This is a genomic window from Laedolimicola sp. (assembly GCF_051972735.1).
In the GTDB taxonomy this organism is placed as follows: Bacteria; Bacillota; Clostridia; order Lachnospirales; family Lachnospiraceae; genus Laedolimicola; species Laedolimicola intestinihominis.
The window spans coordinates 57,672-115,342 of the sequence record NZ_JBOKYU010000001.1 but is presented as its reverse complement, the minus strand read 5'-3'; the positions used below and the strand labels follow the sequence as shown (position 1 = coordinate 115,342).

Annotated in this window: 51 protein-coding genes and 1 other annotated feature (1 of these 52 only partly in view); of the genes, 44 read left to right on the top strand and 7 right to left on the bottom strand. The window is 51.3% G+C overall.

Annotated features, from left to right (window positions below):
* Nucleotides 1–45: 45 nt before the first annotated feature.
* The 28 genes from uvrB to ACTRC3_RS00375 all read left to right on the top strand — a co-directional run bounded on the left by uvrB (nucleotide 46) and on the right by ACTRC3_RS00375 (nucleotide 33,683).
* The gene (gene uvrB, locus ACTRC3_RS00510) at nucleotides 46–2,025 is read left to right on the top strand and encodes an excinuclease ABC subunit UvrB (RefSeq protein ID WP_440320744.1); all 1,980 of its coding nucleotides are present in this window, start codon (nucleotides 46–48) and stop codon (nucleotides 2,023–2,025) included.
* Nucleotides 2,026–2,061: 36 nt separating this feature from the next.
* Nucleotides 2,062–4,881 carry an excinuclease ABC subunit UvrA gene (gene uvrA / locus ACTRC3_RS00505; protein ID WP_440320742.1) on the top strand — a complete coding sequence of 940 codons (2,820 nt, stop codon included), beginning with the start codon at nucleotides 2,062–2,064 and terminating at the stop codon, nucleotides 4,879–4,881.
* A gap of 87 nt (nucleotides 4,882–4,968) precedes the next feature.
* Nucleotides 4,969–5,877, top strand: a complete 909-nt coding sequence (gene murB, locus ACTRC3_RS00500) for a UDP-N-acetylmuramate dehydrogenase (protein ID WP_440320740.1) — start codon at nucleotides 4,969–4,971, stop codon at nucleotides 5,875–5,877.
* 30 nt (nucleotides 5,878–5,907) lie between these two features.
* Nucleotides 5,908–6,786 (top strand): RNase adapter RapZ, encoded by an 879-nt coding sequence (gene rapZ, locus ACTRC3_RS00495; RefSeq protein WP_178039447.1) that lies wholly within the window; start codon nucleotides 5,908–5,910, stop codon nucleotides 6,784–6,786.
* 19 nt (nucleotides 6,787–6,805) lie between these two features.
* A complete protein-coding gene (gene whiA, locus ACTRC3_RS00490; protein ID WP_349164741.1) occupies nucleotides 6,806–7,744 on the top strand; it encodes a DNA-binding protein WhiA in 939 nt (312 codons plus the stop codon).
* Nucleotides 7,701–7,955, top strand: coding sequence for an HPr family phosphocarrier protein (locus tag ACTRC3_RS00485; RefSeq protein ID WP_178039449.1), 255 nt, complete (start codon nucleotides 7,701–7,703; stop codon nucleotides 7,953–7,955). Before whiA ends, ACTRC3_RS00485 begins: the two co-directional genes overlap by 44 nt.
* Nucleotides 7,956–8,078: 123 nt before the next feature.
* The gene (locus ACTRC3_RS00480) at nucleotides 8,079–8,825 is read left to right on the top strand and encodes a class I SAM-dependent DNA methyltransferase (RefSeq protein WP_349164739.1); all 747 of its coding nucleotides are present in this window, start codon (nucleotides 8,079–8,081) and stop codon (nucleotides 8,823–8,825) included.
* Between the two features lie 19 nt (nucleotides 8,826–8,844).
* Nucleotides 8,845–9,726, top strand: coding sequence for an Hsp33 family molecular chaperone HslO (gene hslO / locus ACTRC3_RS00475; RefSeq protein WP_440320736.1), 882 nt, complete (start codon nucleotides 8,845–8,847; stop codon nucleotides 9,724–9,726).
* 16 nt (nucleotides 9,727–9,742) lie between these two features.
* On the top strand, nucleotides 9,743–11,671 hold the full coding sequence (locus ACTRC3_RS00470) for an NAD(+) synthase (protein WP_440320734.1): 1,929 nt from the start codon (nucleotides 9,743–9,745) through the stop codon (nucleotides 11,669–11,671).
* Between the two features lie 77 nt (nucleotides 11,672–11,748).
* Complete coding sequence (locus tag ACTRC3_RS00465) at nucleotides 11,749–12,633, top strand: DegV family protein (protein ID WP_440320732.1); 885 nt, start codon at nucleotides 11,749–11,751, stop codon at nucleotides 12,631–12,633.
* 229 nt (nucleotides 12,634–12,862) lie between these two features.
* Nucleotides 12,863–13,567 carry a response regulator transcription factor gene (locus ACTRC3_RS00460; protein ID WP_349164735.1) on the top strand — a complete coding sequence of 235 codons (705 nt, stop codon included), beginning with the start codon at nucleotides 12,863–12,865 and terminating at the stop codon, nucleotides 13,565–13,567.
* Nucleotides 13,568–16,213 carry a sensor histidine kinase gene (locus ACTRC3_RS00455; RefSeq protein WP_440320729.1) on the top strand — a complete coding sequence of 882 codons (2,646 nt, stop codon included), beginning with the start codon at nucleotides 13,568–13,570 and terminating at the stop codon, nucleotides 16,211–16,213. It begins immediately after the preceding gene.
* A gap of 85 nt (nucleotides 16,214–16,298) precedes the next feature.
* Complete coding sequence (locus ACTRC3_RS00450) at nucleotides 16,299–18,176, top strand: Spy0128 family protein (RefSeq protein WP_440320727.1); 1,878 nt, start codon at nucleotides 16,299–16,301, stop codon at nucleotides 18,174–18,176.
* A 91-nt stretch (nucleotides 18,177–18,267) separates the two neighbouring features.
* Nucleotides 18,268–20,553, top strand: coding sequence for a hydratase (locus ACTRC3_RS00445; protein ID WP_440320725.1), 2,286 nt, complete (start codon nucleotides 18,268–18,270; stop codon nucleotides 20,551–20,553).
* A 298-nt stretch (nucleotides 20,554–20,851) separates the two neighbouring features.
* Nucleotides 20,852–21,400, top strand: a complete 549-nt coding sequence (gene hxlB, locus ACTRC3_RS00440) for a 6-phospho-3-hexuloisomerase (protein ID WP_178039354.1) — start codon at nucleotides 20,852–20,854, stop codon at nucleotides 21,398–21,400.
* Nucleotides 21,401–21,630: 230 nt separating this feature from the next.
* Nucleotides 21,631–22,299 carry a ribulose-phosphate 3-epimerase gene (locus ACTRC3_RS00435; RefSeq protein ID WP_440320724.1) on the top strand — a complete coding sequence of 223 codons (669 nt, stop codon included), beginning with the start codon at nucleotides 21,631–21,633 and terminating at the stop codon, nucleotides 22,297–22,299.
* Nucleotides 22,268–23,128: an L-ribulose-5-phosphate 3-epimerase gene (locus tag ACTRC3_RS00430; RefSeq protein ID WP_440320722.1), complete on the top strand. Its 861-nt coding sequence runs from the start codon at nucleotides 22,268–22,270 to the stop codon at nucleotides 23,126–23,128. Before ACTRC3_RS00435 ends, ACTRC3_RS00430 begins: the two co-directional genes overlap by 32 nt.
* 17 nt (nucleotides 23,129–23,145) lie before the next feature.
* Nucleotides 23,146–24,690: an FGGY-family carbohydrate kinase gene (locus ACTRC3_RS00425; RefSeq protein WP_440320721.1), complete on the top strand. Its 1,545-nt coding sequence runs from the start codon at nucleotides 23,146–23,148 to the stop codon at nucleotides 24,688–24,690.
* A gap of 27 nt (nucleotides 24,691–24,717) precedes the next feature.
* Nucleotides 24,718–25,578: an SIS domain-containing protein gene (locus tag ACTRC3_RS00420; RefSeq protein WP_178039347.1), complete on the top strand. Its 861-nt coding sequence runs from the start codon at nucleotides 24,718–24,720 to the stop codon at nucleotides 25,576–25,578.
* Nucleotides 25,579–25,613: 35 nt separating this feature from the next.
* Nucleotides 25,614–26,321: an L-ribulose-5-phosphate 4-epimerase AraD gene (gene araD / locus ACTRC3_RS00415; protein ID WP_349164727.1), complete on the top strand. Its 708-nt coding sequence runs from the start codon at nucleotides 25,614–25,616 to the stop codon at nucleotides 26,319–26,321.
* A gap of 11 nt (nucleotides 26,322–26,332) precedes the next feature.
* Nucleotides 26,333–26,929 carry an SIS domain-containing protein gene (locus ACTRC3_RS00410; protein ID WP_440320719.1) on the top strand — a complete coding sequence of 199 codons (597 nt, stop codon included), beginning with the start codon at nucleotides 26,333–26,335 and terminating at the stop codon, nucleotides 26,927–26,929.
* A 231-nt stretch (nucleotides 26,930–27,160) separates the two neighbouring features.
* On the top strand, nucleotides 27,161–28,237 hold the full coding sequence (locus ACTRC3_RS00405) for a substrate-binding domain-containing protein (protein WP_178039346.1): 1,077 nt from the start codon (nucleotides 27,161–27,163) through the stop codon (nucleotides 28,235–28,237).
* A gap of 94 nt (nucleotides 28,238–28,331) precedes the next feature.
* Nucleotides 28,332–29,834 (top strand): sugar ABC transporter ATP-binding protein, encoded by a 1,503-nt coding sequence (locus ACTRC3_RS00400; protein WP_440320718.1) that lies wholly within the window; start codon nucleotides 28,332–28,334, stop codon nucleotides 29,832–29,834.
* Nucleotides 29,835–29,837: 3 nt separating this feature from the next.
* Nucleotides 29,838–30,791: an ABC transporter permease gene (locus ACTRC3_RS00395; RefSeq protein WP_178039344.1), complete on the top strand. Its 954-nt coding sequence runs from the start codon at nucleotides 29,838–29,840 to the stop codon at nucleotides 30,789–30,791.
* Between the two features lie 14 nt (nucleotides 30,792–30,805).
* Complete coding sequence (locus ACTRC3_RS00390) at nucleotides 30,806–31,765, top strand: ABC transporter permease (protein WP_440320716.1); 960 nt, start codon at nucleotides 30,806–30,808, stop codon at nucleotides 31,763–31,765.
* 3 nt (nucleotides 31,766–31,768) lie between these two features.
* Entirely contained in the window at nucleotides 31,769–32,554 is a 786-nt protein-coding gene (locus ACTRC3_RS00385) for an SDR family NAD(P)-dependent oxidoreductase (RefSeq protein ID WP_440320715.1), read from the top strand.
* Between the two features lie 11 nt (nucleotides 32,555–32,565).
* The gene (locus ACTRC3_RS00380) at nucleotides 32,566–33,075 is read left to right on the top strand and encodes an HD domain-containing protein (RefSeq protein ID WP_349164723.1); all 510 of its coding nucleotides are present in this window, start codon (nucleotides 32,566–32,568) and stop codon (nucleotides 33,073–33,075) included.
* Between the two features lie 2 nt (nucleotides 33,076–33,077).
* Nucleotides 33,078–33,683, top strand: coding sequence for an SIS domain-containing protein (locus tag ACTRC3_RS00375; protein WP_178039340.1), 606 nt, complete (start codon nucleotides 33,078–33,080; stop codon nucleotides 33,681–33,683).
* A 63-nt stretch (nucleotides 33,684–33,746) separates the two neighbouring features.
* Here the strand turns inward: ACTRC3_RS00375 and ACTRC3_RS00370 are convergent, their stop codons facing one another.
* The 3 genes from ACTRC3_RS00370 to ACTRC3_RS00360 are packed head-to-tail and all read right to left on the bottom strand — an operon-like array spanning nucleotide 33,747 to nucleotide 38,277.
* Entirely contained in the window at nucleotides 33,747–35,177 is a 1,431-nt protein-coding gene (locus tag ACTRC3_RS00370) for a sensor histidine kinase (protein ID WP_440320819.1), read from the bottom strand.
* 6 nt (nucleotides 35,178–35,183) lie between these two features.
* Nucleotides 35,184–35,888 carry a response regulator gene (locus ACTRC3_RS00365; RefSeq protein ID WP_440320713.1) on the bottom strand — a complete coding sequence of 235 codons (705 nt, stop codon included), beginning with the start codon at nucleotides 35,886–35,888 and terminating at the stop codon, nucleotides 35,184–35,186.
* Nucleotides 35,889–35,892: 4 nt separating this feature from the next.
* Complete coding sequence (locus ACTRC3_RS00360; protein WP_440320711.1) at nucleotides 35,893–38,277, bottom strand: endonuclease MutS2; 2,385 nt, start codon at nucleotides 38,275–38,277, stop codon at nucleotides 35,893–35,895.
* A gap of 300 nt (nucleotides 38,278–38,577) precedes the next feature.
* Between ACTRC3_RS00360 and ACTRC3_RS00355 the strand changes: the two genes are divergently transcribed.
* The 3 genes from ACTRC3_RS00355 to rlmD all read left to right on the top strand — a co-directional run bounded on the left by ACTRC3_RS00355 (nucleotide 38,578) and on the right by rlmD (nucleotide 42,214).
* The gene (locus tag ACTRC3_RS00355; RefSeq protein ID WP_440320709.1) at nucleotides 38,578–39,843 is read left to right on the top strand and encodes a S1C family serine protease; all 1,266 of its coding nucleotides are present in this window, start codon (nucleotides 38,578–38,580) and stop codon (nucleotides 39,841–39,843) included.
* Nucleotides 39,844–39,906: 63 nt separating this feature from the next.
* On the top strand, nucleotides 39,907–40,851 hold the full coding sequence (locus ACTRC3_RS00350; protein WP_440320707.1) for a 3'-5' exoribonuclease YhaM family protein: 945 nt from the start codon (nucleotides 39,907–39,909) through the stop codon (nucleotides 40,849–40,851).
* 1 nt (nucleotide 40,852) lies between these two features.
* The gene (rlmD, locus tag ACTRC3_RS00345) at nucleotides 40,853–42,214 is read left to right on the top strand and encodes a 23S rRNA (uracil(1939)-C(5))-methyltransferase RlmD (RefSeq protein WP_440320705.1); all 1,362 of its coding nucleotides are present in this window, start codon (nucleotides 40,853–40,855) and stop codon (nucleotides 42,212–42,214) included.
* 51 nt (nucleotides 42,215–42,265) lie between these two features.
* Here rlmD and ACTRC3_RS00340 read toward each other — a convergent pair whose 3' ends face one another.
* Complete coding sequence (locus ACTRC3_RS00340; protein WP_440320703.1) at nucleotides 42,266–42,670, bottom strand: zinc ribbon domain-containing protein; 405 nt, start codon at nucleotides 42,668–42,670, stop codon at nucleotides 42,266–42,268.
* Between the two features lie 38 nt (nucleotides 42,671–42,708).
* Nucleotides 42,709–44,031 carry a sodium-dependent transporter gene (locus tag ACTRC3_RS00335; RefSeq protein WP_440320701.1) on the bottom strand — a complete coding sequence of 441 codons (1,323 nt, stop codon included), beginning with the start codon at nucleotides 44,029–44,031 and terminating at the stop codon, nucleotides 42,709–42,711.
* 140 nt (nucleotides 44,032–44,171) lie between these two features.
* Here ACTRC3_RS00335 and ACTRC3_RS00330 point away from each other — a divergent pair, with 140 nt between their 5' ends.
* Both ACTRC3_RS00330 and ACTRC3_RS00325 read left to right on the top strand, forming a co-directional pair.
* Entirely contained in the window at nucleotides 44,172–44,570 is a 399-nt protein-coding gene (locus tag ACTRC3_RS00330; protein WP_440320699.1) for a DUF3783 domain-containing protein, read from the top strand.
* The gene (locus ACTRC3_RS00325; RefSeq protein ID WP_440320697.1) at nucleotides 44,571–45,338 is read left to right on the top strand and encodes a sigma-70 domain-containing protein; all 768 of its coding nucleotides are present in this window, start codon (nucleotides 44,571–44,573) and stop codon (nucleotides 45,336–45,338) included.
* Nucleotides 45,339–45,430: 92 nt separating this feature from the next.
* Here the strand turns inward: ACTRC3_RS00325 and ACTRC3_RS00320 are convergent, their stop codons facing one another.
* Nucleotides 45,431–45,637 carry a cold-shock protein gene (locus tag ACTRC3_RS00320; RefSeq protein ID WP_178039330.1) on the bottom strand — a complete coding sequence of 69 codons (207 nt, stop codon included), beginning with the start codon at nucleotides 45,635–45,637 and terminating at the stop codon, nucleotides 45,431–45,433.
* A 340-nt stretch (nucleotides 45,638–45,977) separates the two neighbouring features.
* On the opposite strand from ACTRC3_RS00320, the gene larE reads away from it, so the two are divergent.
* Nucleotides 45,978–46,793 carry an ATP-dependent sacrificial sulfur transferase LarE gene (larE, locus tag ACTRC3_RS00315; protein WP_440320695.1) on the top strand — a complete coding sequence of 272 codons (816 nt, stop codon included), beginning with the start codon at nucleotides 45,978–45,980 and terminating at the stop codon, nucleotides 46,791–46,793.
* A gap of 148 nt (nucleotides 46,794–46,941) precedes the next feature.
* The gene (locus tag ACTRC3_RS00310) at nucleotides 46,942–48,174 is read left to right on the top strand and encodes a DUF2130 domain-containing protein (protein WP_440320694.1); all 1,233 of its coding nucleotides are present in this window, start codon (nucleotides 46,942–46,944) and stop codon (nucleotides 48,172–48,174) included.
* 91 nt (nucleotides 48,175–48,265) lie between these two features.
* Here ACTRC3_RS00310 and ACTRC3_RS00305 read toward each other — a convergent pair whose 3' ends face one another.
* Nucleotides 48,266–48,652, bottom strand: a complete 387-nt coding sequence (locus ACTRC3_RS00305; protein ID WP_349164713.1) for a metal-dependent transcriptional regulator — start codon at nucleotides 48,650–48,652, stop codon at nucleotides 48,266–48,268.
* A 318-nt stretch (nucleotides 48,653–48,970) separates the two neighbouring features.
* Here ACTRC3_RS00305 and rpmG point away from each other — a divergent pair, with 318 nt between their 5' ends.
* The 9 genes from rpmG to rpoC form a co-directional block, all read left to right on the top strand.
* Nucleotides 48,971–49,120, top strand: a complete 150-nt coding sequence (gene rpmG, locus ACTRC3_RS00300; protein WP_158361839.1) for a 50S ribosomal protein L33 — start codon at nucleotides 48,971–48,973, stop codon at nucleotides 49,118–49,120.
* Between the two features lie 24 nt (nucleotides 49,121–49,144).
* Nucleotides 49,145–49,366 (top strand): preprotein translocase subunit SecE, encoded by a 222-nt coding sequence (gene secE, locus ACTRC3_RS00295; RefSeq protein ID WP_178039326.1) that lies wholly within the window; start codon nucleotides 49,145–49,147, stop codon nucleotides 49,364–49,366.
* A gap of 10 nt (nucleotides 49,367–49,376) precedes the next feature.
* Nucleotides 49,377–49,892: a transcription termination/antitermination protein NusG gene (nusG, locus tag ACTRC3_RS00290; protein ID WP_178039325.1), complete on the top strand. Its 516-nt coding sequence runs from the start codon at nucleotides 49,377–49,379 to the stop codon at nucleotides 49,890–49,892.
* Between the two features lie 92 nt (nucleotides 49,893–49,984).
* Entirely contained in the window at nucleotides 49,985–50,410 is a 426-nt protein-coding gene (gene rplK, locus ACTRC3_RS00285) for a 50S ribosomal protein L11 (RefSeq protein ID WP_178039324.1), read from the top strand.
* A gap of 78 nt (nucleotides 50,411–50,488) precedes the next feature.
* Entirely contained in the window at nucleotides 50,489–51,181 is a 693-nt protein-coding gene (gene rplA / locus ACTRC3_RS00280) for a 50S ribosomal protein L1 (RefSeq protein ID WP_178039323.1), read from the top strand.
* Nucleotides 51,182–51,225: 44 nt separating this feature from the next.
* Nucleotides 51,226–51,366 (top strand) — a sequence feature (ribosomal protein L10 leader region).
* Nucleotides 51,367–51,437: 71 nt separating this feature from the next.
* The gene (gene rplJ / locus ACTRC3_RS00275) at nucleotides 51,438–51,929 is read left to right on the top strand and encodes a 50S ribosomal protein L10 (protein ID WP_440320691.1); all 492 of its coding nucleotides are present in this window, start codon (nucleotides 51,438–51,440) and stop codon (nucleotides 51,927–51,929) included.
* A gap of 158 nt (nucleotides 51,930–52,087) precedes the next feature.
* A complete protein-coding gene (gene rplL, locus ACTRC3_RS00270; RefSeq protein ID WP_178039321.1) occupies nucleotides 52,088–52,462 on the top strand; it encodes a 50S ribosomal protein L7/L12 in 375 nt (124 codons plus the stop codon).
* Between the two features lie 300 nt (nucleotides 52,463–52,762).
* Entirely contained in the window at nucleotides 52,763–56,689 is a 3,927-nt protein-coding gene (gene rpoB, locus ACTRC3_RS00265; RefSeq protein WP_349164712.1) for a DNA-directed RNA polymerase subunit beta, read from the top strand.
* Between the two features lie 17 nt (nucleotides 56,690–56,706).
* A protein-coding gene (gene rpoC / locus ACTRC3_RS00260; RefSeq protein WP_440320689.1) for a DNA-directed RNA polymerase subunit beta' crosses the window boundary here: on the top strand, nucleotides 56,707–57,671 show its start. The gene runs 2,716 nt beyond the window's last position; only the first 965 of its 3,681 coding nucleotides appear in the window; its start codon is at nucleotides 56,707–56,709; its stop codon lies off the right edge, out of view.

Here is a 57,671-nt window from a genome sequence, read left to right as displayed (position 1 = left end):
ATAGGCGAACTTTTTTCCGGGTCACTAGAAAGGAAATCACACGATATGGAGTTCAAATTACACAGCGAATACCAGCCCACCGGCGACCAGCCCCAGGCCATTGCGAAGTTGGTAGAGGGCTTTCAGGAAGGCAATCAGGCCCAGACTTTACTGGGTGTTACGGGATCGGGCAAGACCTTTACCATGGCCAATGTGATACAGGCCCTGAACAAGCCGACCCTGATTATTGCCCACAATAAAACCCTGGCGGCCCAGCTCTACGGCGAGTTTAAAGAGTTTTTCCCCGAAAACGCGGTGGAATACTTTGTTTCCTACTACGATTATTACCAGCCGGAGGCCTATGTGCCTTCGACGGATACTTATATTGCAAAGGATTCGTCGATCAACGACGAGATTGATAAGCTGCGGCTGTCGGCTACGGCCGCCCTGATTGAACGGCGGGACGTGATTATCGTGTCCAGTGTCTCCTGTATCTATGGTCTGGGTGAGCCGGAGAATTTTGAGAAAATGATGGTTTCCCTGCGGCCCGGCATGCAGAAGGATCGTGACGAGGTGCTGCGGCAGCTGGTGGATATCCAGTATGACCGCAACGATATGGATTTCAAGCGTGGTACCTTCCGGGTGCGGGGTGATGTGGTGGAGATTATTCCGGCCAATGAGTCCGAGCTGGCGGTGCGGGTGGAGTTTTTCGGGGACGAGATCGACCGGATTACCCAGATTGATGTGCTGACCGGCGAGATCAAAGGGGAGCTTGAGCACGTGGCCATTTTCCCGGCGTCTCATTACGTCGTACCCATGGATCAGATTAAGCGTGCGGCAGCCGATATCGAGAAGGAGCTGGAGGAGCGGGTGCGTTACTTCAAGAGTGAGGACAAGCTTTTGGAGGCCCAGCGCATCGCAGAGCGGACGAACTTTGATATTGAGATGCTGAAGGAGACCGGCTTCTGCTCCGGTATCGAGAACTATTCGAGACATCTGACCGGCGCAGCGCCGGGCACGCCGCCCAATACGCTGATGGATTATTTCCCGGATGATTTTCTGATTATCATAGACGAGTCCCATAAGACCGTGCCCCAGATCCGCGGCATGTACGCGGGCGATCGATCCCGGAAGACCACGCTGGTGGATTACGGCTTCCGTCTGCCGTCGGCGCTCGACAACCGTCCGCTGAACTTCGAGGAATTCGAGAGCAAGATTGATCAGATTATGTTCGTCTCCGCCACGCCGGGCGAGTACGAGGCTGATCATGAGATGCTGCGGGCGGAGCAGATTATCCGGCCTACGGGACTTCTGGATCCCAAGGTGGAAATCCGGCCTGTGGAGGGCCAGATCGACGACCTGGTGGGCGAGGTGAATAAGGAGGTGGCAGCAGGCCACAAGATCCTGATCACTACCCTGACGAAACGCATGGCTGAGGATCTGACCGACTACATGCGGGAGCTGGGTATCCGGGTCAAATACCTGCATTCGGATATCGACACCCTGGAGCGGACCCAGATTATCCGGGATATGCGTCTGGATGTCTTTGATGTGTTAGTTGGTATTAACCTGTTGCGTGAGGGTCTGGATATTCCGGAAATTACCCTGGTGGCGATTCTGGACGCGGACAAAGAAGGGTTCCTGCGTTCCGAGGTCTCCCTGATTCAGACCATCGGTCGTGCGGCACGAAATTCTGAAGGCCATGTCATCATGTACGCGGATACCGTTACCGATTCCATGCGGCTGGCCATCGATGAGACCGAGCGCCGACGCGCGCTGCAGGAGGCATATAATAAGGAACATGGCATCACGCCGAAGACCATTCAGAAGTCCGTACGGGATCTCATCAGCATTTCCAAGGAGATTGCCAAGGAAGAGCTGCAGTTCGAGAAGGATCCGGAATCCATGAGCAAGAAGGAACTGGAGAAGCTCATCAAGGACATTGATAAGAAGATGAAGAAGGCGGCTGCGGATCTGAACTTCGAGCTGGCGGCAGAACTGCGTGATAAGATGATAGAATTAAAGAAGCAGGCAAATGAGCTTTAAAACCTGCGTCGCAATGCATTTATGAGGAGAAAAACAATGGATAAATTTATCAGAATCCGGGGCGCCAACGAGCACAATTTAAAGAACCTGGATATCGACATCCCCAGAGATAAATTTGTGGTGTTGACGGGACTAAGCGGTTCGGGAAAATCGTCCCTGGCCTTCGATACCATTTATGCGGAAGGACAACGGCGCTACATGGAGTCCCTGTCATCCTATGCCCGTCAGTTCCTGGGTCAGATGGAGAAGCCCAATGTGGAGAGCATTGACGGCCTGTCTCCGGCCATTTCCATCGACCAGAAGTCTACGAACCGGAACCCCCGCTCCACTGTGGGAACCGTGACGGAGATTTACGATTATTTCCGACTGCTCTATGCCCGGATCGGTATCCCCCATTGCCCGAAATGCGGCAAGGAGATCAAGAAGCAGAGTGTAGACCAGATGGTAGATCAGATCATGGCCATGCCTGAGCGGACGAAAATCCAGCTGCTGGCCCCGGTGGTCAAGGGCCGCAAGGGCGAGCATGTGAAGGTGCTGGAGCAGGCGAAGAAAAGCGGCTTCGTCCGGGTTCGCATCGACGGCAATCTCTATGAGCTGTCCGAAGAAATCAAGCTGGAAAAGAACATCAAGCATACCATCGAGATCGTGGTGGACCGACTGGTGGTGAAAGAGGGCATAGAGCGCCGCCTGGCGGATTCCATCGAGACGGTGCTGAACCTGTCCGACGGTCTGCTGGTGGTGGATGTCATCGGCGGCGAGACGCTGACCTTGAGCTCCAGCTATGCCTGTCCGGATTGCGGCATCAGCATGGAAGAGATTGAACCCAGAAGCTTTTCCTTTAATAACCCCTTCGGAGCCTGCCCGGAGTGCTTCGGCCTGGGCTACAAGATGGAATTTGACGAGGATTTAATGATTCCCGATAAGTCCTTAAGTATCGCGGAGGGTGCGATTACGGTCATGGGCTGGCAGTCCTGTACGGACCCGTCCAGCTTTACCTATGCGCTTTTGAAAGCCCTTTCCAAAGAATACGGCTTCGATCTGACCATACCTTATGAGCAGCTGTCCCCGGAGATCCGGGACATACTGATTCATGGAACCAATGGCCGTGAGGTGAAGGTCTATTATAAGGGGCAGCGGGGCGAGGGCGTCTATGATGTGGCCTTCGAGGGCCTGATTAAAAATGTGGAGCGCCGCTATCGGGAGACCGGTTCCGAGATCATGCGTCAGGAATATGAGACCTTCATGCGGATTACGCCCTGTAAGGCCTGCGGCGGCCAGCGTCTGAAGAAGACGTCTCTGGCGGTGACCGTGGGGGAGAAGAATATCGCGGAAGTGACGTCTATGTCCGTGCTGAAGCTGTATGATTTTCTGAAGGAATTGCAGCTTACAGAACAGCAGAAGCTGATTGGTGAACAGATCCTGAAAGAGATTAAGGCCCGCATCGGCTTCCTGATTGATGTGGGACTGGATTATCTGACCCTGGCCCGGGCCACCGGCAGCCTGTCCGGCGGCGAGGCTCAGCGTATCCGTCTGGCCACTCAGATCGGCTCCGGCCTGGTGGGCGTGGCCTATATCCTGGACGAGCCCAGCATCGGCCTGCATCAGCGGGACAACGATAAGCTGCTGGCGACCCTGAAGCGTCTGCGGGATCTGGGTAATACCCTGATTGTGGTGGAGCATGACGAGGATACCATGTTTGCGGCGGATTATATCGTGGATATCGGCCCGGGCGCGGGCGAGCACGGCGGCAAGGTCGTGGCGGCAGGTACGGCACAGGAGATTATGGCCTGCCCGGATTCCATTACCGGAGCTTACTTAAGCGGAAAATTAAAGATTCCGGTGCCGGAGACCAGAAGAACTCCCACGGGCTGGCTGACGGTCAGGGGCGCTGCGGAAAATAACCTGAAAAATATCCAGGTGGATTTCCCCCTGGGCGTCATGACCTGCGTCACCGGCGTGTCCGGTTCCGGAAAGAGCTCTCTGGTCAATGAGATTCTCTATAAGACCCTGGCGCGGAAGCTGAACCGGGCCCGCACCATTCCGGGTAAATACAAGGAAATCACAGGGTTAGAGCAGCTTGACAAGGTCATTGCCATCGACCAGTCCCCTATTGGGCGGACGCCCCGTTCCAACCCGGCCACTTACACCGGCGTATTCGACCAGATCCGCGACTTGTTCGCGTCCACAGCCGACGCCAAGAGCAAGGGCTATAAGAAGGGTCGTTTCAGCTTCAATGTGAAAGGCGGCCGCTGTGAGGCCTGCTCCGGCGACGGAATCATCAAAATCGAGATGCATTTCCTGCCGGACGTGTACGTGCCCTGCGAGGTCTGCCAGGGAAAACGGTACAACCGGGAGACTCTGGATGTGAAGTATAAGGGCAAGAGCATCTTTGACGTGTTGGATATGACTGTGGAAGAGGCCATGACCTTCTTCGAAAATGTGCCATCTATCCGCAGGAAAATTGAGACTCTGAACGACGTGGGACTTTCCTATATCAAGCTGGGACAGCCTTCCACGACCCTGTCCGGAGGGGAAGCCCAGCGGATTAAGCTGGCCACCGAGCTGTCCAGACGGAGCACCGGCAAGACCATCTACATTCTGGATGAACCGACTACGGGCCTGCATTTTGCCGATGTCCATAAGCTGACGGAGATTCTGAAACGGCTGGCCGAGGGCGGCAATACAGTCGTGGTCATCGAGCATAATCTGGACGTGATAAAGACGGCCGATTACATCATTGACATGGGACCGGAAGGCGGCGACCGTGGCGGCACGGTCATTGCCAAGGGCACACCGGAGAAGGTGGCAGGGCAGGAGCTCTCCTATACGGGCCAGTACCTTAGAAAATATTTATAGAAAGTATTTTAAGATTGTTTTTATTTATTTTTTCGCATATACTAAAACAGAGTATAGAAACAACCAAATCCCAATGGAGTACACACAATGATTCAGAAATTATATAAAATCCTTTGCAATATAAATGAAGCTGCCAATGTCCTGCGGGACGAGCCCATGAGCCGTCATACCACCTTTCGCATCGGTGGCCCGGCGGCCATTTTCTGCATGCCTCAGACGGTACCGCAGCTGGCGGACACGGTAAAGGCCTGCGTGGAAGCTGGCGTCCCCTATTATATCCTGGGGAATGGCAGCAATGTGCTGGTGAGCGACGAAGGATATAAGGGCGTCATCATCCAACTGTTCCGCAATATGGACGGCATCCGCGTAAATGGCACCGAGCTGGAAGTAGAAGCCGGAGCTCTGCTGGTACGCATGGCCCGTCTGGCGGCCAAAGAGGGACTGACCGGACTGGAATTCGCTTCCGGTATCCCGGGAACCTTAGGGGGAGCACTGGTCATGAACGCCGGAGCCTACGGCGGAGAGATGAAGGACGTGGTCAAAGAGGCTGTGGTCATGAAGCCGGACGGAGAAATCCTGCGGCTTAAAAAAGACGAGCTGGAGCTGGGTTACCGTACCAGCGTCATTGCAAAAAAGGGCTATCTGGTTCTGAGCGCTCTGCTGGAGCTGGAGAAAGGCGATAAAGGGGCGATTGAAGCCCGGATGCAGGAGCTGAAGGAGGCGAGAACATCCAAGCAGCCGCTGGAATACGCCAGCGCAGGCAGCACCTTCAAGCGGCCTGAGGGTTATTTTGCAGGAAAGCTCATCATGGACGCGGGACTGCGTGGTTACAGCGTAGGCGGCGCGCAGGTGTCTGAGAAGCACTGTGGCTTCGTTATCAACCGGGGTGGCGCGACGGCCCGGAATGTGATGGATCTGGTATGCCATGTGCAGGAAGAAGTAAAGAAACAGTTCGGTGTGGAGCTGGAAATGGAAGTAAAGCTACTTGGTTTTTAAGAGCGTCGAAACAGACAGGAGAAGATACAGATGAGATTTGTAATTGTAACAGGAATGTCAGGCGCGGGACGAAGCACCGCTCTTCGGGCGTTGGAGGACGCAGGTTATTTCTGCGTGGATAATCTGCCGATTTCTCTGATTGAAAAATTTTCTGAGCTGATTTATCCGGGTAATACGGAGGTCACGAAGGTGGCGTTGGGCATTGATATCCGAAGCGGAAAAGCTTTTAACGAGCTGGCGGCCACTCTGGAGGAACTGACCGTGGCAGGCGTGAACTATGAAATCCTGTTCCTGGATTCCTCTGACGAGGTGCTGGTGAAGCGCTACAAGGAGACCCGGCGTACGCATCCGCTGGCGCAGAATGGCCGCGTGGCCGACGGTATCCAGGAGGAGCGCAAAAGGCTGGAATTTCTGAAGAAGCAGGCGGATTATATCATTGATACCAGCAATCTGCTGACTAGGGAGCTGAAGCAGGAACTGGACAAGATCTTTGTGCAGAATAAGAACTTTAAGAACCTGGTCATTACCGTCCTTTCCTTTGGCTTTAAATACGGTATTCCGACGGATTCCGATCTGGTATTTGACGTGCGGTTCCTGCCGAATCCCTATTATTATGAAGAACTTCGGAAGCTCAGCGGCAATGACAAGCCGGTGCAGGATTTCGTTATGGGCTTCGAGGTGTCCCACCGGTTTCTGGACAAGCTGATTGACATGATTCAGTTCCTGATTCCGAATTATGTGCTGGAGGGCAAGAACCAGCTGGTGATCTCCATCGGTTGCACCGGCGGCAAGCACCGCTCTGTCACCCTGGCCAATAAGCTTTATGAACGGCTGCGAAACAATGCGGACTACGCGGTGCGTATCGAGCATCGCGATATTGAGAAGGATGCCGTTGTAAAAGCGCATTAGGGAAATGAAGAGGTGATCTATGTCTTTTTCCAGTGAGATCAAGCAGGAGCTCTCCGCCCATGTGCCGCCGGCCAGACATTGCAGACTGGCTGAGATGGCCGCCATTTTAAACTTCTGCAGCCGCGTGGAGAGTGTTGAAGGAGAGTCCCCCTGCGTGAAAATGCACACGGAGAATCTGGCCGTTGCAAGAAAGTACTTTACATTATTGAGAAAAACATTTAATATAGAAATGAACGTGTCGACGCGGCAGAGCAGAAATCCCAGGGGAAGTCTCAGCTATGAGGTGACTTCTTTCGGAGGACTGGAGCCCGTGAAGCATATGCTGGTGCAGAATCAGTGCTGCAGGCGGGCTTACATACGGGGAGCCTTTCTGGCGTCCGGCTCCTTGAGCGACCCGGAGAAAGGCTATCATTTTGAAATCGTGTGCAGCGGGGAAGAGAAGGCGGATGAGCTTCGGGAGATGCTGGCCAGCTTCGGGATAGACGCGCGGATCACGCTGCGAAAGCGCAGTTACGTGTTATACGTAAAGGAAGGATCGCAGATTGCGGACCTTTTGAATGTGATGGAAGCCCATGTGGCCCTGATGAAGTTCGAAAATGTCCGGATTCTGAAGGAGATGCGCAATTCCGTCAATCGACAGGTGAACTGTGAAACTGCGAACTTGAACAAGACCGTTTCAGCAGCGGTAAAACAGATAGAGGATATCCAATTTATTCAGAGAACCATTGGCTTTGATGAGTTGCCGGAGAACCTGGCAGAGATAGCAGTACTCCGTCTGGAGCAGCCGGAGACGACCTTAAAGGAGCTGGGTCAGATGCTGACGCCGCCCGTAGGGAAGTCCGGTGTGAATCACCGTCTCAGAAAGCTGAGTCTGATAGCAGAGGAGCTAAGGGATCACAAGGAGGAGAATTATTATGATGAAACAGGAAATCACGATTCAGATTCCGGAAGGGCTTGAAGCCAGACCGGTCGCATTGCTGGTACAGGTGGCGAGCCAGTACGGCAGCGAGATCTATGTGGAGAGTGATAACAAGAAGGTAAATGCCAAGAGCATTATGGGTATGATGACCCTTGGACTCTTCGCGGGCGAGACCGTTACCGTTTCTGCGGACGGCGAGGACGAAGAAGAGGCTATGGCCAATATCGAGAAGTTTTTAAGCAGCAAATAATCAGACGATTGTGAGGGACTGCCGGGATTTTCCGGCAGTCCTTGTTTTTTGTCCGGAAATTTGTTATGATGAAACGGATCATACAGTCTGGAAAATCAGACAATTGAAGGAGTTACAGCAGCGATGGACGCGTATACAGGCTTTGCGGAGGTTTACGATCTGTTTATGGACCAGGTTCCCTATGAGAAATGGAGCCGGCGGATCACAGAGATATTAAAAGAATACGGAATTCCGGACGGTCTGGTGTTGGATCTGGGCTGCGGAACCGGCAGCATGACGGAACTTCTGGCGGATGCGGGCTACGATATGATCGGCGTGGACGCTTCCGAGGAAATGCTGGAGCTGGCCTGTGAGAAGCGCGCCGGATCGGGACACGATATTTTGTATCTTCTGCAGGATATGCGGGAGTTTGAACTTTATGGCACGGTGCGGGCCATCGTCAGCGTCTGCGATTCCCTGAATTATATTACGGAAGAGGAAGATTTACTGCAGGTGTTCCGGCTGGTGTGGAATTATCTGGATCCGGACGGCGTGTTCTTCTTCGACATGAATACCATTTACAAATACAAAGAGATGCTGGGCGAGACCACCATCGCGGAGAACCGGGAGGAGGGCAGCTTTATCTGGGAAAATTATTACGACCCGGAGGAACAGCTGAATCAGTACGACCTGACGCTTTATGTGCAGGATGAGGACGACCGGTATGTGCGGTTTGAAGAGACGCATATCCAGAAGGCCTATGCGCTGGAGCGGGTACTGGAGCTGCTTGAAAAAGCGGGACTGAAGGCGGAGCAGATCTTTGATTCCGACACAGGTGAAGCAGTCATGGAAACGACAGGTAAATTCTGTGTTGTGGCGCGGAAAGCGTAAGAAAAAGAGGAGTAAAATTATGGAAGATTATATTGTAAGAGCAACGGCTGCAGATCACCAGATTCGTGCCTTTGCTATCACATCCAGAGAAATGGTGGAGCAGGCGCGCTCCATTCACAACACCAGTCCGGTGGCTACAGCGGCTCTGGGACGTCTGCTGACAGCCGGAGCCATGATGGGTTCCATGATGAAAGGCGACGCGGATCTGCTGACCCTGCAGATCAAGGGAGCCGGAGCCATCGGCGGCATCACCGTGACAGCGGATTCCAAGGCAAGAGTAAAGGGCTATGTGGATGAACCCATGGTGCTGCTTCCGGCGAACGCAAAGGGAAAGTTGGACGTGTCCGGCGCCATCGGGCCTGGTACCCTGCGGGTGATCAAGGATCTGGGCCTTAAGGAGCCCTATGTGGGAACCGTTGAACTGCAGACTGGCGAGATTGCGGAGGATTTGACCTATTACTTTGCCACATCTGAGCAGGTTCCATCCTCGGTAGGGCTGGGCGTGTTGTTAAATAAGGATAATACGCTTCGCCAGGCAGGCGGCTTTATCATTCAGCTGATGCCCTTTACCGACGACAAGGTCATTGACGCACTGGAAGCAAAGCTGTCCACCATGGATTCAGTGACGAAGCTTCTGGATCAGGGCATGAGCCCGGAGCAGCTTCTGGAGTATCTGCTGGGTGATTTCGGTCTGGAGATTAACGACACCATTCCGGCTTCCTGGTACTGCAACTGCAGCCGGGAGCGGGTGGCAAAGGCCATCGTCAGCATCGGAAGCAAGGACATCCGGGAAATGATTCAGGACAACAAGCCCATCGAGGTGAAATGCCATTTCTGCAATCATGCCTACAAGTTTGATATCGAGGATCTGAAAGAGATCCTGAAAGTAGCGAAAAGGTGAATAAAGAGGTAACGATATGAGACACGGGTTTATCAGAACGGCGGCGGTGACGCCGAAGATTCAGGTGGCGGACACGAAGGGAAATGGCGCGGAGACCATAAGACTTGCCAGAGAGGCGGCGGAAAATGGCGCGAAGATCATCGTATTTCCGGAGCTTGGCATTACCGGCTATACCTGTTCGGATTTATTTTTACAGGAGCTTCTGCTAAAGAGCGCCCGGGAGGAGTTGTTCCATATCGCCAGAGAGACGGCAGATCTGGACGCGCTGATCTTCGTGGGACTTCCCTGGGAGAAGGACGGCAAGCTTTACAATGTGGCGGCGGCTCTCTGCGGCGGACATCTGCTTGGCCTGGTGCCGAAGCTGCATCTGCCTAATTACGGGGAATTCTATGAGCTGCGTCATTTCACACCGGGAAATCAGGAAGTGGAGGACGTGTGGGTTCCCGAGGAGGGAGAGGACGGCGATTATATCAATTTTGGAACGAAGCTGCTGTTCACCTGTGAGGAGCTTCCGGGACTTAGTGTGGCTGCGGAGATCTGCGAGGACGTGTGGGTGCCGAACCCGCCAAGCATCGGTCATGCGCTGGCAGGCGCAACGGTCATCGTGAACTGCTCAGCCAGCGATGAGACCACAGGCAAGAATCTGTACCGGGAGTCTCTCATAGGCGGACAGTCGGCCCGCCTGGTATGCGGATATATCTATGCCAATGCAGGAGAGGGTGAGTCCAGCCAGGATCTGGTGTTTGGCGGTCATAATATCATTGCGGAAAATGGAACGATTCTGGCAGAATCGGAACGATTTACCAGTGAGACCATTTATGCGGAGCTGGATATCGCACGGCTGGTGGGTGAGCGCAGAAGAATGACCACCTTCCGGACGGATAATTCCAGATCCTATGTGGAGGTTGGCTTCCATCTGAAAAAGGAAGATACAGAGCTGTCCCGTTATGTAGATCCGGCGCCCTTCGTGCCCGGCAGCGACAGTGACAGACAGCGGCGCTGTGAGGAGATTTTCGCCATTCAGTATATGGGCCTGAAGAAGCGGCTGGAGCATACCCACTGCAAGACGGCGGTGGTCGGTATCTCCGGTGGCCTGGATTCCACTCTGGCGCTTCTGGTTACGGTGAAGGCTTTTGACAGTCTGGGACTGGACCGTTCCGGTATTCTGGGCGTGACCATGCCCTGCTTTGGAACCACAGACCGGACTTACCGGAATGCCTGTGATATGGTAGAAAAGCTTGGAGCGACGCTGAAGGAGGTGGATATCCGCGAGGCGGTGACCATCCATTTCCGGGATATCGGACACGATCCGGATGTGCATGACGTGACCTACGAGAATTCCCAGGCGCGGGAGCGTACGGAGGTTTTGATGAATCTGGCCAACCAGGCGGGCGGCATGGTCATTGGTACCGGCGATATGTCGGAGCTGGCCCTGGGTTGGGCCACCTACAATGGCGACCACATGTCTATGTACGGCGTCAATGCGGGGGTTCCGAAGACGCTGGTGCGCCATCTGGTGCGATATTACGCAGATACCTGTGGGGATGAGAAGCTTTCCGGGGTGCTGCTGGACGTATTGGATACGCCGGTGAGCCCGGAGCTGCTGCCGCCGAAGGACGGGGAAATTGCCCAGAAGACAGAGGATTTGGTGGGTCCCTATGAGCTGCATGATTTTTATCTGTATTACATCTTACGTTTCGGCTTTGAACCGGCGAAGATTTACCGGCTGGCTCAGAAAGCCTTTGCGGACGTCTATGATAAGGAAACCATGCTTAAATGGCTGAAGGTATTCTACCGCAGATATTTTGCCCAGCAGTTTAAGCGGTCCTGTCTGCCGGACGGCCCGAAGGTGGGTTCTGTAGCGGTATCGCCGCGGGGAGATTTGCGGATGCCCAGCGATGCCTGCTCTGCGTTGTGGCTGGCGCAGCTTGAGACCTTAGAGTAGGAAATGAAATATGAGTTATGTAAACCAAATGATGGGCCGGTATCATAGGCCGCAAATTAAATTCAGGGGAGAAGAACATGGCATTTAAGATTATTACGGATTCGGCAACGGATCTGCCCAAGGAGATTGTCGAGAAATACAAGCTTCATGTGATTCCGACGCCGGTAACCATTGATGGAACGGATTATTTTGACGGCAAGACCATTTTCCCGGAGGATTTCTACCGGATTCAGGCGCAAGGGACTGATATCAAGACCTACCACATCAATCAGTATATGTTCCGGGAGAATTTTGAACCTTACGCCAAGGCCGGGGACGAGGTGCTGTATATGTGCTTCTCTACCGGTATCGCGGGTACTTTCAATGCGGCAAATCTGGCAAAGGAAGAGCTTCTGGAGGAGTATCCGGAGTTTGATCTGACCATCATTGATACCAAGTGCGCCTCTCTGGGCTTTGGTCTGGCAGTGGAGAAAATCCTGCGGATGCAGGCAAATGGCGCGCCGAAGGATCTGATTATAGAGGCAGCGCAGTTTTTCTGTGAGCATATGGAGCATATTGTGACGGTGGAGACCCTGGAGTATCTGTACAAGGGCGGCCGTCTGAGCCGGACTTCCGCAGTACTGGGCGGCGTGCTGGATCTGAAGCCGATCATCGAGGTCAATGACGACGGTGCGCTGGTAGCCATTGAGAAGGTGCGCGGACGGCATAAATCGCTGAAGCGGTGCGTGGAGCTGGTGGGCGAGCGCGGCGTGGATCTGGATAAACAGATCATTGGCGTAGTACACGGAAATGATCCGGAGACCTGCGAGAAGGTGAGCGCAATGCTGATGGAGAAGTATCATTGCCGTGGCATCATCAAGTCCTGGGTTGGATGCGCTATCGGTGCGCATACGGGCCCGGGTATCATCGGTATTGTGTTCCTCAGTGCCAGTGAAGAGAAGTATGCGGAATATTTGAAGTAAGACGGACAAAAAGAGAAAATATCCCCCTCGCCGGGCACGCATTATTTTCCGGCGAGGGGGATATTTTCTCTTTTCTGGTAGTTTAAGCTCGGGAAATCCCAAGAAAATCTTAAGAATTATCAAACAGAGAACTTAAAAAAGCCTTGTTATAACTATGGATAGACAGTAAAATGTAAGAGTATCATTTTACTGTCTATTCACGTTTCAAGAACGATATGAGGGTGAGAACATGAACAAAAAGAAGAATACAATCCTGGTCTGTGATGATGACAGGGAGATTGTGGACGCGATAGAGATTTATCTGTCCCAGGAGGGGTACCGGATTTTGAAGGCCTACGACGGGGTGCAGGCGGTGGAAATGCTGGAGCAGGAGGATGTGCAGCTGCTGCTGATTGATATTATGATGCCGAAGCTGGACGGCCTGCGGGCGACGCTTAAGATTCGGGAGAAGAGTAGTATTCCGATTATTATTCTGTCAGCCAAGTCGGAGGACGCGGATAAGATTCTGGGGTTGAATATCGGTGCGGACGATTACGTGACGAAACCCTTTAATCCGCTGGAGCTGGTGGCCAGGGTGAAGTCACAGCTGCGCCGCTATACGAAGCTTGGCAATGCGATGGATGAGAATCAGAAGATCTATCAGACCGGCGGCCTGGTTATGAACGACGATCTGAAGGAAGTGACCGTGGACGGTGAGCAGGTGAAGCTGACGCCTATTGAGTATAATATTTTGCTGCTTCTGGTGAAGAATCAGGGTAAGGTGTTCTCCATTAATCAGATTTATGAGAGTATCTGGAATGAAGACGCCATCGGCGCGGATAATACGGTGGCGGTCCATATCCGTCACATCCGGGAAAAGATCGAGATTAACGCGAAGGAGCCCCGCTATCTGAAGGTGGTGTGGGGCATTGGATATAAGGTGGAGAAGCTGTAAATGAAGCGATGGGAATATTCGAAGCTGTGGAAGCTCACGGCGCTGCTATTGAATCAGATTTGCGCGATGGTGCTGGTGCTGTCCGTGGTCGTGTGTACGGTCTATGTGGGCGGCAGCGGCTTTGGATTCGTGGGAAAGGATCAGACCTTTGAGAGCACCGGTTATTATCAGGATGAGGTTTTGGAGCAGATCTACCGTTGCGTCCGGGCTGCCAGCCGGGAGAGTAAGTTTGAGAAAAATGGCGTCTACGACGGCAAGATTCTCGTAGATGTTCAGCAATACGCAGAAAACAGTACCATCGGAAGTGGCGACGTGAAGGACGGAGGCCTGTATTATGAACTGACGGATCTGCTGAACTGGTCTCTGGATGGCATGGAGACCGGTACCCTGATGAAGATTACCTACGACGACGGCACCGTAGGCTATCTGTCCAAGGGTTTCACCAATTATACGGAGCAGTCTCTGTACGGTGAGGATGGAACAGAGGTGGCCTCGATCTCTACCGTAAATAAGGGGAACAGTGAAACGTCCATAACCTCCGTACCTGAGGGTGATACAGCGGATGAGACGGATGCGGAGGAATCATCCGCCACATCTGCGATGTCCGAAGAAAATATGGAAGGTTTTGTGGAGGAATTCATTACAGACGGAGAAAGCAGTCCTTTCGATATGATGCAGAGCACTGTCCGCAATGTGGAGCAGCTGGAGGCGGTAGAGGAGCGGTATGGACCGGTGGGCTACGACAGCATTACCGCCTATGCAGAGGCGAAGCGGCTGACCACCGCCCAGCTTCAGGAGATTTATTATGATCTGGAAAATGTACTCCCGGTCATTTACAATGATTATTACGCGTATACGGAGAATCTGGAGCTGTTCAGTCCCAGCATGACCAATATGCGCTATTTTGTCATTCCGAAATCAGTGGAGCAGGTTTCACCGGAGGATTTTTCCGAAAAGATTTCCACTAATATGAAAAGCTTTGGGAAAGAAAAATTTTCCAGCCAGGAGGGGCTGTTGAATTACATTCGTACCTCTTATAAGGATTATCTGATTTATGACAGCTCAGATATGAATTATGAAGCCAATGGTATGCCGATTTCCTTAAGCGAGCTGAGCAGCTATGTGAAGAGCTATCCGCCTTCCGTGGAAGGGGATTATATTCTGGTGGTAGCTGTGGACTCCGGATATAAGGCGAGCGATAAGCTGGCCCAGTATAAGAAGCAGTATGAGGAAATCGCGCCGGTGAGCCGGGTGGCAGTCTACGGCGTGATGCTGGGAGCGATTCTGTATCTGCTGAGCATGGTGTATCTGACTTTGGCAGCAGGACGCAGCACTGACGAGGACGGTGAGATTATGTTGAACCGCTTTGACCGGATACGGTCGGAGCTGGCGGCGTTGATTCTGATTGTACCGGCCTGGATTATCCTGGTTCTGGTGTCTGTCGGCGTCTCGGTACGGAATCTGGAGATGCCGGAATTCGCCCTGGTGGGCGGGGGCGTGGCCTTTGTGTTGAATGGAATGTTTCTCACCGGTTATATCAGCCTGGTACGCAGAATCAAGGCCCATACCCTGTGGAAGAACAGTATTCTCTACCTGATCAGCAGTGTTTTCGGGGAGATGATGAAGAATCGGAAGACCACCACGAAGACCATGCTTTCCTATGCAGGCTTTCTGCTGGGAAACGTAGTGCTCCTGATAATGGGGGAAATTGGAATTATCCTGCTGGCGTTCTTTGACCTTGGTGTGGGAATTTTCCTGCTCCGGCAGGCGGCTCAGCGGCAGCGGATCCTGGACGGCATCAAACGGATCTCCGCAGGGGAGTTGAACGCGCAGATTCCCACCGACCAGATCAGCGGCGATAACCTGGCTTTTGCGGAGGCAGTGAACCAGATGGGCAGCGGCCTGTCTGCAGCGGTGGAAAAGAGCGTCAAGGACGAGCGGCTGAAATCCGACCTGATCACCAATGTGTCCCATGATATCAAGACGCCGCTGACATCGATTATCAATTACGTGGATTTGCTGAAACGGGAGGATATCCAGAATGAACGGGCAAAGAATTATATCGCGATTCTGGAGGATAAGGCCATGCGCCTGAAGCATCTGACTGACGACCTGGTGGAAGCATCGAAAATCAGCTCCGGCAATGTGAAGCTGGAGCTGACAAGGCTTAATTTCCAGGAGCTGATTCAGCAGACCAACGGCGAATTCAGCGAGAAGTTTGAGGCGAAAGGCCTGAAGCTGGTGGTGGATATGCCGGAGGAGCCGGTGGTTATCGTGGCCGACGGGCGCAGGCTCTGGCGCGTGGTGGAGAATCTGTATAACAATACGGCCAAGTACGCTATGCCGAACACCCGGGTCTACGTGGAATTGACTACGGTGGGCCATATGGTGCGGTTCAGCATCAAAAATATCTCCGAGCAGCCCCTGAATATCAACGCCGACGAACTGACCGAGCGCTTTATCCGCGGCGACGTGGCCCGCAGTACCGAGGGCAGTGGCTTGGGACTCTCCATCGCCCGGAATCTGACGGAGCTTCAGAAGGGCAGCTTCAATATCTATCTGGACGGGGATCTGTTTAAGGTAACGATTATCTTCCCGGAGGCGGAAGAAAAAACGAATAGGGATAAAAGTGAGCGGCTAGTCTGAAAAGACTAGCCGTTTGGTTAGTGTACAAAGAACTTTATTTTCCTGTATAATAAAAAGGATTTAGAGAATGCAGGAGGGGATAAAAGTGAAGAAACGAGGACTTTTAAAGAAACTGGGCGCATGGTTTTTGACACTTGTGTTGGCTTCAGGCGTGCTGCCCACGGGGATGACTGCGCAGGCAGAGACGGGATCACCTGCCATGAATGAGCCGGCGGGCGGCGCGGCGGATATTGTGCTGGTGCTGGATGTATCCGGCTCGATGGATGATCCGTTTGGCAGTGAAGACACGACAAAAAGAATAGATGGATTGAAGACAGCTGTAGCGGCGTTGGCGGATGAAATACAAAGTATCAATGGCACAGTGGGCGAAGGCGGTGAGAAGCATCGCGTGGCACTGATTAAGTTTGCCGGAGATAAAAGGGAAGAAATAGGAAATGATGAGTATCAACAGGACCAATACAAGTATAATAATTCACAGATTGTAAAGCCGCTCACGGATGACATGCAGGCTATCAAAGACGGAGCAGGCGGATTAAAGTCATCCGGAGCAACGAGGGCAGATTACGGCCTGGAGCTGGCGGAGAGATATATTACGGTGCATTCCGACAGACGCCAGATTGTAATTTTTTTGACAGACGGAGGCCCGTCGAGCTTCAGCAATTATGATCCGAGGGTTGCCAATGCAGGAGTAGCGGCTGCGAAAAGCATAAAGGACAAGGGAGCGGAGGTTTATACGATTGGGATTCAGAGCGGAGCGGATGCCGGAGATGTAACGGAGGCAACTTCGGATTCAAATCGGTTTCTGCATGCGGTTTCCAGCAACTATCCCAACGCCACAGCGAATGACAGGGGCAGCTTGGGCGAGCGTACGGGGACGAAAGACTATTATAAGGCAGCAACGAGCGCAGCCGGAGTAAAAGAGGCCATGCTGTCTGTTCTGGAGAGTATCGGGTCAGAAGCGTCTCCGGTTAAACTCGCCCTGACCGGACAGAAAGACCTGTATGAGGAAAAGGAAAACGAGCTTGCGCCGAAGGAACTGACCGGTGGGGAGTTCCTGTTCCGGCTGGAAGAGGATGTGCCGGAGATCACAGGCCTTTCAGAGGAAAATGCGGAGACAGCCGGTCAGTCCATGCCGATGCCCGCGGCAGGCGGTACTGAGGTTCGAAATACGGCAGACGGAAGCTTTCGGTTTGGTGAAATTTCATTTACAAAGCCGGGAACCTATCGGTATAAGGTGACAGAGGCAAATGAAGGAGCTTCCGGGATAACCTATGACCTTTCTGTGTATCGTGTGACAGTGAATGTCAGCTTCTTCGCCGGACAGCTTCAGCTGGAGACAGGCATCAGCAAAGATGGCAGCCAGGAAACGATAGAGAAAATGGTATTCAAAAACCGTTATAAACCGGTGGAAATCAAGCCTGTAGATGTGATCCTGGAAGCAACGAAGAAGCTGGATGGACGGAAACTGAATGCCGGAGAATTCCATTTTGTGGTGAAGGATGAGAGCGGAAACGTGGTGCGCAGGGCAGCCAGTGATGCAGACGGCAAAATCGTCTTTGAGCGGCTGACCTTTAAAGAACCGGGCAGCTATACCTACACTATCAGCGAGGAAAAAGAGCAGCTGGACTATGTGACCTACGACAATACGGTTTATACCTGTACCATAAAGGTTATCCAAAAGGATGACGGTGTACTGGTGGCGGAACTGGATACCGAAGGAAAAGAGCCTGTATTTCAAAACAGTTACAAGGAACCGGTGAAACCAGAGGAGACGAAGAAGACAGAAGAACCGAAGAAAACCGGATCTTCAGGCCATTCCGGCTCATCCGGCAATAAGACACAGACGGCTTCCGTGGCCACCGGTGACCAGAATCCGGTGGAACTGGCCGCAAGCTGTGGGTTCCTGGCTCTTGCGGGACTGGCAGCTGCGCTCGGATATATCCGCAAAAAACGGTACGAATAAGAAAGAATAAGTGAGAAGATAGCTTGCATTCTGTGCAAGCTATCTTTATAATGATAAGAAAATAGTAAGCGTATAATGCAGGAGGAGAAACATGGTTCAATTACTGGAAGGCGGAGCATATCTGCTGAACGGAACAGAGATCATACCGGATACCAGGGACGCGCAGAGCGTGCTGGAGAGCCAGCTTGGCAGCGTGCCCTCTAAGGAAGAGGCCAGAAAGCAGACCATCGCCTATGGAATTCTGGAATCACACAATACATCAGGCAACATGGACAAGCTGGAAATTAAATTTGACAAGCTTACGTCCCACGATATTACATTTGTAGGAATCATTCAGACAGCCCGCGCTTCAGGACTGGAGAAGTTCCCGATTCCCTATGTGCTGACCAACTGTCACAACAGTCTGTGCGCCGTAGGCGGAACCATCAACGAGGATGACCACATGTTTGGCCTGACCTGCGCGAAGAAATACGGCGGCGTCTACGTACCGCCTCATCAGGCCGTTATCCACCAGTTTGCCCGTGAGATGCTGGCAGAGGGCGGAAAGATGATTCTGGGATCCGACAGCCACACCCGTTACGGAGCTCTCGGAACCATGGCCATGGGCGAGGGCGGTCCGGAGCTGGTAAAGCAGCTTCTGAATAAGACCTATGACATCAATATGCCCGGCGTGGTGGGCGTGTACCTGACCGGCGAGCCCCAGAAGGGCGTCGGCCCCCAGGACGTGGCGCTGGCCATCATCGGGGCAGTCTTTGAAAAGGGCTATGTGAACAATAAGGTGATGGAGTTTGTGGGAGACGGCGTCGAGAATTTAAGCGCGGACTTCCGTATCGGCATCGACGTCATGACCACAGAGACCACCTGCCTGTCCTCCATCTGGAAGACCGATGACGCCATCAAAGAGTTTTATGAGATTCACGGCAGAGCCGGCGCCTACAAGGAGCTGAAGCCCGGCCCGGTGGCATACTACGACGGTATGATTTATGTGGATCTGAGCGCTGTGAAGCCCATGATTGCCATGCCGTTCCATCCCAGCAACGTTTATACTATCGAAGAGGTAAAGGCAAACCTGGGGGATATCCTGCGCGACGTGGAGAAGAAAGCTCTCGTATCCCTGGGCGGCGCGGTAGACTATCATCTGACCGACAAGATCCGCGACGGCAAGCTCTATGTGGATCAGGGCATCATCGCAGGCTGCGCAGGCGGCGGCTTTGAAAATATCTGTGCGGCAGCGGACATCCTGAAGGGCGCAAGCATCGGCCCCGATGAGTTTACCTTAAGCGTATATCCGGCAAGTATGCCGATTTACATGGAACTGGTGAAGAACGGCGCGGCGGCGACTCTGATGGAGACCGGCGCTGTCCTGAAGACCGCGTTCTGCGGACCCTGCTTCGGCGCAGGCGATACCCCGTCCAACAATGGCTTCAGTATTCGTCACTCCACCCGTAACTTCCCGAACCGGGAGGGCTCCAAGCTCCAGAGCGGGCAGATTGCGTCTGTGGCGCTGATGGACGCACGTTCCATCGCTGCCACCGCAGCCAACAAGGGTTATCTGACCGCAGCCACCGAGATGGACGTGGACTTCAGCAGCCCGCATTACTTCTTTGACAGCAAGATTTACGAGAACCGCGTCTTTGACAGCAAGGGCGTGGCAGATCCGAGCGTAGAGATCAAGTTTGGCCCGAATATCAAGGACTGGCCCGCTATGCCGGCCCTGGCGGAGCATCTGATTCTGAAGGTGGTATCTGAGATTCACGATCCAGTAACCACTACAGACGAGCTGATTCCCTCCGGCGAAACCTCCTCTTACCGCTCCAACCCGCTGGGTCTGGCAGAGTTCACCCTGTCCCGGAAGGATCCGGCCTATGTGGGACTGGCAAAGGAGATTCAGAAGGCCGAGAAGGCCATCGAGGCGGGGGATTGTCCCGCAGAGGCAGTGCCGGAGCTGAAACCGGTATTCCAGAATCTGAACGCATGGTATCCGGGCGTGGATAAGACCAACGTGGGTGTGGGCAGTACCATCTTCGCAGTGAAGCCCGGCGACGGCTCCGCCAGAGAGCAGGCGGCCTCCTGCCAGAAGGTACTGGGCGGCTGGGCGAATATCGCCAACTCCTACGCCACCAAGCGTTACCGCTCCAACCTGATCAACTGGGGTATGCTGCCCTTCCTGATCGACGAGGGAACTCTTCCCTTTTCCAAGGGCGATTTCCTGTTCATTCCGGAGATCCGCAAGGCAGTGGAAGAGAAGAAGGCTGAGATCCCCGTATACGTAAACGGTGAAAAAGACCGGGAAGTAACCCTGAAGCTGGGCGGACTGACCGACGATGAGCGAGAGATCATTCTGAAGGGCTGTCTGATTAACTATTATAGAGGATAACAGAAGATAAGGAACTCCCTGTGCATTTATGTGTTGAAAACATATGAAATGTACAGGGAGTTTTTTGCGTCTCATAAAAGTGAAAATAGAACATGAAGTAAAAAAACAAAAAAACACTTCACTGCGAAGCTGGGAAAGAAAAAAGTTTGTGCAAATTATATAAAAATAAATACAAGAGAAGTGAGAAAAAATCAGGAAAGGGGAACGAAAAATAGAAAAAAGGAGGCAAACTTTACTCCATTTGAAGCGCAGAGTAGAATGAAATCACGAAAAAAGAATGAGAGGTGCGGAGAAAAAAATGCATGAAATAAGCGAAGTTTTAGAGGAATTGTGTAAAACAGTAAAAAGGGTTTCGTATGAAGAGGAGACAGCGATTGCCTCTGCAATTCAGAAAGCAAAAAGGGTATTTGTAGCCGGTTCGGGAAGAAGCGGGCTGATTGCAAGCTGTTTTGCCATGCGGCTGATGCAAAGCGGAATCACAGCATACAGAGTAGGAGAATGTACGACGCCGGCGATTGAAGCAGACGATCTTCTTCTTATTACCAGTGGCTCGGGTGAAACAGGAGCTTTGGTTAAAAATGCGGAAACAGCAAAGAAGGTTGGTGCAAAGATTGCGCTTATTACCATTTATCCGGAGTCTGCAATAGGTAAAATGGCAGATGTAATTCTGCAGATAGCGGCGTCCAGCAAATTTGATGAGGGGAAAAAATCACATTCTATCCAGCCTATGGGAAGCCTGTTTGAGCAAAGTCTGATGATTTGTTCGGATTACATTATGATGATATTAATGGAACAGCTCGGGCTTACAGGAGAAAGCATGTTTCAGAGACATGCCAATCTGGAATAAACGAAAAAAGAAATAAATGTAAAAATGAAGCAAATAGAAACATAAAACAATTCATATTGAAGTGCAAAAAGTGAAGAATTCTATGTTTTTCACAATAATTCACATAAAATGTTGTGAAAAACAGGATACAACTGGGCAAAATATAAGAAAAAAAGACCGTCTGTTTACTTCAATCCTTTAGATTGATAGTATTGAATTGAAGTTATGAAGCGAAAAAAGGAGCAAAAAAGATGGCAGAGGTAAGTATTTCAGCGCTTGCAGCGGATTTTTTTCATATAGAACGGGATTTAAATAAAATCGAAGAAAGCGGGGCGGACTGGGTCCATGTAGATATGATGGACGGCCATTTCGTGCCGCTGTTTGGCTTTAATCAGCCACAGGTCAGACAACTGACGGACTGGAGCAGGGCCTGCGGAGACGTTCATCTGATGGCGGAGCTGACACAGACAATGCTGGAAGAGTGTCTGAAGCTTCCACTTCAAAAGCTGACACTGCATGTGGAAGCGGCACAGCCGGAGCAGCTGGCGGAGTATCTGCAGCAGATAGAAGCGAAGGGGATTGAGCCGGGGCTGGCGATTGCTCCTGATACGGAGGTGGATAAGCTGCTTCCGTTTTTAACCTATATAAAGGAGATTCTGGTAATGAGCTGCGCTCCGGGCACGGAGGGAGCAGTCTTCCGGGAGACAACCTTTGAAAGAATCCGGGATATCCGCCGGATGTTGAATGAAAAAAAACTGGAATGCGGGATTGCGGTGGATGGCGGCTTAAATGAGGAACGCGCGGTACATTGTATTGAGAGCGGTGCGAACCGGGTAATTATAGGAAGAGCATTTTTTGCGTCGGAAGACAGGAAAGGAATGGTAGAGCGTGTTAGGAAAACATCTGTTGGGAATCTATGAGAAGGCGTTGGATGCGGAGGATGATTGGTATCAGCGCATGGCAAAGGTGAAGGAGCTGGGTTTTGATTTTATGGAAATCAGCATCGACGAGACGGACGAACGCCTGTCCCGTATCTATGCCGGTGACGAAGAAATCTATCGGATTCAGGATGCAGCCCATAAGGCAGGGGTGTTTATCCAGTCCCTGTGCCTGAGCGTGCATCGTCGTTTTCCGTTTGGAAGCGCGGATCCGGCTACCCGCGCAAAGGCTGCGGAGATTATGGAGAAAGCGTTGGTTTTTGCGGATAAGCTGGGCGTCCGCGTGATTCAGCTGGCAGGATATGACGTATACTATGAGCCGTCCACGGACGAGAGCAAAAAGCGTTATGAGGAGGCTATGTTCTGGGCAGCTTCCCAGGCGGCACGCTACCAGATTATGCTGGGAACAGAGATTATGGATATTGAATTGATGAACTGTATTCGGAAGCATCTGGTGTATGAAAACAAGATACAATCTCCCTGGTATAAGGTATATCCGGATGTGGGCAATATTTCAGCCTGGGGTATCGATCCGCTGGACGATCTGGAGGCCGGAATTCACAGCATTGTGGGCGTACATTTAAAGGATACCCTGTGCAAGACAGCGGACAAACCCGGCGTCTTTAAGGACATTCCCTTTGGCGAGGGCTGCGTAGACTTCGTGGGCTGTTTAAAGAAGCTGGAGGATCTGGGGTACACAGGTCCTTATATGATTGAAATGTGGCATAAAAAGGGACAGGATGACCGGGCTAACGTGCGGGCAGCCAAGGCCTTTATTGAAGAGCAGTATCGCAGAGCCATGGAAGCATAAAGAAAGGAAACAGGGATATGAAATATTTTCTTGGATTGGATAACGGCGGAACGACCACGAAAGCAGCTATTTATGACAGAGAGGGCAAAGAAATCTGCGTAGCCTCTGTGGAAACAAAAATGATCGTACCGGCGCCCGGCTTTGTGGAGCGGGACATGGATGAAATGTGGGAAGCAAACTGCACTGTAACCCGAAACGCGCTGGAAAAGAGCGGTATCGATCCCGCGGATATCGCAGGCGTAGGAATCTGTGGCCACGGTAAGGGCCTGTATCTGTGGGGGAAGGACAACCGCCCTTTACGCAACGGTATTATCTCTACCGATAACCGGGCGTGGAAGTATACGGAAAACTGGAGAAAGGACGGTACAGAAAGCGAGGTCGCGAAGCTGTCCTGCCAGAAAATCATGTCCTGCCAGCCGGTAGCCATTCTGGCATGGCTCCGGGATCATGAGCCCGAATGCATGGATAAGATTCAGTGGATCTTCGAGGCAAAGGATTATGTACGCTTCCGGCTGACCGGAGAGGCGGGAGCCGAGTACGGCGATTCCTCCGGCGCGAATTTTTTGAATCTGCACACCCGTGATTACGATATGGAGCTTCTGAAGCTTTTTGGTCTGGAACAGTACCGGGATGCTCTGCCGCCCCTGTGTGAGGCTGCGAAAATCTGCGGCCAGGTAACAGAGGAGGCGGCGGAAAAATGCGGTCTTCTTGCAGGAACCCCTGTCATTGGCGGCCTCTTCGATATTCAGGCCTGCATGCTGGCGGCAAATGTCCTGACCGAGGAAGAACTGTGCATGATCGCCGGAACCTGGAGCGTGGAGCTGTATCTGTCCAAAACTCCGGTTGTTGAGAAAAAATTTCTGGAATATATTAGAAATACATTTTTCCTGCTCCCGGAGTATTATTTAGTCGAGGTGGGAACAGCGGCATCCGCAGGCAATAACGAGTGGTTTGTGCGGGAGCTTCTGCCGGAGCTGAAGGCTCAGGCAAAAGCAGAGGGCCGCAGCATCTATGAAATTATGAATGGCTGGGTGGAGGAAATTCCGGCAAAAGAGCTTTGCCCAATCTTCCTGCCTTACCTGTTTGAAAGTAATGTGCATCCCCATGCAAAGAGCTGCTTCGTGGGCATGACCAGTTTTCACACCAGAAAGCACCTGGTGCGCAGCGTGTACGAGGGAATTGCGTTTACCCACCGGCTGGATCTGGAGCACCTGCTGGTATCCAGGGCGGACAGGCCCAAGGTCATCCGGCTGACCGGAGGTGTGGCAAAATCAAAGGTGTGGACGCAGATTTTTGCAGACGTAATGAATCTGCCTATCGAGATTGTGGATGTCAATGAAACCGGCGCTCTGGGATGCGCCATCGCGGCAGCGACAGCCACAGGCGAATACAGGGACATGAAGGAAGCGGCTTCCAAGATGAGCCGTATTACCACAAGGGTAGAGCCGATTCCGGAAAATGTGGCTATTTACAACAAAAAATATGACTTGTATAGAAAAACAGCCGATGCATTGAATTCTGTCTGGGATGTATACCAGGATTTGGAGGACAACGGGCTGTAAGACAGAGCTGACAGAAGGAGAATTCGCGTGAACGAGCTGATGGTAAAACTGAGATTTCTGATTCCGACCCTGCCGAGGGCGGAAAAAGCAGTGGCGCAGGCACTACTGGAAAAACCGGAGTTGATTTGTCTGATGACATTGGCAGAGCTTGCCAGAGAAACGGATAGTTCAGATGCTTCGATTATCCGTTTTTGCAGAAAAATGGGCTATTCCGGTTTTTCGGAAATGAAACAGGCCTTTGCCAATGCATTGAATGACAGCAGCATTATGACAGTAGAGGAAATACATAAAGAGGATTCTGTTCTGGACAATTTGCAGAAGGTATATAAAAGCAATATGCAGACTTTGACAGATACTATCCTTCTGGCAGACAAGGAAGCTTATGAAGAGGCTGTACAGGTTCTCCTGAAGGCAAAATCAATTCATTTCTTTGGGACAGGCGATTCTGCAGCGGTATGCCAGTTGTTTTATTTTAAATTCGGCAGACTGGGAATCCCGGGCTCCGCACAGCAGGATCCGGTTATGCAGCTCATGGAGGCCAGTAATCTGGGCCCCGGAGACGTGGCGGTTATCATTTCTTACGAAGGAAAATCGCGTACCGTCCTGAATGCGGCCAAGGTAGCGGATGAACGGGGAGCGACCATTATTTGTATTACAAAAATGAGTAAATCTCCGCTTTTACGGCTTTCGGATATCAGTCTGTTTATTGCCACCAGCGATGTGACAGTGGGAAAGGATATTGTAGCCCGGCGTGTTGCGGAGCAGATGGTTATCGACGCACTGTATCTGAGTGTGCTTGTACGCTCGGATAAGGGCTATGAAAAGCGGTTAAACAGCGCATCTAAATCCTTTGAACTGAACAAGATACGAGGGAAAGGATTTAAATGATAAATTAAATTTTATTATAAGGAGGAGTTATAGAAATGAGTTTGGAGGCATTAAAAAAAGAGGTCTACGAGGCTAATATGGAGCTGGTAGAGAAGCAGCTGGTTATCTCCACATGGGGAAATGTATCCGGGTATGACGAGGAAAGCGGACTGATGGTAATTAAACCCAGCGGCGTTCCGTATAAGGAGCTCAGACCGGATCAGATGGTGCCAGTCGATCTGAATGGAAATGTGGTAGACAGCGACTATGTTCCGTCTACAGACACAGATACCCACATCGAGCTGTATAAGGCATTCAAGGATCAGGGAATCCGCGGTATTGTACACACCCACTCCCAGTTTGCCACCATGTGGGCGCAGATGGGAAAGAATATTCCCTGCTATGGAACCACACACTGCGACTATTTCTTCGGAGATATCCCCTGCACCCGTCTGATGACCACAGAGGAGATTGAAGAGGCTTATGAGAAAAATACCGGAAAAGTAATTCTGGAGGAGTTCGAAAAGAGAAACTGCGTGGAAATGCAGGCGGTTCTGGTACACAGCCATGCGCCGTTTACCTGGGGCAAGACTCCGCACGCTGCAGTGCTGCACGCGCAGGTTCTGGAGTATGTGGCAAAAATGGCAATTTTTGACGAGATTGCGACAGGCGGAAAGTGCGAGCTGATCAAGGATAACATTAAGATGAAGCATTATAACCGTAAATTTGGTCCGAACGCGTACTATGGACAGCACAAGAAATAAGGAGAAGGACTATGAATATCAGAGAATCCGTGGTACATACACTGCGCTGTGAATCCGAAATTATAGCGGAACTGGAAAAAACGGTATCCGAGGAGCAGATCGAAAAAGTCATGAATGCGTTTCTGAACTGTAAGGGTAAGGTGATCCTGACAGGCTGCGGAACATCGGGCACTGCTGCGCAGAAAATTGAACATACCTTAAGCTGCGTGGACTGTCCGGCGCTGTTTCTGTCCCCGGCCAACGCCCTTCACGGCGGCATGGGCGTGGTACAGAAGGATGATATCCTGGTACTGCTTTCCAAAGGCGGCCACACAGAAGAGCTCAATAAGATGATTGCTCCCTGTAAAGAACGCGGCGCGCTTCTGATTGCAGTGACGGAGAATGAAGAATCCTATATGGCAAAGGAGAGCGATCTGGTCCTGAAGATTAAGGTCGAGAAGGAACCGGACGAGTACAACGTGCTGGCCACAGGCAGTATTTTGGCTACTTTGGCAGTATTTGACGCCATTGCTATCGCGATTTCCCATATGAAGGGCTTCAGCCAGAAGGGCTTCTTAAAGATCCATCCCGGCGGAGACGTGGGAAAACGCCTCAGCGAAATGAAATAAAACTGCGAAGTAAATACTTCAAAATGAAGCAGAGAAAATGAAAAAACTGTGCAAAATTACTGAAAAAAGTAAAAAACGCATAAAAAAGAACTGATTAAAAGAACGAAATAGTAAAAAATGCACTAGAATATTTACTCCAATGCTTCAAACGGCTAGAATGAATTGTAGCAAAAGGAATTCCAAATGCGCGATCGTAATTAAAAAGGATTAACAAAAGTGGAGGTAAAATTTATGAAATTGAGAAAAGCGGCAGCATTACTTCTTTCCCTGACCATTACATGCTCCCTGGCAGCATGTGGCGGCGCATCCATGGAAGGCGGAAGCACCACAACAGACAGCAGCTCAACCGAGACAACAACAGATGCAGCAGAGAGCAAGGACACAGCAGCTTCCACAGAGGCTACAGAGTGGAAATGGCCGTCTAAGGACGAGCTTTATGTAGGATATTCCCAGGCAGACCTGGCAAGCACCTGGCGTACCGTAGAGAGCGAGGATATGCAGAGAGCAGCAGACGAGCGTGGCTACAAGATCACCATCGTAAACGCAGAGGGCGACAGCGAGCAGCAGCTTTCCGATGTAGAGTCTCTTCTGGCACAGGGATGTAACGTAATTGTAATCACCGCAGTTGACGGAGACGCTATCCAGCCTGCACTTGATAAGTGTAAGGAAAAAGGAGTTCCGGTTATCATGAAGGCGAGAGGCTCCAACGGCACACCGGGCGTTGATTACGTAACCTTCTATTCATCTGACTTCGTAGCTGAGGGCCGGTATGCAGGCGAGTGGGCATATAAGGCTTGCACCGATAAGGGACTGGATACCATTAAGGTAGCAGAGATTCAGGGTATCCTGGGTGGTACCGACGTGCGTGACCGTTCCGATGGATTCCATGCAGTAGCAGAGGAGAAGGGCAATTTTGACTTCGTAGTACAGCAGACAGCAAACTTCTCCCGTACAGAGGCACAGGAGGTAGCAGCGAACGTTCTTCAGTCCACAGGCGGCGACATTGACGTATTCTACTGCCACAACGACGAGATGGCACTTGGTGTATCTCTGGCTTGCCAGTCCGCAGGACTTAAGATTAACGAAGATGTATACATCATTGGTGTAGACGGAATGTATGAGACCTTCGACGCAATCAAGGCCGGAACTATTTCCGCAACCATCACCTGCACACCGAAGTTCGCAGACGAAGTATTCGACGGAATCGAAGCTGGTATGGCAGGCGAGAAGCTGGATACCTTCTATGCTATCGAGGATGTACCGGTAGATGCAACAAATGTAGATGAAAACTACGATTTAGGATTCTAAGAGCTGGTAATCGGCACACCTCTGACGAGGAAAATTTGATGAAAAAGAGACTGCTGTGCTGCAGCAGTCTCTTATCATAAAGAGGAGCGGACGTATGAGCGAAAATATATTGGAAGTACATGGATTGACAAAAGAATTTGCAGGAGTAAGAGCGCTTGACAATATTGAATTTTCCGTAGAAAAAGGTGAAATTCATGCCCTGATGGGAGAAAATGGAGCCGGAAAATCAACGCTCATTAAAATATTAACAGGTCTTTATAAAGCAGATGCCGGCCAGATTATTTTTGACCATGAGGAGAGAAAATTTACGACGGTACAGAGCGCGCAGAAAGCGGGAGTCAGCACCATTTACCAGGAGCTGAACATGATTCCTTATCTGACAGTCAGCGAAAATATTTTCCTGGGACATTATCCTTATAATCAATCAGGAATTGACTGGAAGAAGATGCACGAGGATGCGCAGGCGCTGATTGACGAAGTGGGAATTGATATTGATGTAAGGAAGACACTGAATAATTACAGTACCGCAAAGCAACAGATTATTTCAATTATCCGCGCGGTAAACTTCAACTGTAAGCTTCTGATTATGGATGAGCCCACATCTTCCCTGGATACTAACGAGGTAGAAATCCTCTTTGGAATCATGGACAAGATGAAAGCAAAAGGGGTATCCATGATTTTTATTTCCCACAGGCTGGATGAGGTCTATAAGAAATGTGACAGAATCACCGTACTGAAGGACGGCCATTATATGGGCACCTGGAAGACGGAGGAGCTGTCAGAATATGAGTTATTGAAAACTATGCTCGGAAAGAAAGAGGTTAAGCTGGAAAGAACCCTTCCGATCCGTGACTTCAGTGATAAAGAGGACGTCCTGGAGGTTAAAAACCTGATCCGGGTGCCCTATGTAAACGATGTAAGCTTTCATATTAAAAAGGGAGAGATTCTGGGCCTGGCAGGTCTTCTGGGCGCAGGACGTACGGAGACAGCCCGCATTATCTTCGGCTGTGACCATCCGGATTCCGGAGAAATCTATGTGGAAGGCAAGCAGGTAAAGATTAAATCCCCGGAGGACGCTATCAAAGCGGGCCTGGCCTTCTGTACAGAGAATCGCCGTGAGGAGGGTATTTTCCCGGATGTAACCGTACAGAACAATTTGACCATTTGTTCCCTGGATAATCTGACAAAGGGTGGTTTCATCAATTCCAAAAAGAGAAAGCAGCTTTCAGACGATTACATTCAGAAGCTTCTGATCAAAACACCCAGTGGGGAGCAGCTGATCAAGAATCTGTCCGGTGGAAATCAGCAGAAGGTTATCCTGTCCCGGTGGATGGCAATTCATCCGAAGCTGATTATCCTGGATGAGCCGACTCGAGGCATTGACGTAGGAGCGAAGGCAGAGATTGAGAAGCTGATTCATGATTTCTCAGCCAACGGTATCAGCGTGTTGTTTATCTCCTCTGAGATGGCAGAGCTTGTCCGCAACTGCGACCGGATTCTGGTACTCCGTGATGGCAAGGTTATGGGTGAATTGTCCGGAGGAGACATTTCAGAAAAGAGTATTATGGAAACCATTGCTACAGGAAAGGAGAAATAAGAGATGACAAAAGAGAAGGGCATCAAGTTCGATTTGGTATTCTTTAAAAAGAATATCGCTCTGATTTTATTCCTGGTGCTGCTGGTTTTTAATATCGTGGCTACGAATAATTTCCTGAGCTGGATTACGTTCAACAACTTTTTTAAACAGGTATCGAGAGTATGTCTCGTGTCTCTGGGTATGTCGCTGGTTATCGCTACCGGTGGTATCGATATTTCCGTAGGCTCCGCCATGGCGCTGGGTTCCGTGCTGGCGGCGTTGGGAATCGTACACCAGTCTCCGGCCTTGATTATTTTTTCGATTTTGCTGGTTGTCGCTTTTGGCTGTCTGGCGGGCGTGGCGGTTTCGAAGCTTGCGATTCTGCCCATGGTGGCTACCCTGGCTCTGCGCTATATCATGCGCGGTATGGCAAAGGGAATCAGCGGCGCGGCGAATGTTACCTATACGGCCCCGAACCTGACAAAGCTTTTTACGCAGCCGATATTTGGACATATTCCGGTTCATTTCTTTATCGTAATCATTGCAGTGGCAGTTGTATACATCCTGGTTAATAAAATGAAGCTGGGAGCCAGAATCGAGGCTTACGGCAACAATCCGGTGGCTGCGAGAAACTGTGGTATCAATACAGTGAAAATCGTTATTTTCTGCTACGCCATCACAGGCGCGTTGGCCTGGGCGGCAGGTATGCTGGAGGCGGTAGTCGTATCCAGCGCCCATCCGTCTACCATCGGAACGGATATGGAGATCGACGCCATTGCGGCAACACTGATTGGCGGAACTCCCATTGACGGAGGCTATCCGAACATCATCGGAACCGTATGCGGTACGTTTGTACTTCAGCTGATTACCATGATGTGCAATATGAATAACGTATCTTATCCGGTAACTTTGATGTTGAAGGCCTGCATTGTTCTGGCGGCTCTGTATTTCCACGGAATAGGAAAGCGCTCAAAATAAGGAGGGAGACAAACATGAACAAGGCAAAATCATTTTTCAGCAATAATATCGCGTTGGTGGGTCTTCTGATTGTACTTCTGGTGGGTGTCTGTGTACAGAGGACCTTCGTCTCACCGGAAAATCTGACGAACTTGCTCCGTTCTGCCAGCCTGATGGGCTTTATCGGAATCGGAATGACCTTTGTAGTACTCTGTGGTTCCATCGATTTGAGTGTGGCTTCGGTATTTGCCCTCTCCGGCTATCTGATGCTGAACCTGTCCCAGTACAATATTGTTCTTGCCTTCGTGGTTCCGCTTCTGGCAGGCGCAGTGGTAGGTCTTGTGAACGGACTTCTGGTTGAGAAGCTTTCGATTCCGGCCTTTATTGCCACCCTGGCGACACAGATGTTTGTCCGCGGACTGGTGCAGATGTTCTGTGATCAGACTACCTACAAGGTAGCAAGCATTCCATTTCCGGTATTAGCTCTTGGCCGGCTGACCTTTAGCAATATAGTTCCGCTGCCGTTGATTCTTTTTATCATTGCAACCCTGATTGCTGCTTTTGTATTAAACCGTCGGTTTATCGGACGCTCTATGTACATCGTAGGCGGTAATCTGGAAGCAGCCAATATGATGGGCGTCAGCGTACCGAAGACCATGATTACCGCCCATGTTATCTGCAGCGTGCTGACCTGTATCGGCGGTATGATTTATACTTCCCGTGTAGGTGTAGCTTCTCCGCTGGCCGGAACAGGCTATGAGATGTACGCTATCGCAGCAGTTGTACTGGGCGGTGCGAAGCTGACCGGAGGCGTTGGTAAGGTATCCGGAACCTTTATCGGAACCCTGATTATGTCCTCCTTCTCCAATATCTTCAGTATGCAGAATATACTGAGCGCAGTGTGGTCTGACGTAGTAGTCGGTTCCGTGCTCCTCATCGTTATTATGGCGCAGGCAGTGGTAAGTATTTACAGTAAAGGGAAGAAGAAGGTATAGCCTATGGGACGGCTGGAAGGAAAAGCTGCCCTGATTACAGGAAGCAGCAGCGGCATCGGGTATGAGACGGCAAAGCTGTTCGCAGCAGAAGGCGCTTTGGTTATGGTTATGGGACGAAATGCAGAGCGCTGTGAAGCGGTGGTAAAGGAGATCCGTGAAAAGGGAGGAAAGGCAGAGTATACACTTTGTGACCTCTATGCGGAGGATGCGCCGGAGGTGCTTCTGAAACGGATGAAGGAAGTTTTCGGCGGGATCGATATTCTGGTTAATAATGCAGCCTGGTGGAAGGGACAGCCATTCCTGGAGACGAACCGGGCGGATTTCCGCAAGGGCTTCAGCGATTATATTGAGTCTGTATACTTTTTAAGCCAGGCTGTGTCACAAGACATGATTAACGAAAAAAAGAAGGGCAAGATCATACATATTGCATCTACGGCAGCTTATTACGGAGAGCGCGGTATGAGTGTGTATTGCGCGGCTAAGGCTGCAGTTGTTAATCTGACCCGTGCCATGGCTCTGGAGCTTGGCCCCCATGAAATCTATGTCAATGCGGTAGCGCCGGGAACAACCGTGACCAATAATGAGAAACGACCGGCTCATGTGTTGGAGAGCTTCCGCCTGATGGGCGCGCTTCCTGAATTAAACACAGCAGAAAAAATCGCTCCGGCGGTATTATTTCTGGCGAGCGGGGAGAGTGACGGCATTACCGGTGAAACTCTGGCGGTAGACGGCGGCTGCGTGCAGATCCGTATGCCGGAGAAGCTGTATGAGTCACCGATTCTCTTATAAGGAGCTGTGTTATGGACGAAACAAAGCAGGTAAAGCTTCTGGAAACCATGATGGAATTTGATCGTGGTGATCCCATGCGGATCCAACATTTTTTGAAGGTGTGGGGCTTCGCGCGGCAGATAGGAAAAATGGAAGAACTGGATGAACGGACCCAGGAGATTCTGGAGACGGCGGCTATCGTTCATGACATCGGTATTAAAGTTTGCCTGGAAAAATATGGGAACTGCACGGGAAAGCATCAGGAGGAAGAGGGGCCGGCACTGGCGGAAAAAATGCTGACGGAGCTTGGCTACGACGCAGAATTGATTTCCCGTGTAAGCTTCCTGGTAGGTCATCATCATACTTATACGAATGTGAAAGGAATCGATTATCAGATTCTTCTGGAGGCGGATTTCCTGGTAAATTCCTATGAGGGACAGAAGAAAAGTGAGACGATAGAGGCCTTCTGCAGAAACGTGTTCCGGACGCCCTCGGGCATCCGCCTCTTAAGCCTGCAGAGTGGTCTGAAGCTGGGAGAATAATTATGGACAGAAAAGAACGTTTGAAACAGGTCATGATAGACGAAGCGGAGACGATTCGTAAAGTAGCAGAACGAGTAGATTACAATGTGATGTCCCAGATTACCGAATTGCTGTGCCAGGTAAAGAAGAACAGTAAGAAGGTGATTCTGGCCGGATGCGGAACGGCAGGACAGGCGGCGAAGCGGATTGCCCACACGCTTTCAGTTGTGGAGATTCCCGCATTCTTCCTGTCTCCGGCAGACTCCATCCACGGAGGTCTGGGGGCGATGCAGCAGGGCGATATTCTGATTCTGCTGAGTAAAAGCGGCAATACCCAGGAGATTCTGAATTACATTCCGGCGGCACAGAAAAAGGGCCTGACGGTCATTGGTGTGACAGAGAATGAAAACTCCAAGCTGGGTCAGGCGGCGGATATCGTACTGAAAATTAAAATTGACCGGGAGCCGGATAAATGGGGAATCATCTCCTCTGCCAGCACCCTGGCTTCTATTTCCGCTTTTGATGCCATCGCCTTTACGGCCATGGAGGAAACAGGGTATACAAAGGAAGAGTTTTATCTGATTCATACCGGTGGCGGAGTGGGAGACATCCTGCGAAAAGAACTGTAATAACCGAAAATCCCGAAAAAGAGCGTTGCCCATTCTGCTTTGGATGTGTGGCGCCCTTTTTCTTTACTCTTCTTCTGTATGCACCCTTGGCAGCGTAAAAATAAACTCTGTCCCCACGCCTTCCGTGGAAATGGCGTTGATATGCTCCCCATGGGATGCGATAATCTCTTTCACGATAGACAGTCCCAGGCCGGTGCCCTTCTTGTCCTTGCCCCGGGAGGTGTCGGTCTTGTAGAAACGTTCCCAGATTTTCTTCATGCTTTCTCTGGGAATACCGATGCCCTGGTCCTTGACGGAGATAAAGACCTTCTCATGGCGCAGGGTTGTCTCGATGGTGATGACAGAATTGTCCGGACTGAACTTGATGGCGTTATCCAGAAGGTTGTACATAACCTGCTGAATTTTGCCCATATCTGCGGAGACAAACTGTTGTCTGGCGTCGAAGAGCAGCTCCATGGAGATATGGCGGGCTGTACAGCGGCCCTCAAAAGAGGATACCGTATCCTTGATGACGGCGTTGATATCGAAATCCGTGATATCCAGCCGGTTTTTCTTCGTGTCGAAGGAATTTAAGGTCAGAAGTCCGCTGGTCAGCTTGTTCAGACGTTCGGTCTCCATGAGAACGATTTTCAGGTACTTCTCCTGCATTTCCGCGGGGATGGTACCGTCCAGAATCGCTTCCACATAGCCTTTAATCGAGGTCAGCGGTGAGCGGAAATCGTGGGAAATATTTGCTACAAATTTCTTCTGGTATTCGTCGGTCTCACCCAGCTCATGGGCCATATAGTTCAGGGTGGCGGCCAGCTGGCCAATCTCATCTTCCCCGGCAATCTCCAGGGCGTAGGAGAAATTACCCTCTGCGTACTGCCTGGCAGCCGACGTGATTTTCAGCAGAGGACGGTACACGGCGAAGGTAAAGACGCCCAGCACCAACAGGGAAAAGGCGAAAATAAAGAGCAGGGTCATGTAGGTGATATTTAACAGGGCATCCCGCTCCCCGGTCAGCACTGACATGGGCAGATGAATCAGCACATAGCCCCGGGGCTTGAAATTGTAGGTGACAGGCGCGGCCACCGAGAGCGTGTTCTCCCGGAACATGCCATAGAAGTCGCCGATCATATAATAATTGCTGCCCATATCCGTCGGATCAAAATCCTCGATGACCGTGGCAGACTCGCTGGAATAGTTTCCTGCGGAGTTGACCAGTACCGTGCCGTCCGTGTTCATGAGCCAGATATCAGCGTCCAGATAAGTATCCAGCGCCTGAAAATGGGAATGAATCGTAGCCAGGGAGCGGGAATCTGCAGCGTCCGAGTAATAGTTCCGCACGAAATTCGAGGAAATATAGTTGGCTTCCCGATACAGATCCTCCGCCTCTTTTTCGGTCAGGTAATTCAGCGTCATCTGGGAGCTGAATACCGCGATGGTAAAGAAGCTTAAGAAGCCGAAGATGATATAGGCCAGTATGAATTTCAGGTAAAGAGAGTGCTTCATCATCCGTTATCCTTTGACGTCAAATTTGTAGCCGATGCCCCAGACCGTGGTCAGACTCCAGCTGGGATGATCTCCGATCTTCTCCCGGAGACGCTTGATGTGGACGTCCACGGTACGGGTGTCGCCAATATACTCGTAGCCCCAGATGTGGTCGAGAAGCTGCTCTCTGGTAAACACCTGATTGGGAGAGGAAGCCAGAAAATACAGAAGCTCCAGCTCCTTGGGCGGCATATCCACGGGCCTGCCCTGATAGAGCACGGAATAATTGGTCTGGTTGATGACCAGATCCGGGTATTCCACGATCTTGGCGGCAGGCGCAGAGGGTTCCGCAGGCTTCACAGGCTGATACCGTCGGAGCACGGCCTTAACCCGGGCCACCAGCTCTTTGGAATCAAAGGGCTTGATGATGTAGTCGTCCGCGCCCAGCTCAAGCCCCAGAACTTTGTCAAAGACTTCGCCCTTGGCGGACAGCATGATGATCGGCGTGTTGGATCTGGCGCGGATCTCCCTGCAGACCTGATAGCCGTCGATGCCCGGCAGCATCAGATCCAGCAGAATCAGCTGGGGCTTGAAGGTATCGAAAACCTTCAGGGCCTCCTCGCCGTCATTTACAATCATGGTCTCATAGCATTCTTTGGTCAGATACAGAGAAATCAGCTCTGCAATATTATTATCGTCGTCGACGATGAGAATTTTCTGTTTTGCTACCATTCTTCTACTCCTGTTTAAAGGTTGCAATCGTAACGCCTGCGTCGCCCTCGCCGAACTCGCCCAGGCGGTAGGATTTTACATATTTGTTGCGCTTTAAGAGACCCTGTACGGCCTTCCGGAGCGCTCCGGTACCTTTTCCGTGTACGATGCGGACGGAAGGAAGATGAGCCAGGTAAGCGTCGTCCAGATATTTATCCAGATGGGCCAGAGCCTCGTCTACAGTCATGCCGATAAGGTTGAGCTCGGTGCTGACGCTGGCAGACTTGCTCATCTTAATCTTGCCTGCGCTGGTGCGCTGGAACTGCTTGGCGGTGATGACAGCCTCCTCCACCAGCTCCAGATCGGTGAGCTTCACCTGCGAGCGCAGGATACCCATCTGCACATAGAGATTGCCCCGGGCGTCGGGCAGGGTGCTGACCGTGCCCTGGAGATTCAGGCTCAGTACCTTTACGGTATCGCCCAGGTGCAGGTCGGAGGCCTTCAGCGCCTTCTTCGGCTTCTTGGCCACATCCTTGCTCATGGCCTTTTCGGTCTTCTTCATACGCTCCCGCAGCTTGGCCCGCTCCGCCTCCATCTCACTTGCGGAAATGTTTGCCTTGCCAAACTTATGGAAGTTCTTCATGGTCTCGTCGGCATAATCCTTGGCCTCCTGCAGGACTTTGCGGGCCTGCTCGTTGGCTTCTCGCAGGATGCGGTCGCGTTGGGCGTCCAGCTTCTCCTGCTTCTTCTCCAGAGCCTCCCGGAGGGAACGGATTTCCTCTTTATGTTCCTGAATTTCTGCCTGCTCCAGCTCAATGGTGCGGCGGCTGCTCTCCAGATCGGATAAGAGATCCTCGAAGCTCTCATTTTGCTCGCTTAAGTGACCCTTCGCGTCCTCGATGAGGAAGTCGGGCAGCCCCAGCTTCCTGGAGATGGCAAAGGCATTGCTCTTGCCGGGAATACCGATGAGAAGTCGATAGGTGGGGCTTAAGGTTTCCACGTCGAATTCGCAGCAGGCATTTTCCACGCCGTCAGCGGAGAGGGCGAAGACCTTCAGCTCGCTGTAGTGGGTGGTGGCCATGGTGCGGATGCCCATTTTATGCAAATGGGACAGAATCGCGATAGCCAGGGCCGCGCCCTCGGTGGGGTCGGTTCCGGCGCAGAGCTCGTCGAAAAGCACCAGTGAATTTAAGGAAGCCTCGTTCAGAATCCGGATGATGTTGGTCATATGGGACGAGAAAGTACTTAAGGACTGCTCGATGCTCTGCTCGTCGCCGATATCTGCGTACACGTCGTCGAAGACGGCCAGTTCAGAATTCTGGGCGGCGGGAATATGGAGTCCGGCCTGGCCCATCAGGGTCAGAAGGCCGGTGGTCTTCAGGGATACCGTTTTACCGCCGGTATTAGGACCGGTGACGATGAGCAGATCATAGTCCTGTCCCAGACGGATGGTGACAGGGACCACCTTCTTCGGATCCAGCAGCGGGTGACGGCCTTCCTTAATATAGATCTGCCTTTTTTCGTTGAAGCGGGGGCGGGTGGCCTTCATATTTTTAGCCAGCTTGGCTTTGGCGAAAATGAAGTCGAGGGTGGTCAGGATATCGTAGTCCTGGTCCAGCTCCTCAGTACAGAACGCGGTCTGGTTGCTTAAGGCTTCCAGAACGTGCTCGATTTCTTCCTGCTCCTTCAGATATAATTCCTTTAAATCATTATTCAGTTTTACGACGGCCATGGGCTCCACGAACAGGGTGGAACCGGTGGAAGACTGGTCGTGAATCATGCCGGGCACCTGGCTGCGGTATTCGGCCTTGACCGGGATACAGTAGCGGCCGTTTCGCTGGGTGATGACGGCATCCTGCAGATAAGTCCGCGCGGAGCCATTGACCATGCCGGACAGGGTCGAATGAATCTTGTCGTTGGCCGCCAGAATGGTGCGGCGTACATGGTGCAGGGCAGGGCTGGCGTCGTCGCTTATCTCATCCTCCGAGAGAATACAGCGGCGGATTTCGCCGGAGAGCTGGGTACAGGGCTCCAGCGCGTCAAAAAGTGGATCGAGGGAATCCGGATCTTCCTCCCGGCCCTCGTTCTGACGGGCATACTGCTTCGCCCGGGCCGCTGTCTCCAGAAGGGAGCAGACATCCAGAAGCTCCGGAATATTTAAGGTGCTTCCGATTTCCAGACGCTTCAGGGAAGCGCGTACGTCCCTGGTGCCGGAGAAGCCCACGCCGCCTCTGCGGTAAAGTCTCGTCAGGGCGTCCTCAGTCTCCTGTTGTGCGGCCGTAATCGCCGCCAGATCCTGCATGGGGGTAAGTTCCATACAGCGCTTGCGTCCGCCTGCGCTTCCAGCCTCGGAAGCCAGACGCTCAATAATTTTATAAAATTCCAGTGTGTGATAAGCTTTTCTATTCATAATACCCAAAGTATACCGCACTTTGGATAGAATGAAAAGAGGGTTTTTATATGTGGACACTCCTGTAAAAATGTATTAAAATATGGATATCAAGGGTTACAAGGAGGAAGGCCGTTCATGCTTGCATGATAAGGACTTTCTCTTTGGAAGCCGCCGCACATGAGGAAGTAGCGATTTGCGGAGCAAATCTGCGGATTCCGAATGGGCGTAGAATTGCGGGAGCCGTAAGGCGGAGCAATTCGTGATATCCAAGTTTGGGACTCGGTCCCAAACTCTCCTTATTGGCTTCGGAGGGTTTCTATGGCAGAAGAAAGAAAATCAAACGATGAAGAATTTTCCTTTGTAAAAGAAAAGATAAAAAAACAGCCCTTTTACCAGACCAGACGGTTCCGCCAGCTCTGCTATTGGCTGTTGGTGGCGGCTCTGTGCGGCGCGGTGGCCTGCTTCGTGTTCGTGAAGCTTCAGCCGTTTATGGAGCGCGCCCTTGGTAAGGAGGAGAAGACGGAGATCACGATTCCACGGGACGACGAGCCGGACGAGGTGACCCAGGAGCCGATCGGAGAGACGGTTGTGATTACGGAGCCCCAGGAGCTGGAATTGGCGGATTATCAGAAATTGTATACAAAGCTGAAGGCCGTAGCCGGCGAGGTAAATAAGAGCTTAGTGACCGTGACGGCAGCCAGCAGCGACACCGACTGGTTCAACGAGACCTATGAGAGTCGTCGGGAGATCAGCGGTCTTCTGGTGGGCAATAACGGCGTGGAGCTTCTGATTCTGACGCCTTACGAGCCGGTGAAGGACGCAAGCAAGCTTCAGGTCACTTTTGTGGATGGAAAAAGTCAGGATGCGGTCCTGAAGAATTATGACCGGGTAACCGATATGGCTATTGTGAGCGTGAATCTGGCAGCGGTGGACGAGGGCACCATGGAAGTGGTAAAAATCGCGGATCTGGGCAGCTCCAAGAGTGTGAAGGCGGGTGACAGCGTCATTGCCGTGGGCAGTCCCGCAGGCTTTGCCGGTTCCCTGAAATTCGGCAATCTGGTGGCGCCGGGCCATAAGACCAGCGTTATCGACGGCGAATACCGGCTTCTGATTACCGATATGGAGCGTTCCGACGGCGGTACCGGCGTGCTGGTGAATCTGGACGGACAGGTCATCGGCCTTATTGAGGACACCTATCTCCATGCATCCAATGAGCGAGCCCTGACGGCCTATGCCATTTCCGATATGAAGGCAGTCATTGAGCATCTGTCTAACAGCCAGGATCTGGTGTACATGGGCATCAAGGGCAGCCAGGTAACGGCGGAGATCGCGGAGAGCCAGGGCATTCCCACGGGCGTCTACGTGTCCGATGTGGAGCCGGATTCCCCGGCCCTGAACGGCGGTCTGCAGGCGGGCGATGTGATCATCGAGATCAGCGGGAAGGCTGTTGCGAGCGTGACGGAGATTCAGGAAATGCTGCTGAAATTCTCCAAGGATCAGGTGATCCAGGTGAAGGTCATGCGCCAGGGCAAAGAAGAATATAAAGAAATTGCGTGCAGTGTGAAGCTGGATGTGTTAAAATAGTGCGTTGAATGAATGTACTGAACAGCTACGGACAGTTACGAATTTATGAGGAGAGTATGAAAGATGAAATATATTGAGACTATCCGGGAAGGCGAGCGCATTTCCGGTATCTATCTGTGCAAGCAACGTCAGTCTGCGGTTACAAAAAATGGAAAAACATACGAAAACCTGATTCTGCAGGATAAGACAGGCACGGTGGACGCCAAGATCTGGGATCCCAATTCTCAGGGGATCGATGATTTTGAAGCGATGGACTATATTGATATTATGGCGGATGCCACCAGCTTTCAGGGTGCCCTGCAGCTGAACGTAAAGCGCGTCAGAAAGGCCCGGGAGGGCGAGTACAATCCGGCGGATTACCTGCCGGTCAGCGAGCGGGATATAGAAGAAATGTATCAGGAACTGATGGGCTACGCCAATCAGGTGCAGGAACCCCATCTGCGGGCGCTCTTAAAGAGCCTGTTCGTGGATGATGCGGAATTTATCAAAGGCTTCAAGTTCCATTCCGCGGCCAAGACCGTGCATCATAGCTTCGTGGGCGGCCTGTTGGAGCATACGTTAAATGTAACGAAGCTCTGCGAGTATTATGTAAAGAATTATACCTATCTGAACCGGGATTTATTGTATACAGCAGCCATGTGCCACGATATCGGCAAGGTCTATGAGCTTTCCGAGTTTCCGGAAAATGATTACACAGATGAGGGACAGCTGCTGGGCCATATCGCCATGGGCAGCGAGATGGTAGCCGAGCGGGCGCATCAGATTCCGGGCTTCCCAAAGAAGCTGGAAAATGAATTGAAGCACTGCATCCTGGCCCATCACGGCGAGCTGGAGTACGGCTCCCCGAAGAAACCGGCCCTGGCCGAGGCTATGGCGCTGAATCTGGCTGACAATACAGACGCGAAGATGGAGACCATGAAGGAGATCTTCAAGGCAGCAGGTACCAATATGGGCTGGCTTGGTTACAACCGGTTCTTCGAGTCTAATCTGCGTAAGACGGAGGTTTAAGTTGAAAAAGAACGATTTGGTGGAAGTGACAATCGAATCGATGGGAAGCGCAGGAGAGGGGATAGGCAAAATGGATGGCTATCCCCTTTTTGTAAAAGATACCTTTCCCGGAGATAAGGCGCGGGTCAGTCTGACGAAGGTAAAAAAGACCTATGCTTTTGCGAGGCTTGTAGAGCTTCTGGAGCTGTCTCCCGATCGGGAGGAGCCCCGGTGCGTCCAGCACCGACGCTGCGGCGGCTGTCAGATTCAGGGGCTTTCTTATGAAAAACAGCTCTTATATAAAGAAGAAAAGGTGCGCGAGGATCTAAAGCGCCTGGGTGGTTTCACCGATCCCCCGGTGGGTCCGGTCCTGGGCATGGACGAGCCCTACCGCTACCGCAATAAGGCCCAGTTTCCATTCGGAAAGGACAAGGAGGGCCGTATCGTGACCGGCTTCTACGCGGGCCGCACCCACAGCATCGTGCCGGAGACGGACTGTGCTCTGGGAATCCGGGAGAATCAGACTATATTGAAAATGATTCTCGATTTTCTGAATGAGCATCACATCGAGCCGTACGATGAGAATACCGGAAAGGGACTTTTGCGCCATGTGCTGATCCGGAAAGGCTTCGCCACCGGCGAAATTATGGTAAGCCTGGTTATCAATGGCCGAAAATTTCCGCAAATCGAGAAGCTGGCGGACCGCCTCTTTATGATTCCGGGCATGACCAGTCTGACCCTGAATGTAAATCAGAAGAACACCAACGTGATTTTGGGCGATGAGATCATTCCGGTGCGCGGTCAGACCTATATCACGGACAAAATCGGCGATATCAGTTATCGGATTTCGCCCCTGTCCTTTTACCAGGTAAATCCGGTGCAGACCGAGAAGCTGTACCGTACCGCTCTGGAATATGCAGGCCTATCCGGTCAGGAGACGGTCTGGGAGCTCTACTGCGGCATCGGAACCATTTCCCTGTTTCTGGCCCGGAGCGCGAAAAAGGTCTACGGCGTGGAAATCGTGCCCCAGGCCGTGGAGGACGCGAAGCACAACGCCGAGCTAAACGGTATCTCCAATGTGGAATTTTATCTGGGCAAGGCAGAAGAGGTTCTGCCTGAGAAATATGAAAAAGAAGGCATTCACGCGGACGTTATTGTCATCGATCCGCCCCGGAAGGGCTGTGACAGCGCCTGCCTTGAGACCATGCTTGCCATGGCCCCGGAGCGCATTGTCTATGTGAGCTGCGACCCGGCCACCTTCGCCCGGGATCTGAAGCTCCTCTGCGCGGACGGAAGCTATGAGCTTACGAAGGTGCAGCCGGTGGATATGTTCCCGCAGACGGCGGGAGTGGAGAATGTAGGGCTTCTGGTCCGCAGGAAATAAAAAGGACGGGATAGGACACTTCATAAGGGGTGCGCTATCCCGTTCACTGTTTTAGCGATCTTCCATCCGCGTCCCGCACTTGGGGCAGTACGCGAAATCTTCCTCTGTCTCATACCCGCAGGCCGGGCAGACGTGACGGCATGGTGGATTCTGCCAGCCGCGATAGCCGTTGGTTCCGCGCTGGATCAGAGTCATGTCCTCCGGGCGGATATCTACGGGTTCCCCACGCTGAATCCGTTTTCCGATCTCCGGATCCAGCACATACAGACTCTGGCAGCAGGTGGTCTGTACGTAGTACTTTTTACTCCATTTAAAAATCGGAATGAAAAACAGGCTCAGACACATATAGGTTATGTAAACCCGATACCGCCCATAGCTTCCGCAGGCCCCGCAGATATAGGGTCCGAAGCTTCCCAGATCCTTCTGTTCCTGGTTGATTCCACAGATAAAAAACATGGTTTATTTTGTCCTTCCATAGTAGTTTTGAAAAATAATCATCCAATTCCGCCCAGCACGATTCCCAGGATCAGCACCAGAAAACAAATCGGTACATAGAGATATTTGCAGATCGGATAAAACCATTTGGCAAAGGGGTGCTTTCGACCCTTGTTGACTTCATTTTCCACATACTGCTTTCCGAACACCCAGAACAGCATGATTCCGGCCAGGCCTGCGCCCAGGGGGCAGATGTAGATGGACAGCAGGTCCATCCAGTTGGAGACGATACCCTGGATGAGCAGGGATACCACGGCGCCGATGCCGGCGATGATGCAGCAGGACGGAATTCGGGAAAATCCGGTCTTTTCCTGCACTGTGGCAATGGGGGCTTCGTAGAGATTCATTAGCGAGGTCATGCCGGCCAGAAATACCGCGGTGAAGAAAATAATCGCGATGAGCCAGCCGCCCGGCATGGAACGGATAAGATGGGGCAGGAAAATGAATAAAAGCCCCGGACCGCCCTGGTTGAGCTGCGCGCCGGTGGTTGCCATAGCCGGGATAATGACCAGTGCAGCCAGCATGGCAGCCATGGTATCAAAAAAAGCTACCCGGCCGGCAGAAGCAGGAATATCCTCTTCATCCGAAAAATACGATCCATAGATCAGCGTACCGTTTCCGGCCACGGACAGGGAGAAAAATGCCTGTCCCAGGGCGAAAATCCAAGTGGTCGGGCTGGCCAGTGCCTTTGGGTCTACGCGGAAAATATACTGATAACCTGCCGAGGAACCCGGCTGAAAGGCCACATAGACGCCCAGTACGATGAACAGCAAGAAAAAGATCGGCATCATAACCTTGTTGGCCTTTTCGATACCGCTTCCCACGCCGAACATCAGGATGATCATGCAGATCAGGAGCGCCAGAATCTGCCAGAAGTTATTGCCCCAGGCAGAGGCCATGCTGCCAAAGTTAGCGGCAAAACCGTCGATATCGCCGGCAGCCAGGGTCGCCCCGGTAAATGTGCCAACCATGTATTTTAAAATCCAGCCCATGACAACGGTATAGCCGATGGCCATAGCGAATGCGCCCAGAACCGGAATCCAGCCAAGGGTCTCGCCGATTTTCCGCTTTCCTTTTGTCTCACAGGCCATGCCGAAGGCATCGATGGGTCCGGAGCGGGTACCCCGTCCCAGACACATTTCCCCGATGACGCCGGTGGAACCGATTAAAATGACGAAAATAAAATAGGGGATCAGAAAAGAACCGCCCCCATATAAGGATACTCTGGTCGGAAACATCCAGATATTGCCCATTCCCACTGCAGAGCCGATGCAGGCCAGAATAAAGCCCCACTGGCTGTTAAAGGATTCCCGTTTTTTCATGAACACTTCTCCCATTCATAAATGATAAAACCAGTATAACATGAATTGGAAAAACAGGGAAGCTTCTTTCCGGGTGGACTTGCAGGACATTTCCCGTCATGCTACAATAGAAATATGATTTTTTATAGAAGGAGAACGCAATGGCAATCGCAAAAGAACTTGTGCTTTATTATACACCGGAGAAATCCGACGCGGATCGGCTCTTAAAGGGCGTACTGGTGCGCATGGGCATCCGGATTCGCAACATCACGCCGGAACAGACAGCCGAAAAGGTGGGGGCGCTGGCCGGGCTGCCCGGATATGAGGAGCAGGAGAAGGCCACGGATGCGCCGGTGATTCCGGAAAAGCTTCTGGTGCTGCATGGCTTTGGACAGCGTCGGCTGCAGGAGCTGCTTGGAGGTCTTAGAAAGGCCAAGGTGCCGCCGATTCCCATGAAGGCTATGGTGACAGAACACAATGCGGACTGGCCCCTGTATGAGCTTTATCAGGAAATCCGGAAAGAGCATGAAATGATGACCGGACAAAAGGAGAGTAAATAAATGGAAAAAGAAGCATTTCAGAAGCGTCTGGAGGATCTGGGCGAGCTGGCAAAAATCAATAACAACCGTCTCAGTACCGACGCAGTAAAGACGTTTTTGAAGGATATGGATCTGACCGAGGAGCAGTATGACCTGGTATTTGCTTATCTGGCGTCCAAAATGATTACCGTGGAGGGCTATGTGCCTGCGGCGGACCAAAAGGAGGGCACGCCGGAGCTTTCTGAGGAGGAACAGACCTTTTTGACTCAGTACGAGGAGGATTTGAGTTACCTGAAGACAGTGGAAGAAGAGGCATTACTGGAGCTCTGCCGGGAAGTGGAGGAGAGCGGAGACAATGACGCAAAGGCACGTCTCACCGAACAGCTGCTTCCGAGGGTAGTGGAGACTGCAAAGCATTACGCGGGCCGGGGACTTCCCATCGGCGACCTGATTCAGGAAGGCAATATCGGTCTGATGCTGGCACTGGAGACTCTCGGACTCCGGGAAGAGGGCGTATCCGCTCTGGATTATCTGAAAGAAGAGATCGAAAAAGCAGTCAGCGAAGCGCTGGAGGATCAGCAGACGGAGAAATCCGCAGGCGAGCTGATTGCGGAACGTTTAAATGAGCTCAGCGACGGTATCAAAGAGCTGTCCGGCGAGCTGGAGCGTCAGGTCTCTGTGGAAGAACTGTCCGCGTTTATGGACATGCCTGTGGAAGAGATCGAGGATTTGTTGAAGCTGGCAGGAGAGGGAACCGGCGACGGTGAAAGCACAGAAGAGCAGAAATAATCATCAAATATTATGCGACAAAAAATGGGCATCCCTGATGGAATGCCCGTTTTTAGATCCGAAAGATGTCTTTTCTTTTGTATCGAAACAGCTTAAGCTACAACGACAACGTTGGTAGCCTGCGGTCCACGATTACCCTCGGTTACATCGAAAGTAACGGACTGGCCTTCCTCCAGAGTCTTGAAGCCATCAGCAACGATGCCGGTGAAATGTACGAATACATCCTCGCCTGTCTCAGAGTTGGTGATGAAGCCGTATCCCTTTGTTCCGTTGAACCACTTAACAGTACCCTTGTTCATAAAATGAAGCCTCCTAATAAATATAGAAAATATAATGTATGTTCCCATGCTGTCCGAAAACAAAAAATCACATGTTTTTGTAAAGCATCAAAGTGAACGATGACTTACAAAAACATGTGAATCAATCCTCTTCGAAAATACATTTGAACGTAGATATTATATCCTGAAAATGGCGGAAAGTCAAGAATTATTTGGTATAATCACATAAGAAACATGCATTTCCTACTAAAAAACTAAGTATTGAAAAAAAGAGGATTCTATAGTATGCTTATAAAAATACTGCAGTCCGGAAAACGGCTGTGGAGGTATGAAATTGATGATAAATGCAGGGGGTAAAAGCATGCAGAATACAGCAGAACAGAAACTGGAAAATTTGAAGGCTTATCTGCGGGAGCTGGGAAGTGTGGCCGTGGCCTTTTCCAGCGGCGTAGATTCCACCTTTTTATTGAAGGTAGCCCATGAGGTGTTGGGCGACAGGGCCATTGCCGTGACGGCGCAGTCCTGCTCTTTTCCGAAAAGAGAGCTGACAGAGGCAAAGGCATTTTGCGAAAAAGAGGGTATCCGCCACATTATCTGCGAATCCGAGGAGCTTGAGATAGACGGATTTTCCAAGAATCCGCCCAATCGCTGCTATCTGTGCAAGCATGAGCTGTTTGAGAAAATGAAGCAGCTGGCGGCAGACAACGGTATTGCATACGTGGCAGAGGGTTCTAATATGGACGACAATGGCGACTACCGCCCGGGACTCCAGGCCATCGCCGAGCTGGATATCAAGAGCCCGCTGCGAAAAGCGGAGCTTACGAAGGCAGAGATTCGCGAGCTTTCCAAAGATATGGATTTACCCACCTGGGATAAGCCGTCCTTCGCCTGTCTGGCGTCCCGTTTCGTGTACGGCGAAAGCATTACCAAAGAAAAGCTTGCCATGGTAGAGAAGGCCGAGCAGCTGCTTCTGGATTACGGTTTCCGTCAGGTGCGCGTCCGTATTCACGACAATCTGGCCCGCATCGAGGTGCTGCCGGAGCAGTTCGACAAGCTGATGGAAGAGAAGGTTCGCGCCGATGTGGTGGCGAAGCTGAAGGAGTACGGATTCCTGTACGTGACCATGGATCTGGCCGGATACCGGATGGGAAGTATGAATGACGCGCTGAAAAAGTGAGTTTACATAAGATGGGGCATGGCAGCGTGAGCCATGCCCTTAAATTTTGCTGTTTTTAAAGCTGGAAGGCCGGAAGTATCTGTGCTAAAATGGGAACATGCAAAAGAGAAAATAGAGATAAGATTTTAAATAAAGGAGAAACAGGAACATGCAGGAAATTAAATGTCCCAACTGCGGCGAGGTCTTCGTGGTGGACGAATCCGGCTATGCTCAGATCGTGCAGCAGGTCCGGGACAAAGAATTCGATAAAGAACTGCGCCGTCGGGAGGAGGAGCTGGCCGGAAAGCAGGAGAGCGAGCTGCGCCTCCTGAAGCTGGAACAGAAGCAGGAATACGACGCTGCTTTAGCGAAAAAAGAGACAGAGATTCAGAAGCTGGACCGTCTCATCGCCGAGCTGCGGGCTCAGATCTCCGGTACGGAGAGCGAGAAAAAGCTGGCTGTAGCTGAGGTCGTAAGCGAAAAAGACAGGGAGCTTTCGGAGAAAACCACCGAGATCACCGCTCTGAAAAGCCAGCTTGCCAACAAAGCCACGGAAAATGAGCTGAAGGAGCAGGCCCTCCAGAAGCAGTACGAGGAAAAGCTGAAAATGAAGGACGAGCAGATTGAATACTACAAGGATTTCAAGGCTCGCCAGTCCACGAAAATGATCGGCGAAAGCCTGGAGCAGCACTGTCTGAATCAGTTTAACGCCCTGCGTATGACCGCGTTCCCGAATGCTTATTTTGAAAAGGACAACGACGCCCGCACCGGCAGCAAGGGCGACTTTATCTTCCGGGAAGCCGCGGACGGTGTGGAATTCATTTCCATCATGTTCGAGATGAAAAATGAGATGGATGAGACAGCCACCAAGCACAGGAATGAGGATTTCTTAAAGGAGCTTGACAAGGATCGCCGGGAGAAAAAGTGCGAGTACGCCGTGCTGGTTTCCCTGCTGGAGATTGACAACGAACTCTATAACAACGGTATCGTGGACGTATCCTACCGCTATGAGAAAATGTATGTAATCCGCCCTCAGTTTTTTATTCCCATGATTACGCTGCTTCGAAACGCGGCGCTGAACTCCCTCCAGTACCGCCGGGAACTGGAGCTGGCCCGTCATCAGCAGGTAGACATCCTGCGCTTTGAGGAGAATATGAACACCTTCAAGGAGGGCTTCGCCCGCAATTATCGCATTGCCAGCGATAAGTTCAAGACGGCTATCGACGAGATTGACAAGACGATTACCCATCTGCAGAAGACGAAGGAAGCCCTGCTTTCCTCTGAAAACAACCTGCGCCTGGCCAATAATAAGGCCGAGGATCTGAGTATCAAGCGACTGACGAAAAATGCGCCTACGGTGAAGGCTATGTTCGATGAATTAAAAAAAGAAGAAACAGAATAATTTGACCGGTTGACATAACACAAAAACCGCTCCCCGGGTAATCAGACCTGTGAAGCGGTTTTGTTTTCCTGAAAATTCTTTCTATATAAGATTATTTCTCCGCATCCTGCAGATACTTCTTGATCGCCGCGAAGCTCTCCTCGCTGATATCGTGCTCCATCCGGCAGGCGTCTTCCACAGCCACATCCTGGGATACGCCCAGGCTGATGAGCCAGTTGGAAATGACAGAATGGCGCTCATACACAGTTGCCGCCAGCTTCAGGCCTTCCCCGGTCAGGGAAAGATAGCCCTCCTCGGAAACATTTACATAGTTCTTCTGGCGTAGATTCTTCATGGCCACGCTGACGCTGGGCTTGGAATAGCCGAGCTCATTGGCCACGTCGATGGAACGCACCTGGGCTTTGTGCCTGCTTAAGATAAGGATTGTCTCCAGATAATCCTCTACCGATTCCTCGGATTTATGCCGCTGATAATTCATATAGTAGTAATCTCCTTCTCCATACTCAGGATTTATTTCCTGAAATTCACGTATTTATAATATTTAAAGTTTAACATTTTGCCGAAAGAAAGGCAAGCATTTAATCGGAATGTAAAAGATAGGATTTATCAGGTGGTTTCCCGGCGTATTCCGGCGTATTTTCAAAGAAAATGCTTGACATGCTTAGGGTTGGCATGATATGATATCAGGGCGAATGGAAGTAGGCTTTTTTTTTATGCCTAAAAAACGACAGTTTAGATATGCCGGCATGCGTATCGAGGCTGTTCAGCAAGCAAAAAATAAGCGGAGGTGGAAGTCGTGCGCGTAAAGATCACATTGGCATGTACGGAGTGCAAACAGCGTAACTACAACATGACAAAAGAGAAAAAGAATCATCCGGATCGGATGGAGACCAACAAGTACTGCAGATTCTGCAGAAAGCACACACTGCACAAAGAAACAAAATAAGATGCAGGAAAGGATAGTGGGACGATGAGCGAAGCAGCAGAAAAGGCCACTAAGAGCACCAATAAACCGAAGAAAAGCTGGTTCAAGGGTCTGAAAGCCGAGTACAACAAGATTGTATGGCCGGACAGAAAGACCGTGATAAGACAGACCGTAGCCGTAGTGCTTACATCGATTGTCCTGGGAGTTGTAATTAAGCTTCTGGATATTATCCTGTCTTATGGAATCGATATGCTGATTAGTTTATAGGAGTGAGAAAATGGCAGAGGCAAACTGGTATGTAGTTCATACCTATTCCGGATACGAGAACAAGGTTAAGGCCAACATTGAGAAAACAATTGAAAACAGACACCTGGAGGAGCAGATTCTCGAAGTGAGAGTTCCGCTGCAGGACGTAGTTGAGATGAAGAACGGTGCCAGAAAACAGGTTCAGAAGAAGATGTTTCCGGGCTATGTTCTGATTAACATGGTGATGAATGACGACACCTGGTACGTTGTGCGCAATACCCGTGGTGTGACCGGCTTTGTCGGACCGGGATCAAAACCGGTACCTCTGACAGAAGAGGAAATGCGGCCGCTCGGAATCCAGTCTGAAAATGTCGTAGTAGATTTCAAGGAAGGCGATACCGTTACGGTTACAGGCGGCGTATGGGCCGACACGGTAGGAGTTATCCAGGATATCAACCAGGGTAAGCAGTGCGTAACCATCAACGTGGATCTGTTCGGCAGAGAAACGCCGGTCGAGATCAGCTTCTCAGAAATCAAAAAGATGTAAGGTATTACATCAGAACACGAAACTATCAAATGTAGAAGCATGTGGGAGGGAGAAACCCAAATGCCCGCAATTACCACAAGGAGGTGCCTAAAATGGCAAAGAAAGTAACAGGTTATATTAAATTGCAGATTCCTGCTGGAAAGGCAACACCGGCTCCGCCTGTAGGTCCGGCTCTCGGACAGCACGGCGTGAACATCGTAGAGTTCACAAAGCAGTTCAATGCTAGAACCGCAGATCAGGACGGAATGATTATTCCGGTTGTTATCACAGTTTACGCAGACAGATCTTTCAGCTTCATCACAAAGACTCCGCCTGCAGCAGTTCTGCTGAAGAAGGCATGCAAGATTCAGTCCGGTTCCGGTGTTCCGAACAAGACTAAGGTTGCTACCATCAGCAAGGCTGAGCTTCAGAAGATCGCTGAGCTTAAGATGCCGGACCTGAACGCAGCAAACGTTGATTCCGCGATGAGCATGATCGCAGGAACCGCTCGCAGCATGGGCATCGTTGTTGAGGACTAATCGAAACTGTTATAGCAAATGTTGTACGTGGGAGGGAAAACCCTGAATCCCGCAATTACCACCAGGAGGTTATTTAATATGAAACATGGAAAGAAGTATGTTGAGGCTTCTAAGCTCTACGACAAACAGACTCAGTATGATAGAGATGAGGCAGTAGCTATCGTAAAGAAGCTTGCTACCGCAAAATTTGATGAGACCATCGAGGCTCACATCCGTACAGGCTGTGACGGACGCCATGCAGATCAGCAGATCCGTGGCGCTGTTGTACTTCCGCACGGAACCGGTAAAACTGCACGTGTGCTGGTATTTGCAAAGAACGCAAAGGCTGACGAGGCACAGGCAGCAGGTGCAGATTTCGTTGGAGCAGAGGAACTGATTCCGAAGATTCAGAACGAAGGATGGCTTGATTTCGACGTAGTTGTAGCTACCCCGGACATGATGGGCGTTGTAGGACGTCTGGGACGTGTACTTGGACCTAAGGGTCTGATGCCGAACCCGAAGGCCGGAACTGTAACTATGGACGTTACCAAGGCAATCCAGGAAATCAAAGCTGGTAAGATTGAGTATCGACTGGACAAGACTAACATTATCCACGTGCCGATTGGAAAGGCTTCCTTCACAGAGGAGCAGTTAGCGGACAACTTCCAGACGCTGATCGATGCAATCAATAAGGTTAAGCCGGCAGCTGTAAAGGGCCAGTACCTGAAGAGCGTAACCATCGCTCCGACCATGGGACCGGGCGTAAGACTGAACACAGCAAAGCTTGGTTAATCAAAAAAATTGGTTGACATTCATAAAAAGATATGCTATGCTTTCATAGCATGTAACACGACCCGAAGACAGCAGGTGCCGCAAGGCATAAGTTGAATACGCCTGCCGAGGACGATATGCATTCACTTTGAATGATTTTTCGAAACCTCTCTGTCTTCCCGGCAGAGAGGTTTTTTGTATCAGGAATTCGACAAAAATCGATTCCTTCGTATATCGGGTTGGTGAACACATAGACTAATAAGGAGGTACACCACTCATGGCAAAAATCGAGCTGAAGAAACCGGTTGTAGAAGAGATTTCTGCAAATATCGAAGGTGCTCAGTCCGTTGTTCTTGTTCAGTACTGCGGTCTGACCGTAGAGCAGGATACAAGACTTCGTAAAGAGCTCAGAGATAACGGAGTTGTCTACAAGGTTTACAAGAATACGATGATGAACTTCGCATTCAAGGGAACAGATTGTGAGAGCCTTGCTCCGCAGCTGGAGGGCCCGAACGCAATTGCTATCTCCAAGACAGATGCAACTGCTCCGGCACGTATCCTTGCTAAGTTCGGCAAAGAGGCACCGGCTCTTGAGATCAAGGGCGGTATCGTAGAGGGAACATACTACGACGCAGCTGGCATGGCTGAGATCGCAAAGGTTCCGTCAAGAGAAGAGCTTCTTGGCAAGCTGCTTGGCAGCATCCAGTCTCCGATTACAAACTTTGCTCGCGTTCTGAATCAGATCGCAGAGTCCAAGGCGGAGGCATAGGCTGTAAGTACTTAATGAGTGCGTAGCACGAATTTAGTACGAAGGCCCACTTGGACACTTAATGAGCGCAAGCCGAAGGCACAGCGCGAATTTAGTGACCATGGTGATTCCACTAACAAAAAACGAATTTTAAAATGAAAAATCAGGAGGAAAATAAAATGGCAAAGTTAACTACCGCTGAGTTTATCGACGCTATCAAAGAGTTATCCGTATTAGAGCTGAACGAGCTGGTAAAGGCTTGTGAGGAAGAGTTTGGTGTATCTGCAGCAGCAGGTGTTGTTGTAGCAGCAGCTGGCGACGGCGCAGCAGCAGCTGAGGAGAAGGATTCCTTCGACGTAGAGCTGACAAGCGCTGGAGATTCCAAGGTTAAGGTTATCAAGGTTGTTCGTGAGGTAACTGGTCTGGGTCTGAAGGAAGCTAAGGACCTGGTAGACGGCGCACCGAAGGTGCTGAAAGAGGGCGTTTCCAAGGCAGAGGCTGATGAGCTGAAGGCTAAGCTTGAGGAGCAGGGAGCTACTGTAACTCTGAAATAAGTTTATGAAGACTTATAGAGCCGGGTGGAGTAATCCGCCCGGCTTATTTTAATCTTGTGCGGTCAGGATTGCCGGTAAAAAATATCAACAAAAATATTGACCAAAATCCATAAATCTATTTGAAATCATTTTCGAAAAAAATCTCCAAAACATACAAAAAAAGCTTGACACTTATACACCTTTATGGTATCATGTAGGATGCACTATTGTGGTGAGCTAGGCTCTGAATTCATTTTGCGTTTTTGTGCAAAATGACGAAAATAGTAGCTAACTTCCATATTAAATAAGGGGTGAACGTCAATGGAAAAGAACAGAATACGTCCGGTCGCAACCGGTAAGAACTTCAGAATGAGCTATTCCAGGCAGAAAGAAGTCCTGGAGATGCCGAACCTCATTGAGGTCCAGAAGGATTCCTATGATTGGTTCCTTCGGGAAGGTCTTCGAGAAGTGTTCGATGACATCTCTCCCATCGCCGATTACAGCGGACATCTGAGTCTGGATTTTGTAGACTTCACGCTCTGTACCGGTGAGGATGAGCTGAAATATACCATCGAAGAATGCAAGGAAAGAGATGCGACATACGCAGCTCCCCTGAAGGTAAAAGTACGTCTTTATAATAAAGAGACAGATGAAATCAATGAACACGAGATTTTCATGGGTGACCTGCCGCTGATGACGGAGACAGGTACATTCGTGATCAACGGCGCAGAACGTGTTATCGTCAGCCAGCTCGTACGTTCCCCTGGAATTTACTATGCGATTGATCATGATAAATTAGGAAAAGGCCTTTACTCCTGTACCGTTATCCCGAACCGTGGTGCATGGCTGGAGTATGAGACAGATTCCAACGATGTATTTTATGTACGTGTAGACCGAACCAGAAAGGTTCCGGTAACCGTTCTGGTTCGTGCGCTGGGTTATGGAACAAACCCGGAGATTATCGATCTGTTCGGCGAGGAGCCGAAGATCCTGGCAACTCTGGCCAAGGATACCGCAGAAAGCTACCAGGAGGGTCTGCTGGAGCTGTATAAGAAGATTCGTCCGGGCGAGCCGCTGGCGGTAGACAGCGCAGAGAGTCTGATCATGAGCATGTTCTTCGATCCGAGAAGATACGATCTGGCCAAGGTTGGACGTTATAAGTTTAATAAGAAGCTTCTGCTTCGTAACCGCATCACAGGTCATGTACTGGCGGAAGATGTGGTAGATACACAGACCGGAGAGATCCTGGCTGAGGCCGGTACCGAGGTAACCCGCGAGCTGGCAGACGAGATTCAGAACGCGGCAGTACCGTTCGTCATGATTCAGACCGAGGAGCGCGACGTACGTGTCATTTCCAGTATGATGGTAGACCTGCGCCACTATGTGGACGTGGATCCGGAAGAACTGGGTGTTACAGAATTAGTATATTATCCGGCTCTGAAAAAGATACTGGAAGAAAATGAAAGCATCGAGGATATCAAGGAAGCAGTTAAGCGCGAGATCCACGATCTGATTCCGAAGCATATTACCAAGGAAGACATTATTGCTTCCATTAACTATAACCTGCATCTGGAGTACGGCATCGGTAATGAGGACGATATCGACCATCTGGGCAATCGTCGTATCCGTGCGGTAGGCGAGCTGCTTCAGAACCAGTACCGCATCGGTCTCTCCAGAATGGAGCGTACCGTACGCGAGCGTATGACCACACAGGATCAGGACAATATTACACCGCAGTCCCTGATCAATATTAAGCCGGTCACTGCAGCAGTGAAGGAGTTCTTCGGATCTTCCCAGCTGTCACAGTTCATGGACCAGAACAACCCGCTGGGCGAGCTGACACATAAGCGTCGTCTGTCCGCACTGGGACCGGGCGGTCTGTCCAGAGATCGTGCAGGATTCGAGGTTCGAGACGTACATTACTCCCATTACGGAAGAATGTGCCCCATCGAGACCCCTGAGGGACCGAACATCGGTCTGATCAACTCTCTGGCATCCTATGCAAGAATTAACGAGTATGGATTTATTGAGACTCCGTACCGTAAGATTGATAAAGCAGATCCGAAGAATCCGCGTGTCACAGACGAAGTAGTCTACATGACCGCAGACGAAGAGGATAACTATCATGTAGCACAGGCAAATGAGCCGCTGGACGAAGAGGGACACTTCATTCATAAGAATGTATCCGGTCGTTACCGTGAGGAGACCCAGGAGTACGAGCGCTCCATGTTCGATTATATGGATGTGTCTCCGCGAATGGTATTCTCCGTAGCTACGGCGTTGATTCCGTTCCTGCAGAACGATGACGCGAACCGTGCGCTGATGGGATCCAACATGCAGCGTCAGGCCGTACCGCTTCTGACCACAGAGGCTCCGGTAGTCGGAACGGGCATTGAAGTTAAGACCGCAGTCGACTCCGGTGTGTGTGTGGTAGCAAAGCATGACGGTGTGGTAGAGCGCTCCGTATCCAATGAGATCACCATCAAGTGTGACGATGGAACCAAGGATGTATACCGTCTGACCAAGTTCTCCCGAAGCAACCAGAGCAACTGCTACAACCAGAGACCGGTTGTATTCAAAGGCGACAAGGTAAAGAAGGGCGACGTAATTGCGGATGGTCCTTCCACCTCCGGCGGAGAGCTGGCTCTCGGTAAGAATCCGCTGATCGGATTCATGACCTGGGAAGGTTACAACTACGAGGACGCCGTACTTCTTAGCGAGCGTCTGGTAGAGGATGATGTATACACCTCTATTCATATCGAGGAATATGAGGCAGAGGCCCGTGATACCAAGCTGGGACCGGAAGAGATCACAAGAGACGTTCCGGGCGTGGGCGACGACGCGCTGAAGGATCTGGACGAGCGCGGAATTATCCGTATCGGCGCTGAGGTTCGCGCAGGCGATATTCTGGTAGGTAAGGTTACTCCCAAGGGAGAAACTGAGCTGACCGCAGAGGAGAGACTGCTGCGTGCCATCTTCGGTGAGAAGGCCCGCGAGGTGCGTGATACCTCCCTGAAGGTACCCCACGGCGAGTATGGTATCGTCGTAGACGCGAAGGTATTTACCAGAGAGAACGGCGACGAGCTGTCTCCGGGTGTAAATCAGTCCGTTCGTATCTACATTGCTCAGAAGCGTAAGATCTCCGTAGGAGATAAGATGGCAGGCCGTCACGGTAATAAGGGTGTCGTTTCCCGTGTACTTCCGGTAGAGGATATGCCGTTCCTGCCGAACGGACGTCCGCTGGATATCGTTTTGAACCCCCTGGGCGTACCGTCCCGTATGAATATCGGACAGGTCCTGGAGATTCACTTAAGCCTGGCTGCCAAGGCTCTTGGCTTCAATGTATCCACACCGGTATTCTCCGGCGCGAACGAGAGCGATATCATGGATACACTGGATCTGGCAAATGATTATGTAAACCTTCCGTTTGACGACGCAGAGGCGGCTGAATGGAAGGAAAGAGGCGAGGAGACCACAGCAGACGGAAGACCGTGGAGTGGTGAGACCTTCCTCGGCATTCACGGCGAGGAACTGCATCCGGAGGTAACACAGTACCTGGATGAGAACCGTGAGCATAGAAAGCTCTGGAAAGGCGTTCCCATTTCCAGAGACGGTAAGGTGCGGCTGCGTGACGGACGTACAGGCGAGTACTTTGACGGCGCTGTAACCATCGGTCACATGCATTACCTGAAGCTGCATCACTTGGTAGATGATAAGATTCATGCCCGTTCCACAGGACCGTACTCCCTGGTTACTCAGCAGCCGCTGGGTGGTAAGGCACAGTTCGGTGGACAGCGTTTCGGAGAGATGGAGGTGTGGGCTCTGGAGGCCTATGGCGCATCTTACACCCTGCAGGAGATTCTGACTATGAAGTCTGACGACGTTATCGGACGTGTGAAGACCTACGAGGCCATTATCAAGGGCGACAATATTCCGAAGCCGGGTATTCCCGAGTCATTCAAGGTACTTTTGAAAGAGCTTCAGTCTCTGGGACTGGATGTTCGCGTACTGCGGGATGACAATACAGAGGTCGAGATCATGGAGACCAGCGAGTACGGTGACAGCACCGATATCCGCTCCATCATCGAGGGAGACCGCCGCTTCAAGGATGATGAGGATTCCTATGGCGATTACGGCTTCAGCAAGCAGGAGTTTGCCGAGGACGGAGAACTGGTTGATATCGAGGAGGAGCCGGACGATTCAGATGAGGATTTCTCTGATTTCGACGGAGATTTTGAAGAAGAATAAGGAAGGGAGTGCCATTCATGCCAGAAACAACGAATCAGGCTGTATACCAGCCGATGACATTTGACGCGATTCGTATCGGACTTGCGTCCCCGGAGAAGATCCGGGAGTGGTCCAGAGGCGAGGTTAAAAAGCCTGAAACCATCAATTACAGAACCCTGAAACCGGAAAAAGACGGCTTATTCTGTGAACGAATCTTCGGACCCAGCAAGGACTGGGAGTGCCACTGCGGAAAGTACAAAAAGATTCGCTATAAAGGCGTAGTCTGCGACCGTTGTGGAGTAGAGGTTACAAAGTCTAACGTCCGCCGCGAGCGTATGGGGCACATCGAGCTGGCCGCTCCGGTGTCTCATATCTGGTACTTCAAGGGCATTCCCAGCCGTATGGGACTGATCCTTGACCTGTCTCCGCGTACATTGGAGAAGGTTCTGTACTTTGCGTCCTACATCGTACTGGACGCAGGCGATACCGAGCTGCAGTACAAGCAGGTATTGTCTGAGAAGGAGTACCAGGATATGCGCGAGAAGTATGGCAGCCGCTTCCGCGTAGGTATGGGCGCAGAGTCCGTAAAGGAGCTTCTGCAGGCCATCGATCTGGAAAAGGAGTCTGTGGAACTGAAGGCAGGCCTGAAGGATGCCAGCGGACAGAAGCGTGCCCGTATCATCAAGCGTCTGGAGGTCGTAGAGGCCTTCCGCGAGTCCGGTAATAAGCCGGAGTGGATGATTCTGGATGCGGTTCCGGTTATTCCGCCCGATCTGCGACCCATGGTACAGCTGGATGGTGGACGTTTCGCTACCTCTGACCTGAACGACCTGTACCGCAGAATTATCAACAGAAATAACCGACTGACCCGCCTTCTTGAGTTAGGTGCGCCGGATATTATCGTCCGCAACGAGAAGCGTATGCTGCAGGAGGCTGTAGACGCCTTGATCGATAACGGACGTCGTGGCCGTCCTGTCACCGGCCCGGGCAACAGAGCCCTGAA

Excerpts from the sequence above, each read along its gene's own strand:
- ACTRC3_RS00335 (WP_440320701.1), bottom strand. The coding sequence starts at position 44,031 with ATGAAAAAACGGGAATCCTTTAACAGCCAGTGGGGCTTTATTCTGGCC.
- ACTRC3_RS00350 (WP_440320707.1), top strand. The coding sequence starts at position 39,907 with ATGAAATATATTGAGACTATCCGGGAAGGCGAGCGCATTTCCGGTATC.
- ACTRC3_RS00460 (WP_349164735.1), top strand. The coding sequence starts at position 12,863 with ATGAACAAAAAGAAGAATACAATCCTGGTCTGTGATGATGACAGGGAG.
- nusG (WP_178039325.1), top strand. The coding sequence starts at position 49,377 with ATGGCAGAGGCAAACTGGTATGTAGTTCATACCTATTCCGGATACGAG.
- ACTRC3_RS00325 (WP_440320697.1), top strand. The coding sequence starts at position 44,571 with ATGGAAAAAGAAGCATTTCAGAAGCGTCTGGAGGATCTGGGCGAGCTG.
- ACTRC3_RS00480 (WP_349164739.1), top strand. The coding sequence starts at position 8,079 with ATGGACGCGTATACAGGCTTTGCGGAGGTTTACGATCTGTTTATGGAC.
- ACTRC3_RS00375 (WP_178039340.1), top strand. The coding sequence starts at position 33,078 with ATGGACAGAAAAGAACGTTTGAAACAGGTCATGATAGACGAAGCGGAG.
- ACTRC3_RS00395 (WP_178039344.1), top strand. The coding sequence starts at position 29,838 with ATGACAAAAGAGAAGGGCATCAAGTTCGATTTGGTATTCTTTAAAAAG.
- ACTRC3_RS00470 (WP_440320734.1), top strand. The coding sequence starts at position 9,743 with ATGAGACACGGGTTTATCAGAACGGCGGCGGTGACGCCGAAGATTCAG.
- rplK (WP_178039324.1), top strand. The coding sequence starts at position 49,985 with ATGGCAAAGAAAGTAACAGGTTATATTAAATTGCAGATTCCTGCTGGA.
- larE (WP_440320695.1), top strand. The coding sequence starts at position 45,978 with ATGCAGAATACAGCAGAACAGAAACTGGAAAATTTGAAGGCTTATCTG.
- ACTRC3_RS00340 (WP_440320703.1), bottom strand. The coding sequence starts at position 42,670 with ATGTTTTTTATCTGTGGAATCAACCAGGAACAGAAGGATCTGGGAAGC.
- ACTRC3_RS00360 (WP_440320711.1), bottom strand. The coding sequence starts at position 38,277 with ATGAATAGAAAAGCTTATCACACACTGGAATTTTATAAAATTATTGAG.
- rplA (WP_178039323.1), top strand. The coding sequence starts at position 50,489 with ATGAAACATGGAAAGAAGTATGTTGAGGCTTCTAAGCTCTACGACAAA.
- ACTRC3_RS00380 (WP_349164723.1), top strand. The coding sequence starts at position 32,566 with ATGGACGAAACAAAGCAGGTAAAGCTTCTGGAAACCATGATGGAATTT.
- ACTRC3_RS00370 (WP_440320819.1), bottom strand. The coding sequence starts at position 35,177 with ATGAAGCACTCTCTTTACCTGAAATTCATACTGGCCTATATCATCTTC.
- rplJ (WP_440320691.1), top strand. The coding sequence starts at position 51,438 with ATGGCAAAAATCGAGCTGAAGAAACCGGTTGTAGAAGAGATTTCTGCA.
- hslO (WP_440320736.1), top strand. The coding sequence starts at position 8,845 with ATGGAAGATTATATTGTAAGAGCAACGGCTGCAGATCACCAGATTCGT.
- araD (WP_349164727.1), top strand. The coding sequence starts at position 25,614 with ATGAGTTTGGAGGCATTAAAAAAAGAGGTCTACGAGGCTAATATGGAG.
- ACTRC3_RS00385 (WP_440320715.1), top strand. The coding sequence starts at position 31,769 with ATGGGACGGCTGGAAGGAAAAGCTGCCCTGATTACAGGAAGCAGCAGC.
- rapZ (WP_178039447.1), top strand. The coding sequence starts at position 5,908 with ATGAGATTTGTAATTGTAACAGGAATGTCAGGCGCGGGACGAAGCACC.
- ACTRC3_RS00445 (WP_440320725.1), top strand. The coding sequence starts at position 18,268 with ATGGTTCAATTACTGGAAGGCGGAGCATATCTGCTGAACGGAACAGAG.
- ACTRC3_RS00310 (WP_440320694.1), top strand. The coding sequence starts at position 46,942 with ATGCAGGAAATTAAATGTCCCAACTGCGGCGAGGTCTTCGTGGTGGAC.
- uvrB (WP_440320744.1), top strand. The coding sequence starts at position 46 with ATGGAGTTCAAATTACACAGCGAATACCAGCCCACCGGCGACCAGCCC.
- ACTRC3_RS00355 (WP_440320709.1), top strand. The coding sequence starts at position 38,578 with ATGGCAGAAGAAAGAAAATCAAACGATGAAGAATTTTCCTTTGTAAAA.
- ACTRC3_RS00400 (WP_440320718.1), top strand. The coding sequence starts at position 28,332 with ATGAGCGAAAATATATTGGAAGTACATGGATTGACAAAAGAATTTGCA.
- murB (WP_440320740.1), top strand. The coding sequence starts at position 4,969 with ATGATTCAGAAATTATATAAAATCCTTTGCAATATAAATGAAGCTGCC.
- ACTRC3_RS00435 (WP_440320724.1), top strand. The coding sequence starts at position 21,631 with ATGGCAGAGGTAAGTATTTCAGCGCTTGCAGCGGATTTTTTTCATATA.
- ACTRC3_RS00410 (WP_440320719.1), top strand. The coding sequence starts at position 26,333 with ATGAATATCAGAGAATCCGTGGTACATACACTGCGCTGTGAATCCGAA.
- ACTRC3_RS00330 (WP_440320699.1), top strand. The coding sequence starts at position 44,172 with ATGGCAATCGCAAAAGAACTTGTGCTTTATTATACACCGGAGAAATCC.
- ACTRC3_RS00390 (WP_440320716.1), top strand. The coding sequence starts at position 30,806 with ATGAACAAGGCAAAATCATTTTTCAGCAATAATATCGCGTTGGTGGGT.
- whiA (WP_349164741.1), top strand. The coding sequence starts at position 6,806 with ATGTCTTTTTCCAGTGAGATCAAGCAGGAGCTCTCCGCCCATGTGCCG.
- ACTRC3_RS00305 (WP_349164713.1), bottom strand. The coding sequence starts at position 48,652 with ATGAATTATCAGCGGCATAAATCCGAGGAATCGGTAGAGGATTATCTG.
- rpoB (WP_349164712.1), top strand. The coding sequence starts at position 52,763 with ATGGAAAAGAACAGAATACGTCCGGTCGCAACCGGTAAGAACTTCAGA.
- ACTRC3_RS00425 (WP_440320721.1), top strand. The coding sequence starts at position 23,146 with ATGAAATATTTTCTTGGATTGGATAACGGCGGAACGACCACGAAAGCA.
- ACTRC3_RS00455 (WP_440320729.1), top strand. The coding sequence starts at position 13,568 with ATGAAGCGATGGGAATATTCGAAGCTGTGGAAGCTCACGGCGCTGCTA.
- ACTRC3_RS00465 (WP_440320732.1), top strand. The coding sequence starts at position 11,749 with ATGGCATTTAAGATTATTACGGATTCGGCAACGGATCTGCCCAAGGAG.
- ACTRC3_RS00485 (WP_178039449.1), top strand. The coding sequence starts at position 7,701 with ATGATGAAACAGGAAATCACGATTCAGATTCCGGAAGGGCTTGAAGCC.
- rplL (WP_178039321.1), top strand. The coding sequence starts at position 52,088 with ATGGCAAAGTTAACTACCGCTGAGTTTATCGACGCTATCAAAGAGTTA.
- ACTRC3_RS00365 (WP_440320713.1), bottom strand. The coding sequence starts at position 35,888 with ATGGTAGCAAAACAGAAAATTCTCATCGTCGACGACGATAATAATATT.
- uvrA (WP_440320742.1), top strand. The coding sequence starts at position 2,062 with ATGGATAAATTTATCAGAATCCGGGGCGCCAACGAGCACAATTTAAAG.
- hxlB (WP_178039354.1), top strand. The coding sequence starts at position 20,852 with ATGCATGAAATAAGCGAAGTTTTAGAGGAATTGTGTAAAACAGTAAAA.
- ACTRC3_RS00320 (WP_178039330.1), bottom strand. The coding sequence starts at position 45,637 with ATGAACAAGGGTACTGTTAAGTGGTTCAACGGAACAAAGGGATACGGC.
- ACTRC3_RS00405 (WP_178039346.1), top strand. The coding sequence starts at position 27,161 with ATGAAATTGAGAAAAGCGGCAGCATTACTTCTTTCCCTGACCATTACA.
- secE (WP_178039326.1), top strand. The coding sequence starts at position 49,145 with ATGAGCGAAGCAGCAGAAAAGGCCACTAAGAGCACCAATAAACCGAAG.